The sequence below is a fragment of the Yersinia artesiana genome (assembly GCF_902726545.1).
Lineage (GTDB): Bacteria > Pseudomonadota > Gammaproteobacteria > Enterobacterales > Enterobacteriaceae > Yersinia > Yersinia artesiana.
In genome coordinates, this window is the sequence record NZ_CACVAD010000033.1 from 1 (window position 1) to 55,360 (window position 55,360).

A 55,360-nucleotide genomic window follows, 5' to 3' on the forward strand; every position below is an offset into this window, starting at 1 on the left:
CTTAAAGGCAGAATAAAAATTATTATTTTAAGATAGGGGCATATAAACCATCGTGGCTAAGAGAAAATCTACTGGTACCATCTGGGTTGTCCTACTGATTGTTGCTTTAGGGCTGATGACTGGGATCCCAAGAGAGGCGTGGATTGCACTGAGTGCGGCTATCTTATGCATGTACTTTGTCTGGCAGAATCTCAAAGGCACCAAGCGGCCCGCAATCCCGGCGATTAATACGGATATGCAAAAAACGGCAGCGGTTCCTGATTTGGGTGATTATCAAGTCGCCTCTTCGCAATTAGAATCAGAACAAACCAGCGCCCCAGATGAAGTCAATAAGAAACCCACGGTTGATGAAGAGAAGAAAACCAAGGCAAAACAACCTGATGTATCGCGGGGTTCTTTGGCTCGCGCATCCTGGCTCCGTCCGGGAGAGTTGGCGGTGGTTGCCGGAATAAACTTACCCGATGGTATGATTTATATTGGTAATAAATACAAAAGTAATCGTACCGGTGCAGAGCCAGCATTTATTAACCCGTCAATGGATGTGGCGACAGAAGAAATAGATATATCATTGCCGCTTATTGATAGTGCCCCGGATTACTCAACTTGTTCGCCTGAAGCAAGAAAAGGGTATTTACAGTGGTTAGCCGAAGGGCGTAAATCACCCACCGCAGATATTGGTTATGTTTTCTTATTTTTCTATGGCTTAGAGCATCGGGTACTGATTGATGCGGCCATCGACCCGATAGCTAAAAAAGAACTCCCTATCATTGAAGCTGAAATTAATCGCTTGCTAAATATTTATGGAAAAAATAACGCATTTAATCATTATGCGCAGAATTTATTAGTTTATATCTCCCGAGTGAATATAGATGAGAAGCTCTATCTCTCTGCTCCTCCTGCTACGCGCGAATCTTCAACTGAACTGCCGTTAGCGTTATTGGTTGGATTGGGGCAATTAGCCCTTGATCAGAAACCACTACCGGCCCCATGGGCTCTCGCCTGGGGAGAGGCTGATCCGGCAATTAACCAAAATATCTCCATGGCGCATTGTGCGAATGTTTTTGCCACTCTGTTCTGTCGGCGCTACCAGGAGCGATATGGCGACGGATTTTTATTACCGGTTAATAAAACCAAGCTGCAAATATTCTATCGCCCAGCGTCAGCGGGTTTGATGGGACAAGAATTCTTCCAACAAATTGCCGACCTACCCAATGTTGCGGTGTGTAAAGCGCATCGCGATAAGCTGCGAGCACTATTTGAAGTATGCCAACAAGAGCTTGCTATTTATAACCGCTTTGCCAGTGTTAATCCGAAGAAAAAAATGTCACTGGAAGGGCAGTTATTAATGCCAGAGGCATTGTGGTCTGTGGCCTTAAAAACCGAATTAGAGAGTATCAAAGCCCGGGTCGGTTACGGGTTATTGATGGTCACATTGGGTGAGTTGTTTCTGCAACTCAGTGCCGCCTGTGGCACCAAGCCATTAGAGCGCTTATCGCGCAGCCATGTAATGGCATTAACTTATGCATTAGCTTCTTTGCAAGTGGGTATTGAGCCTGATGTTCGGGCCGATAACCGCACCCCGGTATTGCAAGATACTGTTGCACTATTTCCAATTGAATCGCTGGCTGCGGAGTCAGCAACCTTTGATACCTACCGTGTCACGATGCTGACGGTTGAACTTGCTTGCGCTGCGGTGATGTTTGATGGAAGTATCGGTGAACCTGAATCGCTAATATTGACCCGGCATATTGATGCCTGGGGCTTTTTGAGTCCCGGTCAACGGATGCGGCTAAAGGCCTATTTGCAACCGGGTATTCGGAAGAGTAATACACTGCTGGCGCTGAAAAATAACTTAGAGCCGCTCTCACTGGAAAATCGCCGAATTATCGCGCGCTTCCTGGCTCACCTGATTCAGGTAGAAGGTACTATTACGCCACCCGAAGTGAAGTTCCTTGAGCGAGTATATAAACGTTTTGGTCTGGACAGTAAATGGGTTTATACCGATCTTGATAGCCGCGCCACGCCAATGACATTGAGCCTACCGTCGGCGACTATTGATGTGGTGACGGATGTTGATCGCGTTAATCTGTTGAAAAAAGAAAGCCAGGAGTTAGTGACATTACTTGAGGGGCTGTTTGTTGCACCAACGGCTGCGGTGCAAACCACAGAAGAAATTAATCCGCGTTCGATGGCAGCAATTACCGCTCATTTATCTGATGGTGTGGTGACATTCTTGAAATTACTGATTTCACGTGATGCTTGGGAACGTGAAAAATTGGTGGATATTGCTGCTGATATGGAAATTAAACTAGAGGATGCGCTGGTTGAAATTAACCGTAAGGTATTAGCTGTGTTTGATACTCCGTTAATTACCGGTGATGCCACTATTACCATAGATCGCGATATATCCGCTGCGCTGCTGCTATGAACAGTATCTATACACCAACCGCAATACTCGCTACCATAGCGCGCCTAATAATGCCAAAAGTCAGAGAGACAAAGTAATGAAATACCAATGGATACTGTTCGATGCGGATGAAACTCTATTTCACTTTGATGCTTATCAAGGGTTAAAGCTGATGTTCTCACGCTTTAATGTAGATTTCTCCGTACAAGATTTCGACCATTATCAGTTGGTTAACAAACCGCTCTGGGTTGATTATCAAGACGGTAAGATATCAGCAGCCGAATTGCAAAGTACGCGTTTTGCAATGTGGGCTGAAAAGCTGGGTGTGACGGCAACTCGCCTCAACAGTGAGTTTTTAATTGCTATGGCTGATATCTGTTCACTGTTGCCTGGCGCGCGTGAGTTAGTTGATGCCTTGAGCGGTAAAGTGAATATGGGCATCATTACGAATGGTTTCACCGAATTGCAGACTATCCGATTAGAACGCACCGGGTTAAAAAATGTGTTTTCTCCGTTGATTATCTCGGAACAAGTCGGAGCGGCTAAACCCGATGTGGCGATATTTGAGCATGCATTTAATTTAATGAATAACCCTGCGAAAGAAAATATTTTGATGGTGGGAGATAACCTCCATTCGGATATTCAGGGGGGGATCAATGCGGGTATTGATACTTGCTGGCTTAATACCAGTGGCGCAGTGGCGGATGATAATATTGCACCGCGTTATCAAGTCAGTTCATTGGCCGAGTTACAAAAGTTATTACTGGCATAATTCAGTTCATTCTATGAAAAGGCCGCTAGCGATATATTATCCATAGCGGCCTTTTTACTTTTAATTATTTTCAGTAAAGAACATCGGGTTATTATCCCTGATGCGGCATTAATGAGGGCGTTCCGGCAAAAGCCGGCTTATTGCTTTGTAGGGCCTGCTCATCCTGACTGATACTTCCGCTATTGGCCGCCCAAACACCTTCTTGTGTTTTCGTCACGGCTTGGTGCTGAGTATTCAAGTCTTGCCCAACGGCGGCAATATGGGTGGTTTCAGTTCCGCCGCTATTGTCAGCCCACGGAATTTGCGGGTCAGCAGCGCGGGCGATATTCATGCTCGCTAAAGCAACGATGGCAATGGCGAATGCATATTTGATTTGAGTGTTCATAAGATACCGGCTTATTGAGTAGTAAATTCATGGTCTGCCCGCAGGCAGAATCTTCTCACTCAGGCGAATAACTGTCGGGGGAGATACCCTATAAGCGTATGCCTCTACCACGGCGTCTATTTAGCTACGGGTGCTATATGTTGCATATTTGTATATTCAAATGTAATTGATATTGACGATGGGTAATGTAATGTGTGCGTGATAAATTTAATGAAGAATCTGGCATCTTATACTGAATGACGTTTTTACCGACACGGCCATTTATTGACAGCAGTGTCGGTAAACTGTTGTGACAATATCGCCACTGCAAATAGTGTCACCGCTGATTGGCGACTAAATCTTCAACTTGATCAAAAATAGGCATTTCAGAGTCAAAGCGGCATACCTGAAGTACATCTTCGAGTTTTTCCAGTTGGCTTATCATTTGCTGCAAGCGCTGATCATCTAATACTTGCAACCAAATACGGCTCTCTTCACCACCGGCCAACGGCATACATAATATTCCTTCGACGTTAAAGGCGCGGCGGGCGAATAAACCACAAATATGCGACATAACCCCAGGGTGGTTGCGCACTGTTAACAATAGGGTGACACGTGCAGAAGAGACGAGTTGACCAGTCATATTATTCACCTCCAATCATATCGATATTTGCCGCACCCGGCGGCACCATGGGATATACTTTTTCATCCACATCAATCAGAGCATGAATAAGTACCGGGCCAGGACGATTTAATGCCTCATGCAATGCGCTATAAGGATCACTGGCGGTATTGAGATCACAGGTTGAGAAACCAAATCCTTCCGCAATATGAATAAAATTAGTGCGATAAGGGTAGTCGGCGGCAAAAATTCGCTTACCGAAAAACAGGTCTTGCTGCTGATGAACTAACCCGAGTGACTGGTTATTCATCAAAATAATCTTAACGTTAAGTTGCTCTTCCGCAGCCGTTGCCATCTCTTGAATATTCATCATCAGGCTACCATCACCGGAAAAACACACCACTTTTGCTTGCGGTTTGGCCAGTGCGGCGCCAATTGCCGCGGGCAGGCCAAACCCCATGGTGCCCAACCCACCGGAGGTTAACCATTGGCGCGGGCGATGCAGAGGATAGGCCTGAGCCACCCACATCTGGTGCTGGCCGACATCGGTGGTAATGATGGTTTCATCATCCAATGCAGCGGCGGCGGCACGAATCAAACCATAGTGACACAATGGATTTTCGCTGTTGGGCTGATTGAATGGGAATTCGCGTTGTATGTCGCTAACTGTGCTACGCCATTCACTGCGCGCTTGTGTTTCGATCAAGGGCAGCAAGTGGGTTAATACCTGCTTGATATCCGCATTCATCGCCACATGTGGCCGGCGAATTTTACCCAGTTCAGCCGGGTCGATATCAATATGAATGATACTGGCATCAGGGCAGAACTGTTCGGCTTTTCCGATAGCCCGATCATCAAATCGCGCCCCCAATACAATCAATAAATCCGCTTGCTGCATGATGAAATTGGTGGATCGCGCAGCATGCATACCCAACATGCCTAATGATAATGGGTGGTCAACCGGCATGGTGCCTAATGCCATTAGTGTCATGGTGGTGGGCAAACCGGCTTGTTCGGCCAGTTGTATCGCTTGCTCATGAGCCTCGGAACTGACGATTCCGCCGCCGAGATAGAGCACCGGTCGCGCAGCGCTGTTGATCATTTGCGCGACGGTTGCAATGGCAATCGGGTCAAGCGGGCAGGGCTTATCGGCGAAGCCTGGCTCCGGCAAGTTATCAAGTTCGATTTCCGCCGTTTGTACATCTTTGGGAATATCAATCCATACCGGGCCGGGGCGACCCGATTGTGCAATGCGAAATGCCGCCGGGATCACCCGTGTCAATTCGCTGATATCGCGCACCAGATAGTTGTGTTTGGTAATAGGGATCGATATGCCGTAGGTATCGACTTCCTGGAATGCGTCAGTACCAATCATGGAAGATGAGACTTGTCCGGTGATGCAAACCAGTGGAATCGAATCGAGTTTGGCATCGGCGATTGCGGTGACCAAATTGGTGGCACCAGGGCCACTGGATGCCAAACAGACCGCAGTTTGTCCCGTGGCTCGCGCCATGCCCTGAGCCATAAAGCCGGCACCTTGCTCATGCCGCGCCAGCACATGGCGAATAATACGACTTTGCCCCAGAGCATCATACAGCGGAAGCGCGGCTCCACCGGGAATGCCCGCAACAGTGGTAATGCCTTGCTGTTCCAGCAAACGAACGATTAATTGGGCGCCTGTATAACGCATGGTTATATCCTTCATCAGGGCCGGTAGCTAACAGAGTGGGGCTAAAAAGAAACCCCGCTCGGCTGGCGCCGGCGGGGTTTGGGAATCTTTCTGGATTCGGTACCCGTTACGGCGCGCTGCCGACCACTACCACCACCACGCGCACGACGACTACCGCGTCAACATGCGCGGCGTTTAGTAGAGCGAAATGGGTAGTGGAATAGTTCACGGGGTATCTCATCAATAAGTGTGGTTAGTGTAATAAGTAAAATAAGTGTTGTAAGCCTTAAGAGATAAACACGCTTTCATAAAAGGTACAAGCGCGCCGAACAGCAAGAATGCAAAAATTGAAGATTGATCACAAAGTGATGCAAGATGATATCAAGTGAATGATTAGTTAATTAATTGAAAATTAAAGGGAATTTAACGCAGGAAAACATCCTTCCCAGTATGGCACCGGGAAGGGTGAAAAAGAGGTTATGACACCGCTATCGGCTGGATGGGTTTTAATATGGCCGCTAATTGCGCTTGATGCTGCTCGCTGATTTCACTGCTGGCGGAATAACCCTCATTGTGAATAATCATTTCACCTAAGCCAACTAACCAGTCATAAATATAAAAAGCCGTGTTATTGATCGGGGTGGGGGCCAATTTGGTCAGCCTTTGCGCTGCGCTTGGCGCTGATAATGATGTCGGAATGCGCGCAAAAATCTTATAACCCCGGTTAATGCGGCTATCTGGCCGCTGAGTTTCACTGATTTGCAGGAATCCCAGCCAGGCCACGAAATCACCCAACACCGTCAGGGCGCGTGAGACTTGACGATCAGCCTTAGCATCACGATGCAAACTAACGTGTTCATTGTCAGCCAGTATGTTAACCAATTGCCCGGTAACATCTAATCGGATGCTGGCGGTTATTAACTCAGCGACCAGCAGCTCAATAGTCGGTTTGGTGATCCCCAATAACTCAATCAGCGGCCCATTATCAGGTAACTGCCGCAGGTGATTAACCCAGTAGCGTTGCACATTTGTGGCGTATTGCGCGTCATTATCCCCACCAGATAGCATCGCCGTTGGCGTTGGCTGTTCAACTGATAAAGATGCGTCGCTGAACAAGTCGATATCAATGCCAATGCTGAACGGATCGTGATGACTGTCACCCGAAGTCATCAGCTCAGTAACCCGATTTTGTTGTTGCAAATACAGCGCTCGCAACTCATCCCGCGCAGGCAATAATCGCTCCAGCAACTCGCCATGCAGGCCGGTTCGCGTTTGCAGTGCTTTAAGCAATGTCTCTGCGATGCGCTGTTTTTGTTGTGATTCATGGGTAACAGGCTGACACCAACTGGCCAGCATGTTTTCGGTCAGTTCCCGTTGCAGTTCATTAAGCTGCTCGGTGATGCGTTCGGCCTTAATATCACGGTGAATTTCTTTGGTCAGATAGCTCACCATCCGCTCAATACCGCGAGTATCCAATGCTAGCAGAGTCCCCCAACTGCTATCACCGGGCTGACCAACATAGCGCTGTACCGCTTCATCATGGTTTTTCGTACCCTCTGCAGCAATACGCTGGTCAAACGGTGTTAACGCCCAGATAAGCCCCGGATTACGGCGTGAGCGCACTTGGGTATTTTCACCCTGAGACTGTTTAACCCAATAATCCAGTGACTTACCCACAGCTTTAACGTCACTACGGTGGCTCACTGCATTACAGACCAACAGCATATTGATCTGTTGCTTATCGGTATAACGCTCAAGGAGATAGGCGTTTTTTGCCCATGATAACGCCGCCGCCAGTGCATAGGGCGCATGCGATACCTGTGTTGGCGTATCGAATTCATCACCAAAATCGGGGAAATCTAATAATTCTACCGATTCGAATACACTTTCAATGGCAGACATCCGTAATGGGATCTGTAGCTCTACCGCTAAAAACGTTAACTCAGCCAGTGACAACGTCACCGATTGACCGATGATAGTGTCTTTCACTGGCAGCACTTGAATCTGAGTATCAGCAGGGGTGTTCAGGTCATTGAGTGTGGCGACATTCATGATGCCGTTGGCGGGCAACAACATGTCATCAACTAACACACTGAGCGGGGCCAGCAACTGTGGCGCGCTATCCAGATGCTGTAAGGTATAGGCAAAATGGCGATAAGCATCAGTCAATGGCTGTGATTCGGCCCACAGCAGCGAGAATAACATAGCCCGATCATCAATTCGTAAATAAGGTGCCAATTCAATGGCGACCGGCCAGAAATGCGCTTCTAATCTCTTTTGGCGTGGCGCGTCATGGCGAAGCAGATAATCCCACAGGCTAATGACATCATCAGCGGTTATCCCGGCAATCGCGCTCTGTTGCTTGCGCATCGTCAATTGCCGGAGATGATCGGTAATATGTTGCTCACTCAGTGAGTGCTGTACCACCTCTTGTTGACTATCGTGCAGATAGGCACCCAGCACTATTTTTGCCAGCTCAATTTCATTCAGTAGCGAAAGTTGTACCGGATGAGTTTCATGATTGATCGCTACCTGATGACTAAAGCGCGTCACCAGACCACTGGCCTGATAGCCGGGTTTGATTTGCTGCCAAAAGTTAAGTGTCTTTCCTGCCAGAGTGGTTGCCAACTGACCGTTTTCATCGGCAATCAGCGCTGAAATCAAATGCTGTTTTCCGGCAGGAGATTGCCCAAAAAAGCCAATACTCATTGGCGTTAATGACATTTCAGCCAGATGGCGGGCTTTATTACGCTGGCGACGCAGTTTGACGGTCAGTTGATCCGCTTCAATATCCAAACGAATGGCATGTTGGCGCGTCGTGTTAATCCAATCAATTGCCTGATCAATGCCTTGGGTAACCTGTTGCAACTGGCTATTGAGCTGTCGGCTGGTTAATGATTTCATTTTTTAAATACGCTCCCACTATCAATCCAATAATGGGTTGATGCTGAACCATTGCTGGCGAGTGTGTTTAGCTTAAGACGCAGATGATGCGGTGGCACACGGCTGCCGTCTTGCAGTACCGCGTCGGCTATCTCAAAACGCTCCGGGCTGCTGTTTTTATCAACGGCACCTTTAGCGAGTTTCAATCTAACGTACAAGGCACCGTCTCCGGCAACTTTACGCGCCAGTTCTTGATCGACAATCGACAAGGTATAGAGCGGGGATGCTGGCCAGCGGTCATTATCAAGCTGGCGGAACCCCAGACACGACGTGCCTCTGACCTGAAAGCGCGCGTCAGATGGCAGGGTAAAATCCGTACTATCGAGATCGATATCGCGATAGTAGACATTTTCATCGGTCAGGGCATCGTTACTGCCCAGCATACCAAGATAGCGGATGGTCGAATAAGGCTGGAAGTCACCGGCTTTGAAGTAAAAACCGGCCAGCCGTAAATCAAGTGACAACAAACACAGCATCGCCCCCACCGCAGCAGTGGATTTAGGATTATCGATGCGGCCCTGTTTGTTAAATGGATACCAATCGTTGGTATGGTATCCATCCAGCGAAAGAATACGATTATTCGGCAACGGCTGTAAGTGACGGAATAGCGCCTGAATGCCGGGGAAGCGCGAAGGGCGTCCCGTCAATAACAACACATCGCAACTGTAGAGCGACACCACTTCGGACAGCGAACGCAGGTTTTGCGTAATACTCATCCGGTTAGATAAGAACTCGCCGTGCAGTTTGCTTAATTTCAATACCAGCGGCACCTGCAGGATATCAAATACCCCTGCATCGGCGGCCAGTTCGCGCTGAACTTCGCTGTTAATGTATTCCAACACTTTCGCTGTTGGTTGCTGCGATAATAGCTCACCAAAGCTGGCATCGATTTCTGCATTGGTATCCAGTGGGTCAAAGCTTTCATAAGCTTCCAGAATAGCCCGGCCCACGGGCATAAATATCTGTAAGGTGGCTTGCTGACGTAACGCCGATTGCCCATCCATTCGGCCATCATTACCGAACAGTTTATCCATCAGTGCATCAGTATTGGCGATGGCAACTTTCTTCAGCCGAGCCTGTAGCGCTGGCAAAATATAGAGTTGAATGACATCTAACAGAATATCGTCACCGGCGACTTTAAACCCTTCACGGAACAATAAACGCGGGCTGATTTTGACATTATTGCCCATGCCATCATCCAGCCAGTATTGCGTAATGGCCAGATCCGTGGTGCCGCCACCAATATCAATGGAGGCGATGCGTAGGGTTTTCCCTGCGGTTTCGCCCGACTCCAGTTGCTTGTCTGGCCGTGCCATACTGGCAAAAAAGGCGGCAGTACGGCCACCGAAGTTAACCTGAGTTTCGTTATACAGATAAACCATCTGACCACAGGTGGCTTCATCCCATTCCATCTGAACCGTTGGCACCAAGACCTGGCTTTTGGCGCGGTCTTGCTCAGGGACCTGTTTTTGTTCAAAGATAAAATCATCATCTGCCGGATGCCACCCCATGGATTTCCACACCAGAGCAATAGCTTCATTCATCCGGCGGCGGAAAATCTCCCGTTCGGGTTTGGGCATGGCTGACGGCAGAGTAAGAATAATGGCCCGTAGCTGGCGCGGGGCGTTAGCATGCGTCATTTTCAAGCGCTGTGCTGCACTGTTGATTTGCATCAGCGCCTGCGCCAGTAACTCCGATAACATAAAGGTCATCAATGAGCTGCGGCTATAATGGGGCGAGAATACTGGCAGCCGCTCATCAACTGGCACGCTGTACAAGGGTTGGCCGTCATCATTCACCAGATGGGTCAGCGGCAATGCGGTGGCTAGGGGTTCATGTAGTTGCGCAGTTTGCGTTTCATTGAAGCGCCAGCCTGGGGTATAGGTTTCTTCATCCCACAGGTAGCGGCGTGGGCTGGAAATACCGGTAGAACCTTCGGTACCCAATCGCTGTAGCGCCATACGGCTGGCTTCATTACCAACACGGGTAATCGACGGCCAGACAAAGGCATCATCACGGCCACTTTCAACTGAAAAATTCTGCTTGCCGAATTTAGCTTGGGCAAACTCAACCCGGCTCTCAAACAACTCATTATAGAGGTGGTGTGGCTCACTCAAATCGCGGATTTGCAATTCATAGGTTTGTTTCAGACCATGACTTTCGTCGCTACTGTCTTCCACCAAAATACCGCAGGTGTGGGAGTTACCGACATCAAGAATAAGGTCAACATTCACCGCGGGTTCTTGCAGGGTGCTGGTATTGATTTTGATCTCTGGCACACCCATTTGACTGCCGAGTAATTCCAGCAAATTAAGGTAGTGGGCTTGATATTCAAACTCGCGCAATGATGCACTAATATGGCGAGCGGTGCGTTCTTCCTGCTCAGAGGCTTGCTGAATAAAGACTTCGCGCAACCAGCCATCCACCCAGGTCAAATCAAGAAATTCAGCTAATTCTTCATTATGGTACGCCAGCGCGAAACTTAAGCCGGTTTTGATATCGTTTTCATTGGGCGCGAGATATTCGTTAGCATGGCCTTCAGCGTAAACCTTGGTATCAAAAGCCAGGGTAACCCGTAAGGTATTACCATCTTGATCCGGCTTATCCAGCACTAAAATTTGTACTCTGGCCCAATTATCCGGCCCATTAACGAAGCTGCGCGGCGGATTAAAACGCAAGAACGGCAGGGGGAGCCAAATTTTATTCAGCAGCTTGAGTGACTGTTCCAGCGGGAAGCTAAATTCCGGTTTGACAATTTCAGGGGCCGCACCCGGCACCATCAGTGAATATTTGCCATTATGTTCATGGTAATTCAACCGTAATAGCGGGCCATTGGCACTTTTGCGCACAAATTTATTCGGCAATTCGCTATCAAATTCAGGTTTTAATGCGAAGTCCAAAAACTGGATGCCACTATTCTGAATCAGCGAAATTTTCTGTTTATAGTCAGTGATCGTTGCCAGCATAATATTATTTAGTCTCGCGCTTCATCGTCATTGGAAGTGTGGTATTGGCGTCATAACGGCCTTTGCAATCAGCAATACCGGTCAGACCTTGCTTACAGACGATCTCAGGCATTTGATATTTTGAACCATCACTACACTGCGCCCTATAGCGGCTGTTAATCACCAAATTCCCCGACTTCATCAGTCCGGCGGTTATATTGGCCTGGCAGGTGACGTTGTCACCGTGGGTAATTTTTACCGTGCCTTTACCATTTTTAATCTGATATTTCAGGCTCGGTGCTCTACCGGTCTGGGCGGCTTTAATATCGGGACTGACGCGCCAGTTGCCATTAAGGAAGGCGGTCGAACCCACCTTGACCGCATCGAACGGGAGTACCAGCGCATTTTTGCTCTGCGCAGCAGTTAATTCCGGCGCAGCAACCGGTGGTTCTACTACCACCGGTGCTGGCGGAACAATGGTGGCATGTTCCAGCGGAAGTTTTGGCTCCAGCAGCGGCGCAGTCATCTTGATAACCGGTGCGCTGGCTTCAGGCTCGGCTTTATCTGTCACGACAACCGCTGGCTTAACCTCAGGCGCCGCCAAAGCCCTTTCCGGTATTCCGCCACTGAATTGCACGATTAAGGCGATAATTAATGCCACAACGGGCAATGCCCAGCTAAAGCGCAGCCAGCGAGGTGTTTTTTTCTCTGGCAGCGAGGGCGGGACAGGTTCTGGTGGTGGCTCGATGACTGGCGTAATGGCGGCTGGCGGCGCTGGTTCGCTTATCGCGGTAACCGGCGGCGTTACCGGTGTGAGTGGTGCAGCGCTCAGTGGTGAGAACGTCGGCTCAATAGCTTCAGCCGTTTGTCGTAAGCAATCAAGTGGGTCAGTTCGTGTTTTCTGATCCTGACTGACAAATCCCCAAAAAGTCAGTACCGGTTTGCCTGCCACCAGATAAACATGATTCTGATCGGGAAATTGCAGGGTTTTGGCCAGCAGTACCCCGAATAACCGTTGGGCGGCCTTATCTGATTTTTGCGCACGCTGACATAAATCATTGGCACTGGAGAGGCAGGCAGACAGTTGTTTTATCGCGGATTTTCGCTCTGTGGTGCTGGCCGCACCCCATGAGGTGACTTTACCGTCAATTGGCGCATACCAGTCAATACGGTCACCTTGCTCATTGAGCTGCGGGATCGCCAGACAATCGGCAATCGGCTGCTGTTTCTTGAGACGCAATGCCTCTCTAATCTGAAGTGCAGCAGCATAAACCGGTTGTCCGTTTTCGCCCAACGCCAGAATATCGTCCAAACTACCACTGCGTAAAAATGATTTCGCCACGCAAAAGAGACCTTTTCAAAGCAGAAAATAAAGTGTTATCTGCGACAGCGACTATTTTAAGGTCAGCGAAGGGGAATCAAACGTGAGAATAAGTGGCAAAATGGGGCGTTGTTTACCAGTAAAGTGGGTTCTCGGGATTTACCCTGCAACGAAACTGGTTTTTCCGTTACAGGGTATTATTGACTGACCCAACGACAACCGACGTGACAACACCTGTTGCAATAGCAACATTTAATCAATATCAGCACAGTAAAATAGATTGGAACGCCGCGTTAAGTCAGCTATTTTTTAAAATAAATAAGCTATTCTATCAATAAATTATTATGTCAGACTCTCAACCTGTTTTGTTGTTTGTCTTCTGGCCACAATACCTGCGGTAATAAAAGTGAGCAGGGCAGAGAGCAATCCGGTGGCAATCCAAAATATGGATAAGGTATGGAAATTATAAAGTGTTTTGCCTGCTTCTATCACCGAGGTTTTATCAATAATAACCCCGGTAATAAACTCACCTAACCCGGCACCGGCATAGCTGGCAATGCCAATCGTGCCCAGTGCCGCGCCCGCGGCCTTCTTGGATGAGATATCAACGGCAATCAAGCCGCCCAGAAAACAGGTTAATGCGCCGATGGTGGCACCAAAAATAATCATCGCTAATATATCGGTATAATGATTTCGCGGCATAAATATCATTAAAGCAAAGCCCAAGGTATTTAATAAACCTATTATTCCGGCCATAACACTGCGATTACGCGGAAAGAATTTGTCGGATAAAATACCGGCGATAATAGTGCCAAATATACCGGCAATCGCATTTACCCCGATGATGCCAGAGGCTTCCAGCGTGGTATATTGTTTCGCTTGTTGCAGGAAGAAAATACCCCAAGAATTCACCGCATAGCGGTCGATATACATAAATGCTGACGCTAATGCGAGTGTCCATAATGCCGGATTACGCAGTGACCACAGTTGGCTTTTTAATACCGAGGTTTTCTCTTCAGTGACACTTTCTGGTTCATTGCGAATCACACTGATAGGCGGGTAACTGGCACTTTGTGGTGAGTCAGTCATAAACAGTAAAATCAGGACAATCCCCACCACGCCCAGCATGGCGGTGGTGAAATAACCAAACTGCCAGCCAAAACCGGCAATCACCGCCGCAATCACCATATAGGTCACCGCCTCGCCGATATTGTGTGCCGTTGACCAAATGGAGTAAAAGGTTCCCCGTTCTTTATCGCCATACCAACGGGCCAATGAAACCACACAAGGGCCGACTCCCATTGATTGCGCCCAGCCATTAATCCCCCAAAAGAGTGTCAGCAGCAGGGCATTGGTGGTGGTGCCCATCATAAAGTTCATACCGGCACTGAGCAGCAGCCCCAAACTCATAAAGCGCACGACATTGGCATGGTCAGCAATAAAACCATTAACTAACTTACCGATGGCGTAACAGAAAAACAGCGCCGAACCAATCATGCCCAACTCGGTTGGGGTGATGCCAATTTCCACCAATGCACTTTTGGCGACGGTAAACGAGAGACGGCAAACATAAAACATCACATACGCCACCGTCATCGACAAAAACGTGCCCCAGCGCAGGGTGATAAACTGCTTCTCATTAAACACCCCTTGCGGGGCTATCGCCGGTGCAGCTTTAAAGAAAGCGAAAATACCAGACATAATTTCACTCCAGATAGCGGATAAGCAAAATGCACGCTGATTAAGCATTCTCCCGAGATTCCGTAAGGGGAGCGATTCGTCCTTAATCTTGTGGTGAGTGTGTAGGGTACATAATCAGAATGATGTTGCTGTTCCAGACAGTAAGTTAGTAGTAAGTAATAAGTAGTAGTAGGCACCGCCCACGACTTCGATCAGCTATGACTTCAGTGGTTGCTTAACAAATTCAGTTAGTTGCTGATAAACCTGTGGGTTGGCCATCAAGACCACATTGCCTTTTTGCAGCCCGCCATCAGCCAAAAAGTTATTGGTTATGCCGCCGGCTTCACGTACCAGCACGATCCCTGGCAGGCTGTCCCACGCATTCATATGCGGCTCGTAGTAGCCAATCAGCCGCCCGGCAGCCACCTGCGCGGTCATCAATGCGCCGGATCCACTGCGCATAAACATGCCTCCGGCATGCAGCAGGTGGTTGAGAAAGGGCAGGAAATCCGCTGGCGTGACACGGTGTGAGGTGCCAACCCCCATCACTCCATCGCGCACATCTTTGCCCGGATGAACCTGGATAGATTTGCCATTGAGAAATGCACCGCCACCACGCTGAGCATGAAACAGTTCCTGATGATTGGGATCGTAAACCACACCAATAACCGGTTCGCCATCGACAATCACACCGACCGAAACGCACCAGGTATGCAGCCCGTTCAGGAAGCAGGCGGTACCATCTATCGGATCGACCACCCAGGTACAAGCAGCATTGGCATGGCCGCCGCCGGTTTCTTCCCCCAAGAAATCATCCATTGGGAAGCGCTGTGCAATCATATTGCGGGTCAATGCTTCGACTTCACGGTCAGCCATACTGACCACATCCTGCAAATCATTGCCTTTGTGTTGTATCTCTAACTCTTGCCGTTGCTGGTAAAAACCGAATGCCATAAAGCCAGCCGCTTTCGCCACATCACAGGCAAATTGATAGCGGGAATCAATGTCCGCCGCGCTTAATCGGGTCATATCAAATACTCCTTGTTAATTTTTGCACTCGTGTGCAAATCAAGAAACTCAGATAGCCGGTAACAACTCTGCTACATGATAATGGCGATAATGAAAATATTATTCCGTGATCACTTGCACATAAAACAAATCATTCATTTTATGCGGATTGTCGAACAACCAATTCCACTGGAATGGTCTTTTGTACCGAGGGTTGTTCAAAGCGACGAATGCGATTTACCAGTAAATTTACCGCAGTTTGCGCCAAACAGTCGGTATCTTGCCGGATAGTCGTTAATTGGTAGGCGGCGTAGGTTGCCTGTGGGATATCATCGAAACCGATAACTCGCACCGGTTGCTGGGGCCGATGGCGGTGTAAATAATCCATTGCACCCATTGCCAGCATATCGGTGGCGCAAAATAATCCGTCGAGGTGAGGGCATTGTGCCAGCAAAGTGGCCGCCGCATCCCATCCAGCCTGATAACCGCCGCTGCCACAGAAAACGGTGCTGAGTTGCCGCCCATGGGCGGTTAATGCTTGCTCAAACCCCTGATGGCGCTGGCGGGTACTGAAGTTGTGGGCATTTTCACCAATAAACCCGACGGCCGTCACCCCCTGAGCTAACAGATGATGGGCCGCCAGGGTCGCACCTTGCGTATTATCACTGCAAACCTGGTCTGCTCCATCCAGTTCGGTCTGGCGATTGATCAAGGTGACAGGGATTTTTCTGGCAAGATACTCTTCGGCTAACGAGAGGGGTGGAGCGCCAGAGGTCAGGATCACCCCGGCCACATGGTAACTCAGTAACTCTCGTAGCTGAGGTTCCAATTGCCTGGGGTCATCGGCATTCATCAACAGCGGCATAAACCCTTGAATCGCCAGATGATGGGCCAATGGCGCCAGCAATTTACTGCGGAATGGGTTATCAAAACCCGCCGTCACTAATCCGATAAAATTACTGCTGCCGGTTATCATTGAGCGCGCAATAATATTGACCTGATAGCCAAGTTCTGTTGCCGCCGCCTGAACCCGCTGGCGTGTTTTTTCTGAAACAGAGGCTCCGGGCGTAAAGGTGCGTGAAACCGCGGAACGAGACACACCCGCCAGCCTGGCAACATCACTGGCAGTAACCCAACTGTTTTTTGCTTCGCTCATCTTACTGGCTCGGTATTGTTTTGCGGTGGGCGCTTGCGGCAAGTATACGTTTCTGTCGATGTTGAATCATTAGTATTTTCACGCTAAGACATTTAGATTATCAAAACAGTAAATCAGATTGCTGACACAGCCAACGGAAGGAAATACCGTGAATCAATCACAAGCGACAACTCATCTCTCGGCCGTTGAGGCAATAGAGAGGCTGGAGACATTATACGAAGCGGCGCTGAGCGCATTGCGTGATGCTATCAGCGCCTATATTCGCGATGGGGCTTTGCCTGATGTGGGTGACCGGGCGAAGGGCTTATTTTCATATCCACAGTTGAGTGTCAGTTGGGATGGCCAATTCCGCGATCATCAACGCACCAGGGCTTATGGCCGTTTTTCGCGCACCGGTCAATACAGCACCACAATCACCCGGCCAACACTATTCAAAGAATATCTGACTGAACAGCTAACATTACTCGAAAATGAGTACCATGCGGTGTTTGAAGTGACACCGTCACAACAAGAGATGCCGTATCCCTTTGTTATCGATGGCTCTGACCTGATTCTCGACCGCTCGATGACCGCAGGGCTGGCCCAGCATTTCCCGACCACCGATTTAGCTAAAATCGGTGATGGCATCACTGACGGTATTGATATTGCTGGCGCAGATTTCCCGCTATCGCATTTTGATGCGCTACGGACAGACTTTTCCCTGGCACGACTCAAGCATTACACCGGTACACCGGCAGAACATATTCAGCCCTATATTCTATTTACCAATTACAGCCGTTATGTTGATGAGTTTGTCAGTTGGGCCTGTCAGCAGATCCTGGATCCCTCCAGCCCTTATAAGGCGCTATCTTGCGCCGGTGGCAGTTACATCACCGCTGAAACTGCCGAGCCAGAGAAGACAACATCCGATTTGGCATGGAAAAAATACCAAATGCCGGCCTATCATTTAATCGCAGAAAGCGGGCATGGCATCACGTTGGTGAATATTGGCGTCGGCCCCTCGAATGCCAAAACCATTTGTGACCATCTGGCGGTAATGCGGCCACACGCATGGCTGATGATCGGGCATTGCGGCGGTTTACGTGAAAGCCAGGCGATTGGCGATTATGTATTGGCTCATGCTTATTTGCGTGATGACCATGTGCTGGATGCGGTGCTGCCACCGGATATTCCGATCCCCAGTATTGCTGAAGTTCAACGGGCATTATATGACGCCACCAAAGCGGTGAGTGGTATGCCGGGAGTTGAAGTCAAACAACGGCTGCGTACCGGAACGGTGGTCACTTCCGACGATCGTAACTGGGAGCTGCGTTTCTCGGCCTCTGCACTGCGTTTTAGCTTAAGTCGTGCGGTGGCGGTTGATATGGAAAGTGCCACGATTGCGGCGCAAGGGTACCGATTCAGGGTGCCTTACGGCACATTACTGTGTGTGTCAGATAAACCGTTGCATGGTGAGATCAAGCTGCCGGGGCAGGCGAATCATTTCTATGAAGGTGCTATTTCCGAGCACTTGCAGATTGGTATTCGGGCCATAGATTTGCTGCGCGCGGAGGGTGACCAACTGCATTCGCGCAAATTACGCACCTTTAACGAGCCACCGTTCCGTTAATATCCCCTAAATCGCGGGCAAGATATCTTGCGATATTTTGCTCGTTATTCACTCGCCACCATCTTAATAAAGTTATCTCGCGCCAGATCCGCAATAGCACTATTCCAGGCGATGCCCACTTGCCAACTGAGATTATTGCCACTGAGTGACATGATATTCATGCCAGGCGGCGCAATATGCACCACACTTTGCGGTAATAATGCAACGCCGATACCAGCAATCACCAGCGCCAGTATGGTCTGAATATCTTCAACTTCTTGCATCGTGGGCGCATACCATTGGTTTGATTGCAAAAATAGATCGGTTTGTGCATTGAGTCCATGCCCACGCTCCGTATATAAACGCAGCAGTGGCAGGTATTTTAGCCACTCATCGGGGGCGTGTGTTTTATTTTGTGGCGTCACCAGCACCAGGCGGTCTTCAAATAAAGGATAAAAATCCAATACCGCGGTGGGGGGAGCACGCACAAAGCCTATTTGCAGTTCACCACGCGCTAATAACGCATATTGTTGCGCCGAGGGAATATCTTCCAGAGTGATAGAAATAGCGGGGAATCGCTGGCGGAATTGGGCGATACACTGTGGCGCGGTATAGAAAGTTGATAAGCCAAACCCTATCGCAATAAACCCTTCAATACCCTGAGCAACGCGGGCGGCAGACTGCAAAAAGAACTCGGATTGACTGACCGTTTTCTCCGCCTGTGCGAGTAATTGTTGCCCACTGCGTGTCAACGCCGCGCCATGTCGCCCGCGGCTGAATAAGTGAATATTCAGCATTGATTCCAACAGGTTAATCTGCTTGGTCAGTGCCGGTTGCGTCACGCACAGGGCTTGGGCGGCATCGCCATAGTTGCCTTTTTGCGCGAGCATCACAAAGGCTTTCAGCAACTTTATATTCACTTATTCATTCCTGTTGGTAATCAAAAAAGGAAAATCATTCATTATAAAGTTATCAATAGCGCTGCTGTAATACCAGTCATGAAAATCAGCAATAGATATCCTTGGAGGATAATGTGACTGAATTACCATTAATCACCGCAGCAACGGTACAATTCCAGCATCAGGCCAACAATAAGCAATACAACCTATTGGTTATTGAACGATTTATTGAGCAGGCGGCGCTGAAAAACATCAAAATATTGGCTTTCCCAGAGATGTGCATTACGGGATATTGGCATGTGCCTAAATTGACGGCAGCGCAAGTGACCGCTTTGGCTGAGCCGATTGAAAGCAGCCCATCGCTTGCCTTGGTGCGGGCTTTGGCGCTGAAACATCAGATGCTGATTGGTGTCGGCCTGATAGAGCAGGGGAACGACGGGCGACTCTATAATGCTTATGTTGCCTGCATGCCTGATGGGTCGCTGCACACGCACCGCAAACTGCATGCTTTTGAACACCCAGCTATCAGCAGCGGTGATTCTTATACGGTTTTTGATACGCCATGGGGCGTCAAAGTCGGCATTCTTATCTGCTGGGATAACAATTTGGTGGAAAATGTGCGCGCAACCACCTTGCTTGGCGCTGATATATTACTAGCACCGCATCAAACCGGTGGAACACATTCACGCAGCCCATATGGTATGAAGCCCATTCCACTCGATCTCTGGCAGCAACGCGCGGAAAGGACAGCGGAAATGACGGCGGCTATTCGCGGTGTAAATGGTCGGGAATGGTTAATGCGTTGGTTACCGGCCCGTGCACATGATAATGGCCTGTTTATTCTATTCAGTAATGGGATTGGCGCGGATGATGATGAAGTTCGTACCGGTAATGCCATGATACTGGACCCCTATGGCCGTATCATCAATGAAACCTGGCAAGCCGCCGATGTGATGGTCAGTGCTGAATTAGATCTGTCGTTAATCCCACTTAGCACGGGGCGGCGCTGGATTTATGGCCGTCGGCCCGAAATGTATTCTATTTTAACTCAACGGCAAGGTTATGAGCGGGATGCCATTTCAGCCCGTTTTTCCACTGACATTCCTGACGTGAAAAAACCATAAATTCGCCAACAGCAGGGGCAGGGAAACCAGCCTACCGGCGGACGCCAGTACCAATACTGATACTCGAGATGCCGCTTGAGCCGCCACTCACCCCAACATGGCCAGTATTGGCACAGGCGACCAGTAATAGCGTGAGCATCACGAGGGTTAATGTTTTCATTTGCAGCCCTTGGTTAGATAAATATTAGCAATTCAGACTGCTGACAAAGCCAACTGAAGGGGAATCGTGCCGTTGGGGTCGTAGTGGCGTAAGCCACCGGAGTGCCCCTAGGTGCGGTAAACCCTTCACTCACCGAGCTATCAGCAACTCGTAACTATGTCATTAATCTCAGCTTGCATCATATCATTCAGTATATAACTAAAGCGTATGGGAATCGGTGGTTTCATTTTGCTGACAGCGGAATAGGTCGTGCGGGAAATTATAAACAGCGGAAATGTATAGTCGTAACGGGCTGATTCAACCTGATTGGTGACAGTATCTGTTTAATAATCAGATCAATAGTTTCGCTCCCAATCAAGAGAATCGCTTATGCACTTTACTCAAGCCATTGCCAGACTTCCTGCTGACACCTGTGGTAGCGGTCAGACAACATCCCAATTGGGCGCGCCAGATATTGCCGCCACCGGGCAACAATTTCTGGCTTATGTCGATACTTTGCTGCGACTTGGCCTGAAAGTGACCATCTTACCGGCGGCTCCGGCCTTCCCGGATGCGCATTTTGTCGAAGATACGGCGGTGGTAATGCCGGAACTGGCAGTGATAACTCACCCCGGCGCGCCAAGTCGCCAGGGCGAAGTGGACACCATTGAGCCACTGTTTACCGATCGCCCGGTTTTTCGCATGAGTCATCAGGGGCATCTTGATGGCGGTGATGTGTTATTAGTCGATAAACAGTTCTTTATCGGGCTGACGTCGCGCACCGATAAAGCGGGCATTAGCGAGTTCACTGCTGCGGTCGGGCGCTATGGTTATCAAGTGACCGCCATTGAAGTGAGCGCCGGTCTGCACCTGAAATCCATTGTGAACTACGTGGGCCGCAACACCTTGTTGCTAACCGAAGATTACCAACACCATCCGGCCTTTGCTGGCTTTAACACTATTGTGATTAGCGACGCGGAGTCTTACGCCGGTAATACCTTATGGATCAACGATACACTGATTACTCCGCAAGGTTATCCTGCTACCTTGGCGCAAATTGAAAAGCTGGGGATGCCTATTATCCAGCTTGATACCAGTGAATTTAAAAAAATGGATGGCGGCTTGACCTGCCTCTCACTTCGTTTCTGATCTTTGCCAACATCGGGATTTTAATAATGAAAAAGACATTCGCTGCATTATTGACTGGCTTGATACTTTCCGCTCCCGTAGCGGCTCAGACGATAGAAACGATCAGCTTTGGTGTGGACGGCGGATACCCACCGTTTGATGTGCTGGCCCCCAGCGGCGAGATCACCGGCTTTGATATTGATATCGCCAATGCATTATGTGACAACCTGCATGCCAAATGTGTGTTCGTCAAACAACCTTTTGAAAGCATGATTGCGGCGCTGAATGCGCGCAAGTTCGACGCCATTATTGCCTCGCTGAGTATTACTGATGAGCGCAAAAAAGAAGTCGATTTCACCGATCGCTATTACCGCAGTGCGGCGCAATTAGTGGCACGTAAAGGCAGCCCATTGTCACCTGATGTTGCCAGCCTGAAAGGGAAAACAGTTGGGGTGCAGACCGGATCCATTCATGAAACTTACGCCAAAAAACATTGGGGTGGGCAAGGGGTCAAAATTGTCTCTTACGCCAATCAGGATAATGTCTATCTGGATCTGATGTCAGGGCGGATCAACGCCTCGTTGCAAGATAATATTCAGGCCGCCAGCAGCTTTATTGATACGCCACGCGGGCAGAAATTTGCTTTTGCCGGGCCGGTTATTCAAGACGAAACCATCTCATCTGATGTGGGTATCGCCGTCGGTAAAGATAACCCGGCGTTGCGCGATGCACTGAATCGGGCCATAACAGCGATTCGTGCTGATGGCACTTACGACGCCATTCAGAAAAAGTATTTTAGTTTCGATATTTACGGCGAGTGATTTTTTGCCGTGACTTTTACCACCACCGGCCCGGTGGTGGTTTGTTAGCTTTGGGAGGTCGCTAATGGTCGCAGACTATTTGCCGTTACTGGCACAGGGGGCGGGCTTATCACTGTGCGTGATGCTGTTGTCACTGGCCGTGGCACTGGCACTCGGCCTGATCAATGCGGTTATCAAGCTGTTTGGCCCGCGCTGGCTACGTTGGATCTCTACCGGTTACACCACATTAGTACGCGGTATTCCCGAACTGGTGATTATGCTGCTGCTGTTTTTTGGTGGCGAAATGCTGGTGAATGGTTTTCTTGGCCTGCTGGGATTGGGGCCGGTTCGCTTCAATACTTTTGTTTCCGGTGTGCTGGCAATCGGCATTGTATTTGGTGCGTATTATACCGAAACCTTCCGTGGTGCTTTTCAAACCGTGGATCGCGGTCAGTTGGAAGCCGCGGTGGCTTACGGCATGCGTCCCGGACAAGTGTTTCGGCGGATTATGCTGCCGCAAATGCTCAGCTTTGCTATTCCCGGTATCAATAATAACTGGCTCGGTTTGATGAAAGCCTCGGCTTTGATCTCGATTTTGGGCCTGGAAGATATGGTATGGCTGGCCGAGCAGGCAGGGCGCGCAACACAAAAACCTTTCCTGTTCTACTTCCTGGTGGCGATGATTTATATGGTGATTACCGCGCTATCCAGTTGGGGCTTTAGCCTGTTGGCGCGGCGCTATGCACTGTCAACCTCAACGGCGGCGAGGGCGCGCTCATGAATCTGCAAACCATCATGGAAGCAGTGCCGACATTCCTCTATAGCGACGGTTCGGATATGACCGGTCTGGCGGTGACGGCCAAGTTATTTTTGCTGTCAGTCGTGCCCGGTTTACTGCTGGCGCTGCTGATGGCTGTCGGGCAAACATTCGGCCCACGCCCGCTGGCCTGGTTGATTCGCAGTGTGACTTATTTCTTTCGTAGCACGCCACTCTATCTGCAACTCATGCTCATCTACTATGGCCTGTCGCAGTTTGACATGGTGCAGTTGGGCTGGCAGGACGACCAACCCTTTTGGCTGCTGTTCCGGGATGCCACTTTCTGCGCCACACTGGCGTTGGTGCTCAATACCAGCGCTTATGTTGCGGAGCTATTGGCGGGCATGATGGTGACTTTCCCGCGTCAGGAGTGGGTGGCTGGCGAAGCCTTTGGGATGAGTCAGTGGCAAATCATTCGCCGTTTGGTATTACCGGCGACATTACGCCGTGGTATTCCGGCGTTGAATAACGAAATGGTGTTCTTGCTGCATGCCACCTCTCTGGCCAGTACCGTCACATTGCTTGATATCACCGGCGTGGCACGAGCTTTCTATGCCGCCACTTATTCGCCGTTTATTCCATTTCTGATGGCGGCTGCGCTGTATTTGCTGTGTACCTTTATGTTGATTTTCTTGTTTTCACGCGCGGAACGGCGCTGGTTGGCCTTTGCCCGCCACGATTAAATCCAGCGGGCAATCCAGCTTTAAGTATTTTTAACAGCTTTAAGCACGTTTGATGGCTTGTAACTCGGTGATAGTGACGATTTTATCGACGCGGAATTTTTTGCTGGTGAGCCAGGTGTCGGCCAGGAGTCGGTAGTGTTCCATGTTGCGGCAACCAATGCGCACCAGAAAATCAAAACTGCCGCCGACCAGCCAGCAATCCAGCACTTCTGGCGTTTTACGCACTTCTTGCTCGAAGGCTGCTTGAGAGTGCCCATGGTCAGCTAAGGCGATTTGTGCCTGGATAACAAAAGCATGCTCAGGTTCCGGTAGCTCAATAATCGCACTGTAACCCCGGATAATACCGGCGCGCTCCAACAGCCGAACGCGCTCCAGACAGGGGCGGGCGGTCAAATTGACCTGCTCGGACAACTTCTGATAAGAGATGCGGCCATCCTGGCTCAGGATTTCAAGGATTTTTTTGTCAATTCGGTCAAGCCGGGGTTTCTTTTCCACAGATAGGACGTCCAATGAAAATCAATAACCATAAGTTACCTGAACATGCCCTGAGTGGGCAGCGTCAATTAACCAGTTTTCATTTCGGCCAGCCGGGTGTGGGCGAGAAAATCTACCTACAGGCGGGCCTACATGCCGATGAACTGCCCGGAATGCTGGTATTACATTATCTTAAAAGATTGCTGAGTCAGGCGGAACGGCGCGGAGAAATTCAGAGTGAAATAATTATTGTGCCAATAGCCAACCCGCCAGGTATGGCACAAGTGCTGTTAAACAGTGGAATAGGCCGTTTTGATTTGGTCAGTGGCCGCAATTTTAATCGTGATTTCCCTGATTTGGCTAAATTAGTACAGCAGCGGCTGGCGGCGGCGGCATTAAGCGAAAAAGAGACGACGCCGCAACAGATACGCCGCGCGATGGTTGATGCATTACAGGATTTGCCCGCGCTCAGTGAAGTGGATGCTTTGCGCCAACATTTGCTCATGCTGGCCTGTGACGCGGATTTGGTGCTGGATTTGCATTGCGATGACCGCGCTATTTTACATCTGTATGCCGATCCGGCCTGGCGAGCAGCAGTGGGTGTGCTCGCGCGGTTTTTGCATATCGACACCGTGCTACTGTCACAAGACAGCGGTGGCGGTTCGTTTGATGAAGCCTGTGGCTTGCCGTGGCATCGGCTAGCTGCACATTATCCTAACCTGGCCCCGGCCTGTATGGCCGTGACGGTGGAATTACGTGGGCAACAGGATGTCAGTCACCCGCTGGCCAGCGCGGATGCCGAGCGTATTTATCAATATTTACAACATCGTGGCGCGATTGCGGGGGTTGTTCCTGAAATTCCGCAGCGAGAGGTGGTGATGTTGCCTTTTTCCGCCGGGGAAATCGTCAATGCGCCCGCCAGTGGTTTGCTATTGCTATTGCGTCAGCCGGGCGAATGGGTGACAAAGGATGAAGTTGTCGCTGAAATAATTGATCCGATTACTGATACGGTTAAAGCGGTGCGAGCCAAAGCAGGCGGGATTATCTATGCCAGCAGGCGTGCTCCGTTTGTGACCTTGGGGGCTGAAGTGATGAAAATTGCCGGGAAAACCCCCTACGCAGGTGGCGGAGGGTTAGCGTCCTAAGTGTTACAGGCTTAACTCGCGTAGCAGCGAAAATGCCTGTTGGGTATGTTCTTCACTGACCACAAATCTACTCGCTCAAAACGACTGCGGGGGACGGCTATGTTTATGCTCTCATTGAACATCAAAGTTCCCCTGACAAGCATATGGCTTTTCGCCTGATGCGCTACGCTATTGCCGCCATGCAGAGCCACTTGGAAGCGGGAAACGACCAGTTGCCGCTGGTCATTCCCATGTTGTTCTATCATGGCATGGTCACGCCGTATCCGTATCCCATGAGTTGGTTACAAGCGTTCAGCGTACCCACACTTGCCGGACAGCTATATGGCGGTAACTTTCCGTTGATTGATGTGACCGTTATCCCCGATAACGAAATCATGACCCATCGACGCATTGCTCTGCTGGAACTGTTGCAAAAACATATTCGCCAGCGTGATTTGGCTGAATTATTGGATCAACTGGTCATGCTGATAGCAAGCGGTTACACTACAGAAGATCAGCTAAAAGCGGCGATAAATTACATCATACAGGTTGGCGAAACAAAAAGGCGAAGCCAGAGGTGAAGCCAGAGGTGAAGCCAGGGGCGAGAAGAATGCCACTCTGAAAATTGCCCGAACTATGTTAGCCAATGGTCTTGACCGTGCCACAGTAATGAAAATGACCGGTCTAAGCGATAAAGAACTGGCACAAATTTGCCATTAAGTTGCTAGCTAAATCCCTACTTTTAACAGGCGATGTTGCCTTAAATGTCGTCTGTTTGCGCTGTTGATTACCCCTTTCCCTTTTTATTTCTTACTCTTTGTTACCTCATCCATCATTAACGCATCACTACGATAACCCTCTATTTTTACAGAAAAAATGTTTGTCCTAAAATGATGCTGGTTGATTGCACAGCAGAACTTCGTTGGGCTATAGTCACGCCGCAGCGGCAAAATCCGCTGTCGGGTTTGGAACCTCGGAAATTACCAAAGCGCACGACCGTAGACACGGCTATTATGTGCGGGCACAGTTACACCTGTAATATGCAAGAAACGGTGAACTGGGTGGGGGCATCGCAAGATGCGCTGGGTTCTTTGGTAACCGGTAGTTCCAACCTCGCTCAGTTCACCACCCATAAAGAGATTGGAACCTCAAGGTGGTGATTAGTCCCCCTACCAAAGAGGTAGTCATCATGGATTCGACGACTAAGTGCCTTCCACTATCTATCTGTAATAACTTCATTTTTTACCCACTAATATCACTACCAGCCCCTCTGCTGCCGGAGGTGCGCTATGTACGATGACACCCCTGCGACGTAGAAGAACTTATTGACCACTGTCGTGCGCTGATTTACGCCATTGTCACCCTAGATCGCGCCGATGCTAAAGAGGTTCTTTCTCTTATTTTGTGTTTTGTGGCAACAAATTGAGGCATTACGCAGTACTTATCTGCGGGATAGTGAGGAGCCGCTCGAAGTGGCCTGGACCTCATAAAACAACAATAGGTCACTACTGGAACGGATTTATTGACGGTGAACCTATCTGTAATTTGATAAATCACAATGCTTGCCATGATATCACTTTATGATATCATGGCGGGGCTTTGGCGAGCAAAAAAGGCATAAATTAAGGACAATAATGTGATTAAATTGAACGCTAAGCATTACAAAACGCTACGAACTATTTTTGCCACACCGACATCAACAAATTTAGAGTGGCGCAAAATTGAATCTCTATTCATAGCGTTGGGCGCAATAGCTACAGAAGGGAGTGGTTCACGAGTTCGCTTTGAAATTAATAAGATAGTTGCTTCATTTCATCGGCCACATCCCGACAAGGAAGCGAAAGCCTACCAAGTGCGTGATGCCAAAACATTTCTTGAAGCTGTAGGAGTGGTACCATGAATACAATGACATACAAAAATTATGCCGCAAAAATTGAATACAGCGATGAAGATCAATGTTTGATTGGTCATATTGCTGGTATTCGCGACGTTATCGGTTTTCATGCAGATAATGTAGCTGATTTACGTATCGCCTTTGAAGAAGCTGTAGATGACTATCTGAGCTATTGCGCTGAGCAAGGCCGTGAACCGCAGCGCCCAGCCAGTGGCAAAATTAGCTTACGCATACCGCCAGAAATTCATTCAGCAATCAATATTGCTGCGGAAGTTTCAGGGAAAAGTACCAATCAGTGGATCAGTGAGACACTTGCGAAAGCAGCACACTGTTAATTACCGTTCCTTATTGTCATTAATGCTTATAGCAACAATGAGGAAGATATTCATCCCGCTAAACGTTTATCAGCGATCTGCTGGCTAGGGCAGAAGAGAGGGTAAAAATTGAATGAGCTGATGCCGAAATCGGAACATATTTTCTCGATTGTATTTTTTGGCGGGTTCGTTATAATTTAGCCGGCTAAATAAAATGATGCGAACCCGATGAATTATAATGCAAGAGTCCTGCCGACCCGTGAAGCTATGGCCCGCGTGCAGCAGCAAGAGAACCTCGGAACCGATGTTTCTGGTGTAGATTTAGTCCTCAATCTGATCACCACAGCCGATTTAATACGTTCAAATATTTATGATCGGCTGGCGCAAGACTATGACATTTCTGAAGGTAAATTCATTTTATTGATGTCACTTTATGGTGAAGGTGAGACTGCCGCCAGTGAACTGGCGTCGCGGATTGGGGTTGCTCCCGCCACCGTTTCGGTGATGGTCAAGCGGATGCTGTCAGCCGCCGAACCTTTAATCACCATGACGCGAACCCATGCCGATGGTCGCTCCCGCTTGATCGCCTTAAGCCCCGCTGGCCGCCGAGTAATTAAACAGGCGTTACCCGGTCACTTAAATGCTATTAACTCTTTTGCCGACGTTCTGAATGACCAGGAGCGCGAGTCTCTGATTCTTATGCTGCAAAAATTGTTACGTAAAAAACCATAACTATCCGGGCTTAAGATGTAAGCCTTCAGACTGATGACAAAGTTAACTGAAGGGGAATAGTGCCGTTGGGGTCTCTCTTTGTTTCAAATACAAGGGCGTAAGCCACCGGAGTGCCCCGAGGTGCGGTAAACCCTTCATTCACCGTGCTATCAACAGCTTTGTCATTGACCTTTAGGTTTATAGGCATAAACCTTTTTTTTAACCACATACTTAGTCGGCTAAATAAATTGAATTCACCACAAAATAACGCATTCAAACCTATGGTAAAAACAGCAGTGATCTTTTTGGGACTACTGCTTGTGGGATCCAGTCTCATCTATTTCGGCTCAAGAAATGATGCCGTCTCGGTGGCGAAAAGTATCAAATCAGGGGTATTAACGGCTGATGAAATCAATATTGCATTTGAAAATGTAGGCGGAAAACTCATCAGCCGTCAGGTTCAGGAATCTCAGCAGGTGAAAAAGGGGGACGTCCTGATGGTGCTGGATGGAGTCGATACCGACATTGCCATTGAGCGTCTTAAGGCAGTTATTCGTTCTCAGGAAGCATTGATTCGTCAGGAGGAGTCGGCTATTCGTATCGCCAGCAATGAAACCACATTAACCGAGGTTTCATCCTGGCGTAAAATTGAAGAAATTCAGGCGACATTGAGCGCGGCCCGTGCCAGTGAAAATCTGGCGCGCACGGATTTTAATCGCATTGCCAAGTTGCATACTAGCGGCAGTGTTTCGCAATCGATGCTGGATAATGCTAACAGCAGTTTAACCACAACCCATGCTGCAGTGATACAAGCCGAGCGCCAATTGGCTTCAGCGATGATTGGCACGACACCAGCACAAATGAAAAATCTGTCAGAAAAAGAGAGTGCGCAGGGCATGACGCTACAGTCAATTGCCAACTCACGCGAATCTATCAAAAACCGCCAAAACATTCTCGATCAGTTGCTGGCTCAATTAGATCAATCTCATGCAGAACTCAGGCAACTTGAAGTCAATCGTCAACGGCTGACACTGACGGCACCTGAGAGAGGTAAAGTTTTAAAACTCCTTTATCAATCCGGTGAAATGATCCCGGCAGGCGCACCGGCGGTGTTGTTAGAAACCGATCGCAAATACGTGGATATCTACGTTAATGAAAATATGGTTACCGCCTATCAGCCCGGAACCACCGTCACCGCACAGGTTCCGGCGCTTGATAGTCAGGTTAGTGGCGTGGTGCGATTTGCCAGCGCAGCACCCTCGTTCGCTGATCTGCGCATGACGCGGGAACGGGGCCAGGCGGATTTAACCTCTTATCAAGTACGTATCTATACCGAAGATAAACCACAGTTACTGAGCGGGATGACACTTGAGGTAGATGATGCAGAACATCGTTAAGTCTATGCTGGATGAAGTCGGTGCCATGATGTCCGGTCATGTTATCCCTTACCACAAAGTCGCTATTGTGGTTGCGGCGGTTATTGCATTACTTTTCTCACTGGTGTTTTCTCACTCGACCGTATTTGAAGGCAAGATTGCGGTGATTGATCTGGATGCTTCTAATTATTCGACGGCGCTCATTCAAAAGATAAATACATCGCCCTATATTGAAGTCACACAAGTATTACGCTCTCCGATGAATCCGGAAATATTGACTGCACATGATCGGAATATTGGGGTGCTCTATATTCCCAAAGGACTGGAAAAAAGTCTGAAAACCGGTGACAGAACAGTACGCCTAGGCTACTTTGCCGATCATAGCAACTCGGCACAAAATGCGGAGGTACTGCAAAATCTGAATGAATATATTCCAGAACTGGGTGCGGAAATTGGCGCAGAGCACATCGCCGCGTTAGGATTGGGGCGCGCGGGAACAGAGGCGGTGTTAAGCCCGATGCAGCTTAAAAACCGCCATCTGTTTAACCCGACTAATACCGCCACTAACTCAACCAGTATCGCTTTTGTCTATTTTTTCTCGTCACTGTTTTATGGGCTGGCGACACTGATGGTGGTTGGTCGATTGAAAGTGACCGGAGCCTGGGATCAAGCGGTGTTTAACCGGGGGCCGTTAGCGCTGATGTGCCGCATGGTGCCTTATGCCTTCTTTTATACCACCGGCATTACTGTGGTGAGTGCGCTGCTGGTGACTTTTGGTCAACTCAGATTTGAGGGTAATTATTTTGCCTATCTGCCCACCATATTTATGACCGGATTAGCCTTTGGTTGGCTGGCATTGATTCTATCGTGGTCAACGCAAAATCCGGGAGAAGGGGCCAGTTTGATGACATTTCTGGTGCCGCCGGGTTTTATTCTCGGCGGAGCGACGATGGCGGTGGGTTTTTTGCCGCTCTGGGCTTACTACATCAGCTATGCTTTCCCGCTGGTGTGGCAATATCGATTTTATCGTGACTTTGCCATGCGCGGGCAAACGCTGGCGCAGATGCTGCCAACCTATGGTGCCTATCTGATCTTTTTGACCGCGATTGCGTCAGTGGTGACACTGCTCTATTACCGCACCAAAAAACAGATCGCAGTTGGATAAATAAGCGCCCTCAATACTTGGGAGATCAGGCTTGAGGGCGATGTATATTACTTTATCAGTCGGTCAAAATCTGAAGCATCATGGCGTTCAGCTAACTGCTCTTCTGGCGCTCCCCAGGTTTTATTGACGATACGGCCGCGCTGAACAGCAGGGCGCTGACCAATGGTTTCGGTCCAACGTATCAGGTGAGTATAGGATTTCACATCCAGGAATTCACCCGCTTCATATTGCAAGCCCAGCACCAGATTGCCGTACCACGGCCAGATAGCAATATCCGCAATGGAATACTCATCACCGGCGATATATTCATGGGTTGCGAGCTGTGTATTGAGCAAATCGAGCTGGCGTTTGGCTTCCATGGTGAATCTGTCGATGGCGTATTCAATTTTCACTGGCGCATAGTGATAAAAATGGCCGAAACCGCCGCCCAAATAAGGGGCCGCACCTTGCAGCCAGAATAGCCAATTGAGCGCTTCGGTTCTGGCAGCAGGGGATTTTGGCAAGAAATGACCGAATTTATCCGCCAAATACAGCAGAATAGCACCAGACTCAAAAACCCTGATTGGCGGGGTGGTTGAATAGTCCATCAAGGCCGGAATTTTTGAATTTGGATTGACGGCAACAAAACCACTTGAGAACTGATCACCTTCACCGATACGAATCAGATGGGCATCATATTCCGCACCTTTCTCACCTAAAGCCAACAACTCTTCCAACAAAATGGTGACCTTCTGACCATTCGGCGTGCCCATGGAATACAACTGCAATGGGTGTTTGCCCACCGGCAGGTCAGCTTCATATCGGGCACCGGCAGTCGGGCGATTGATTTTCGACCATACACCACCGCTGGCATTGTTTTCTGTCCAGACTTTGGGTGGTTGATATTCGTTATCTTTCATCGTGAATGACCTTATTTGAGAATGAAGACGAACTTAATAATACTCATAATGATTATGCCTCAATCATAAAGAATAACAGGGATAATATTTCTGTCATTCCGGCTCCCTATAGTGAAGTTGCTTTTTACCTTTGGGCAATAAAAATAATTAGGGAACTTAACATGCAGATGAAAAAATTCAGATTGGCATTGCTGGCCAGTAGCATCGCGTTCAGTACCTCGTTGTGGGCACAGGCCGTTGAAGTGCCAGCAACACTGGCCGGGCATGCGGTTTTGCCAGTGAAATCAACGGTTGCAGCGCCTGCTGATGCGCCGACTGATTTACAACAAAGTGGCAAATACACCAGTAGTCAACGCGTAAGTACATTGGGCGCAGTCGCCGGTAAATCTGCCGATCGCCCAACAGGAATCGGTTTGCCAATCACCGGCCAGCCACTGCAAGGCCATTCTGGAATAAAACACATGCCCGATGGCACCTATTGGGTGCTGACCGACAATGGATTTGGTAGCAAAGCTAACTCACCGGACGCCATGCTGTATCTCAATCACTATGATATTGATTTCAAAAATGGCAGTGTCACGCCACTGCAAACCCTGTTCTTGCACGATCCTGATAAAAAAGTACCTTTCCATATCACCAATGAAAGTACTGATAAACGCTATCTGACCGGTAGTGATTTTGACCCCGAAAGCTTCCAGTTTGCCGATGATGCACTATGGATTGGTGATGAATTCGGTCCTTATCTGATTAAGGCCGATTTGAACGGAAAAGTGTTAGCGGTATTTGAAACTCAGGTTGATGGTAAAGTAGTAAAATCACCTGATAATCCAACAGTTACGTTGCCAGGCGCTCCGGATGGTAAACAGAATTTTCAAGTGGCGCGCTCAAAAGGATTTGAAGGGATGGCGGTGTCAGCGGATGGCAGCAAGCTGTATCCCATGTTAGAAGGTGCGCTGTGGAATGGTGAAAAATTTGAAGATATTGATGGCAAACGCTACCTGCGCGTGTTGGAGTTTGATGTTAAAAATCAGGCGTGGACAGGGCGCAGTTGGCAATATGTGCTGGAAGATAACCAAAATGCCATTGGTGATTTCAATATGATTGATGCGAAGCATGGATTAGTGATTGAACGCGACAACGGTGAAGGGACAGCGGATAAAGCCTGTGCAGCAGGGGCTGCGACCGATAAGTGTTTTAGCCAGATAGCCAAGTTCAAGCGTGTCTACAAAATCGCCTTTTCTGATGAAAACGTCGGCAAACCAGTAGAAAAAGTTTCATATATTGATCTGCTCAATATTAAAGATCCACAGAACCTGGCACGTAAACCGCTAAATAATGGTGTGCTGACATTCCCATTCTTTACCATTGAAAACGTTGATGTGGTAGATGCGAACCATATCATTGTTGGTAACGATAATAATTTCCCATTCTCCTCCAGCCGTCAGCCTAATGAGGCGGATGATAATGAGTTTATCCTGTTGGATGTAAAAGAGTTATTGAGCCAGTAGCTGACTCAATTCTTCCTGACAAGCCCGTATAGAGCGGGCTTTTACTCTTGAGTATCATGCTTCATACAGCACTTTTGATGCTTCTTTGACTTGCCGTTCAAGGATATTAAGTGTCTTGGATAATACATTTTCTTGCTCTTTGAACCACTTATCTTTGTCAGGCAGAGAAGTGGCCAACCGCCATGACTCTTCACTTTCCAGTGTTTTCAGTTCATGTAATATCGCATCAATTTGTTTTCTAACTTCATCTATTTTACGCCGCAACCGCTCAAGATCATCAATAAGATCGCTGGCCATCAATGGCTCCAGCCCTTGTTTTAAACTCTCCAGCAGCGCATGAATAGCGGGGAAGTCACCGCGTTGGCGGGCTTGATTGAGCTGAACCATTAATTGATGAGCTTTTTCTTTTAACTCATCAGCCACCAAATCCGGGTGGCAGAGCCGGCTGGCTTGCCGCCACAAGCGGTTAAGTTCCTGCCGTTGCTCAGCAGAGTGTTTGCTATCATTATCAAGTCGCTGCTCGGCATCCGTTTGTTTTTCTTGATAACTTTCATATTTCTCTTTAGCGTCTTCGCGTGCCTTGCGCGTTGATTCGGTATTGCGGGTACAAAAGGTGTTTTCCAACTCTTTAATTTCAGCCAGTAATGCGCTAATTAATTCAGCCTGTTGCTGAATTCGGTTTCTTATCTCAATAGATTCGCTGGAAACAGAAGGGAGCGCCAGCCAACGTAGTTTTAATGCAGCAAGTTCATCTATCGCCTGAGATATGTATTGCTGACAGTTGCGATAATCGCGTTCTCGGCGACGGGCTTCTGCCTCCGCTTTACGCAAGACGCTTTCCGCCAACTGCTTGCGCAGATTAAGGATTTGCTTGGTCAATGGGCCGAGACGCACCAGATAGAGATCGTTGAAATCATCCAGTAACTGAATACGCTCATTACGTTTATCAATTAACTCGCTTAGCTGCTCCTCCAGGGCTTTTAGTTCGAGTTTGCAAGCCGCCAATTCAACATCTTGCCACTGCGTCACCCCGTGCTTGCTACTCAACCATGCGGCAATAGCCTCCAGAGCTTGAGTGAATTTTCCCTGTTCCAGCGCGCTGACGATAAAAACCAGTACGGCATCCTGAGTCTCACCTTTTAGATAAGGGAGTTGGTTACGAATAATGTCGTCATCTTCAAGCTCAATAGCGCTTTTGATGATCTCCAGCCGTTTAATGAGTTTTTTCATAAATATAGGATTTGCTGATCGCCTAGACAGAATAGCTACATACTAAACAACGGCTCCACATTGTTCCAGATGAATGAGGCGTGATTTGGTCTGGATGCTCAGATAGTTGAGTGGGCCTGTGCGATAAATCACATTCAATGGCGTGGTGACAAAGCCAGATTTGCGGAAATATTGAAATAGCGTTTTAAAAAAAGTAAGATCCAGCATTGAGTTAACTAAAATTATACAATGGCTAAAAGTTGCCAAGATGAATAATCGAAAAGAGTGTAGTAGCGCGGACCCATCTTCCCGACATCTGTTTCATTACGCCCCCTTTAGGAACTTATTTTTTGCCCGACTGCTCACGGTATTAGGTAATGGCATTGCCCCTATTGCATTGGCTTTTGCTGTCTTGGATATTGGCGGCTCCGCCACCGATTTAGGTTTAGTTGTTGCAGCGCGATCTATTTTCAATGTGGCTTTCTTATTGATTGGTGGAGTACTGGCGGATCGCTATTCCCGAAGTCTTGTGTTGTTATCTTCCTCTACCATTGCGGCCTTATCTCAGGCGGTGGTTGCCTGGTTGGTACTGGATGGCAGCGCAACCATCATAGGATTAGCTGTACTGGGAACGATTAATGGCGCGGCGGCGGGCATCGCATTACCCGCCTCTTCGGCTATGGTTCCACAAACGGTCCCTGCATTTCACCTCAGGGCGGCGAACGCTTTTATTCAAGTGGGTATCTATGCCGGCACGATAATTGGCGCTTCATTGGGCGGCATTCTGACCAGCACTATCGGGCCGGGATGGGGCCTGGCGGTTGATGCTTTGGGATTTGCCGCCGCCGCACCGCTATATTTCTTCATTCGTGTTAATTCAACCTTGTCTCTGGCATCGAACACCAACATCTTGCAAGATCTGCGTGATGGTTGGAAAGAGTTCATTGCACGTTCATGGGTTTGGGCTATCGTCGCCCAGTTCACTATTATCAATGCGGCTTTCAGTGGTGTAGTGATGATCCTTGGCCCGATCATTGCCGATACTTCATTTGGCAGGGCAGGTTGGGGCGTTATCGTTGCCGCACAAAGCGTGGGTTTGATTGTAGGATCATTTATTGCTCTGCGCTGGCGTCCACGGCGCGACCTCTTTATTGGTGTCATCTTGGTTTCACTTTGCGCTGTGCCAATCCTTCTTCTTAGTCTGGTTTCCTCGACATTCATCTTGATGGGGGGATTTTTTGTTGCAGGGCTGGGTTTTGGACAATTCGGCGTAGTTTGGGCCAATTCGCTACAAACGCATATTCCCGCCGATAAACTCGCGCGCGTTTATGCCTATGATGCGATGGGGTCATTTGTGGCGATCCCGGTGGGAGAACTGGCAGCAGGGCCGCTGGCTATGCATTACGGTAATTCAACGGTTTTGTTGGCCGCCGCTGTTGCTGTAGTAATAGCAACCATCGCAGCCAGTTTTACTCCAGCGATTAGGCAGCTTGATAATGTGTCCAAGGTAAAAGCCAGCATTGCAGGATAAAAAGTATCCGTGTATCACAATGCATAAATATCAACCCGCACGCAGCGGACTTTTTTTTACCTGTTGAGTATGGTACAACGTTACGAGATATGTACATGTACAGGTGGTTAAGATGACTAGTATCAGTTATACAGCAGCTAGAAATAATTTAGCCAAGGTATTATTAGAAGCTCAGAAGCAGCCAGTAGAAGTCACGCGCCGTGGGCAGAGTGAGGTCTATATTATCAGCAAAGCTGATTATGAAGAGCTGATGAAAGCAAAGGTAAAGGCGCATATTCAATTTAAGCACGCTGAAACCATCAAAGCGCTTGCGGATAGATGATATTTTTAACGGCGAATGATATCGCAGAGTTTAACGCCGAGATTATCCCTAACGGCAGGCCAGATAATAGTAAGATTGAGGCTATAGCAAGTCGTGTATTAAACGCACATCATTATGATAGCGTGAATGATGTGTATCAGTTGGCGGCTATCTATTTAATTGCAATTGGTCGGGGTCACATTTTTCTTGATGGGAACAAGCGCACTGCATTTCAAAGCATGGCGTTATTTCTTGGTATCAATGGCGTAGACTTACGTGCAAGTCATCAACTGGAAGAATTAACCGTCGAAGCCGCACAAGGGAAAATCGGTATTGAACAGATAGTGAAACAGTTACGAGAACTTACCGAATGATAGGCCCGCATAAGTGCGGGCTTTTTTGTGCCTGTCGTTTGGTGAAATCTGACGGACAATCATACTGCCAGTGCTACAGATTTCACGTAGCGTCACCGGTTGAAATAAGGGGAGGGACTTTAATGGGCCGTTTTAACTATTGGTAGTGATGCGGGATAGGGTTTGCTATATCATAAATGCAATTTAACATAATATACATTATGCGCACCAAGATAAGAATAGGCAGAATCCAGGGAGTTGGTTGCTGAATTAGGTCTGGTTTATCTGGCTAACATCTGTCCCAAACACCATCAGGAATGTACAACTATTCGAAAGAATATCAGTTCGACTGGATAAAACAGGACATGAGAACAATACTTAGTATGGTTTCACATGTTGTTCATTATCTTTGCAGAGGAATATTATGAAAATATTGAAAACAATGGCAATGTTGGTTGTTCTGGGTACATTCTCTTCCGCTGTTATATCCGCCGAACTGCTAACCAAGGAGGAGCTTAATAATAACCCGCAGCAGTATGAAAAAATTGGCAATATCGTGACTGCCAATGAGTTAGCCACCATGGATGCTAAAGCTGAGTTATCCAAAAAGGCTGATGAATTGGGCGGCGATTATTATGTCATTACCTCAGCAAACACAGATAATAAGATTCACGCCACGGCTGATGTGTATAAGAAAAAGTAGTCACGATGATTCAAATATTAACGTTAAAGCTGGCTGGTCTATTCACAGCCAGCTTTGTCTTCCAGTACCGCAAGCGCTACGTGACGTAATAAATCCCCCTTTTTAATCCTGTTTGAATCCGGTATGCTCGAAATATGTCAGTATATAGTCCGGATTTGAAACGTGATTTCATTGTTTAAATCAGCACGTCTGTTTTACGCCAGATCAGTGAGTTATCCATCGCTATTCCGGCTTGTGGCATGAGCCAATCTAACGCTGTCACCCCGTCAAAAGTGCCTGGCCCTGCTCTGCCCTTATTGGTCGCCGGCGCTTTCTTTATGGAAAATCTGGATGGGACGGTGATTGTTACCGCCATGCCGCAGATGGCCTCGGCATTTGCGGTGCATCCCATTGATATGAATATTGGTATTTCTGCTTATATTCTCACGCTGACGGTGTTTATCCCTGCCAGTGGCTGGATTGCCAATCGCTTTGGTGCGCGCAATGTTTTTACCGCCGCGATGGTTATTTTTACCTTGGCATCAGTGCTGTGCGCCTTAAGCTCTGATCTTGCAACATTCACCGCCGCCAGAATTTTACAGGGATTTGGCGGCGCGATGATGGTGCCGGTGGGTCGATTAATTGTATTACGTAATACCGCAAAAGCGGATTTGATTAAAGCCATTGCCACCATTACCTGGCCGGGATTGGTGGCCCCGATCCTCGGGCCGCCGGTAGGCGGTTTTCTGACCACTTATGCTTCCTGGCATTGGATTTTTATCCTAAATGTTCCGCTGGGTATCCTCGGATTATGGCTGGCATGGCGGCTTATCCCACAGGAACCACCACAAAAAGAGACGCCTTTCGATATGCTGGGTTTCTTGTTAACCGGCTCAGCGTGTTTTAGCCTGATGTTTGGGTTGGAACTGTTTAATCACCAAACTTTATCACGCTGGGTTCCGTTGCTGTGTATCAGCGTTAGCTTACTATTAGGTGTGTTGGCGGTTTATCACGCCAGACGGCAGATTTCGCCACTGGTTGATCTGTGGGCATTGCGCATAAAAAGTTACAGCGTCACCATTTGGAGCGGAAGTTTGTACCGCATCGCGATCGGTGCCGTGCCCTTCTTACTGCCGTTGCTGTTTCAGCTTGGGTTTGGCATGAGCGCATTTGATGCCGGTTTATTGGTCTTGGCCGTTTTTGCCGGTAACTTGATGATGAAGCCTTTTACTTCAGCCATCTTATATCGCTTCCGTTTCCGCTCTACCTTGCTGGTTAATGGTGTGCTTAATGCGGTCACTATTTTCGCTTGTGCGCTTATCACCCCAGAAACACCTCATATATTGATTATATTGCTGCTGTTTATCAGCGGATTAACGCGTTCAATGCAGTTTACCGCACTCAATACCTTGGCATATTCTGAAATTCCAGCGCCCAAAATGGGGGGCGCTAATACCTTTTCCAATATGATTCAGCAGTTGGCGATGGGATTGGGTATTGCTATCGGCGCACTGGCGCTGCGTGTCGCTGAATGGTTCCACCCGTATCGTGCGGGCGTTATCCCGTTGGAAAACTTCCAGATAGCATTTGTGGTTATTGGTGTGGTCGCATTATTATCGATAGTGGATACATTAACACTGAGCCGTGATGCCGGTGATGAAGTGCGTAAGAAACCGTCAAGGCGTTGAGCTGAAGCCGTGCTTAACAGTATGTTAATTATATTTTTGGCAACGAAAGATAAGGAATGAATATGATCGTTTTCGTCACAGGCGCGACTTCCGGGTTTGGTGAGGCTATCGCTCGCAAATTTATCAGCCACGGTCATCAGGTTATTGCCACTGGGCGTCGTCAGGAGCGGTTGGACGAATTGAAAACCGAGCTGGGTGAGCAACTGCATATTGTGCCATTAGATGTCCGTAATCGCGCGGCGATTCAACATGTTATTGACGAACTCCCCGCCGAGCTGAAAAACATCGATGTGCTGGTGAATAATGCCGGTTTAGCTTTAGGCTTGGAACCGGCTCATAAAGCCAATGTTGAAGATTGGGACACGATGATTGATACCAATACCAAAGGTTTGGTGAATATGACGCGTGCATTGCTTCCCGCCATGGTGGCACGCGATGTCGGCCATATTATTAATATTGGTTCTACTGCTGCTAACTGGCCTTACGCTGGCGGTAATGTATATGGTGCAACCAAAGCCTTTGTGAAGCAATTCAGTTTGGGTCTGCGCGCCGACTTGCATGGCACACATATTCGCGTCACGGATATTGAGCCGGGGATGGTGGGTGGCACGGAATTTTCAGCGGTGCGTTTTAAAGGTGACGGCGAGAAAGTGAATAAGACCTACGATGGCGCGAATCCATTAACACCAGAAGATGTTGCCGAAGCGGTGTATTGGGTGGCCACATTGCCTGCGCGCGTCAATATCAATACGCTGGAAATGATGCCGGTCAGCCAATCCTTTGCCGGCTTGAGCATTCACCGCGAAGGTTAATAGATAGCTTTTAGTCATAGATCAAGGTTTGGGGCGTTCACCGCCCCACCCTTAATTGTCCCCAGCCCGCGACATTTAAAAGTCTTGCATAAGGTCGGCAACGATTTCTGCGGCCGGACGGACTGATTTAATGACTGAAATACCCGTACCGGTGGACACTATCCCTTGGTCAAAATTGCCAAGCCTCATGGCCTGCCATAAAGAGTGGTATCCGTTCATCGCCTTAAACATGGTTTCGCGATCAGTGTCCTGTGCCTCTAATTCTGCCAGCTTTGGACTCAGATCGGTGGGTAACGTGCGGTAATACGCAGGCAGCGTACGGAAAAGTAGCAGATCTTCAGCGCTTGATTCTACAATCAGGCGTTTGACTTTTTCATCTGCGGGGTTTTCAAGAGCCGTCAAAAAGAGGCTGCCAGCAAATACCCCTTCCGCCCCCAACGCCATTGCGGCGCGCACGCCCCGCACATCACATATGCCGCCAGCGGCAATTATCGGGATTTTTACACTATCCACTATCATTGGCACGATACTGAACGTACCAATCACGCGGGACGGAACGGTGCCGCCTTCGTCAAAACCTGTAGCAATGATGATGTCGGCCCCTAATTTCTCAGCTTCTTTCGAATTGGCGACAGTGGGAGTCAGGGCACGGTAAAGTATTTTTATGCGGTTGCTTTTAAAAAAAGCATATATTTCAGGGTCCAGCACTTCATTGATAAGTACCACTTCCACGCCTTCTTCTGCAAACATTTCTGCGGTTGGTCGCCAGAAGCTCAAATCAGGTCCGTTTATTAACGTTACGGCAAAAGGATTATCCGTCAGTTTTTTTACTTTTCTAATCTCCTCTCGCATGCGATCCAGAGCCATAAAACGCGAGTCCGGCAGGCTGTCTTGCCCCGCGTGTGGCCCCAGAGTGCCCAGGCCGCCAGCGTTCGAAACGGCAGCGACAAGTTCAGCATTGGTAAGAAAATACAAGGGTGCCTGTATGAGTGGATAACGAATATGTAAGAGCTCAGTGATGCGGTTATGCATTTTTCAATCCTGGTAAAGTTCAGATAGGTAGGATTTTAACATTTGCAAAATGGAATTTAATAACCAAAAATAAACATCTAATGCCCAAATATGGAAAGTAAAAATGGATTTCAACGCAACGAAATTGTTCATCTCGGTGGTGAATGCCGGCAGTTTTTCTGCGGCCAGTGAAAAAATGGGTATGCCGATCTCAACGTTGAGTCGTAAGATTAATGAACTTGAGCAGGCGTTAAATGCACAGCTCTTGGTTCGATCAAGGCATGGGGTTAAGCCAACCTATAAAGGACAACAGTTCTTTGAACAGGCTCGTCTCGGTGTCGAGCTGCTAGAGGATGCACAAAGATCGGTAACCTCAGTCCACAAATTACAGGGCAAATTACGTCTGTCTGTCCCGCCTAATTTCACCCTATGGTGGGATTTACTGCTCGAATTTCAGCAACGTTACCCTGATATAAGAGTATTTTGTCATTCAAGTGAAAGAGTCGTTGATTTGTTTGAGGATGGGATCGATGTTGCGCTCAGAATGGGCAACTTAAATACTGATGATGTGATTGCTAAACCCATAATGACAGGGGAAGCCTTGTTTGTGGCAAGTCCCAAATTATTAGCGCGTTACGGCACACCACAGACTCTGGCTGAAATGGGGCGGCTTCCCATCGCTGCCTGGGAAAATCTGAATCATGGTTTTTTTGAATGGGAATCTGGCTCAGAAAAAGTTAAATACGAGCCATTCTTTTCCACCAATAATACACAGGTATTAATTCATTATGCCCTGAATGGCATGGGCGCCTCACAGCTACTGGATTTTTCAGTCCGCCCCTGGCTGGAAAGTGGTGAGTTGATACAACTTATCCCCTGGACAACCCAAAAAATTATTCCGTTACACCTTGTCTATGCCCGTCAGAAATATCCTTCAGCACTGGTACGGGCTTATCTGGACTTTTGTCTGGAATGGGTTGGAAAGATGAAATACAAATAATCACCTTAACGTACAATAATTTTCGATAGCCAAACTGCCCCCTTAATTAACGCGCCAGCCCGCGACAATAATCAACATCCCGATCAGCGCCACTCCCGCACCCACCCAATCAAATAGCGAGAGTTTCACACCATCAACCACTCTCAGCCAAATTAACGCCGTTGCCACATAAACACCGCCGTAAGCCGCATAGACCCGGCCACTGGCGGCAGGATGCAAGGTTAGTAACCAGACAAACAGCGCCAGACTGGCGGCGGCGGGCAGTAATAACCAGATGCTTGCGCCTTTGCGCAGCCATAAGTAAGGCAAGAAACAGCCAATAATTTCAGCCAATGCAGTGACAAAAAACAGTAACGACGTCTTTAACATGCACACATCCCTTTTGATTCTGTTTTTAAAAACAACCCACACATAGTGCGAGAGGTTAATGACAAAGTGCTCGTATCGGTGAAAACAGGCAGATCGTAAAGACGCCGTAAACCCTTCCCTGGGGGCTCGAGCCGCGCCATCCCTGGCGCGGACGCTTTACTCTTCTCCCTGTCCTCACCTTGCAAGATCGAGTCGTTGGGTTTTGTCAGCAATTGGACACACCTGGTATGCCTGATTTACTTGTGTTGTCTGAATATCCACTCGCGCACCGGTTCGATGTTGTAGGCAATACGCCAGGTATTTCGATGCCCGGAAGCCCCGGCCATCGATTCGTCTGCGGGTACCACGGTTCCTGTGCGAAAAGTAACATAGTTAATCGAGGCATTTTCAGCATCAATTTTTTCGAATGCACGACGAAACTGTTCCGCATCCCAGGTTCCATCCCAGACGGCCTCGGCAACTTTTGCGCCCTCTTTTTTCAACACCTCAATAATGGCATTTTGACCCGGCCAGGCCTTGTCATCATCCTGGGAAACAATAATCCACAGTTTCTGGCCTGCCAGCGACTTGACCAGTGCGGGATCCCACTGCCCAGCCACCAACAATGATGCCGCAAAAAGGTCTGGGTACTTGATATTCATAGCAATTGACATCATGCAGCCGCCGGATTGCCCGGTCACATAAAGACGATTGCGATCAATATTATACTGCTGACACAGGGCATTAATCAGATCGACGGTGGTATCCAGCATATCTGACGTCTGCGAATTATCGTCGGCAATGATTTCAGCATACTGCGGTGCCAGAATAAAACAGGGGCGCTGGGCTTGATCTGCTGGCGATGCCCAAGAGATAGCCCCTAACCCCTGAAACAATGTGGTCTGGGTGACATCACTGGTTGCCCCGGCATCGTGCATAAACAGCACCAGTGGCCATGCGTGTTCTTTGTTGTAACCCTTTGGAATATATAAATTATATTTCAGTGTTTTCCCTGTTTTTGGATCGCGGTATTCCAGTTGTTTAAAATCATCTACAATCAGGTTTTTCACCTTATCAGTCGTCAGCGCTTTTTGTTCCGGCACAATAGCCTGACCGGAAACAGTATGAAGTTCAGACTGTTGGCTAAATGATGCAGTCGCCGCCGGATAAATCGTGTCATAAACCGGTATGTCCCCTGCTTTACCTGGCCCACCTTGCCCACCTTGCCCAGGACTCGCACTTTTATCTTTTTTGGGTTGTGGCAATTTTTCAGCTAAAGCGGCGTTTTTATCTTCCGGCGATAGCGTGATGATGACATATTCTCCCGTTGGCGCTTTGTCTGCCGGATCTGCTGAATGGCTGGTAAATACAGCGGTAATAGTACGGCTTTCAACCGTGAAATCCGTTGGCTTAAGCGCTTTACCATCAACCGGCTGATTGTATTGCACCGCGACGCCGGTAAGCCGGACACCGTCACCATAAACCTGAGTAATCGCCGTCCCATCGACCACAGTTGGCGATTGTTTGGCGCTGGTTTTATTGGCACTTGCCGCAAAAGCCGGTGCACTGAATTTGAGTACCACTCCCAGCCCTGCCACCATAGTCAGAAACTCACGTCGTGTTTTCATCTTAAACCTCTCTTCTTGCTGGTCGATTTCGCCTGAAAGCGCGTCAGTTGTCGTTGACTGGTTTATATACCGTGACCAATGATATAATTCTCTCTCGCAGATACTGTGCCAGTAAATTATATGATGATTTCGCATCACCGACTCATAAAGGACTTAAGACGATGACAATAACTAATCTGGCACGCTTGCTGCGCGCTGTTCTACCGCTCGCCGTGCTGGCTTTACCACTGGCATGGCAAGCCCCTGCGCTAGCGCAATCAGCAACTTGTACTCAGGGTAGCACTTGTGTTTCTGTTGGCGGGAATAATGATCCCATGTCAAAAGAGCAAGCACGCCAAAGCCAGCAACAGTGGGATGATACCCACCGCCTGCGTAATAAAGTGAATAGCCGGGTCGAAAAGAATTTTGATAAATACGACCGCGCCGAAGACGCAAAAGACAATTGCGATCGTAGCGCAAACTTCAATGCCTATTGGGAACCAAACACTGAACGTTGCCTGGATCGTTTAACCGGTCGCCAGATTAATCCGTAATTGACGGTAATGGCTCGGATTGACTTGAGGTTATGTCAACCAGAGCTATCCTTACGTTAGGCAAGCTATTCATCCACATAAGGATTTTATGATGAAAAAAACGCTTATTATCAGCACATTGTTATTGTCTCTGGCGCCTTTAGCTGCGTTGGCATCTTGTGAAAGTGTCAAAGCAGAGATCACGCAAAAGATTATCAGTAATGGCGTGCCTGAATCTGGTTTTAAACTGGATATTGTCCCTAACGATCAGGTACAAAATGCGGGTGGACAAGTGGTTGGGCATTGTGAAAATGATACTCAGAAGATTGTTTATACGCGTATAACTGACAGCGAATAATCTTTTGTTTTCTTTAGGGTGTACTTTCCAGTACACCCTAAAATTTATACACCTTCATCTGGCATAACCGTACTTGAGGGTTATTCTATGATTGATTTGTTAATCTATCACTCCAGAGATCCATCGTCTGCAACACTGGTTGTGTTTTGGTGAAGTTATCCACGACCTTTTCCATCTCATATCCCGTTAATTCTTTATGTTGCAGGTATGCTACTGAGTGCGGTAGCGGTGGTGTTCCACCTAAATCACAAAAAAACTCTCCGACCGGGTTATCAGGAAATGCTGCCCGACAGTTCTTATAACAAGCAGAGCCTTGGTGCATACAGGCAAATGCAGGAGCGGTAAGTGGTAAGAGAACGAATAACATTAACATTCTGTATTTCATATGAACCTCGAGCCAATTATTTATATAAAGGAACGCCCTCAACTCAGTTTTAAATACTACGCTCTGTACCAAGCAGTTCTTATGAAATAAGCAACGATCTATCAATAAAGGTTTTTTATGCTCATTTGTGGATATTTAAATCATCATTCTGAATAATCTTTAACAGCAACACCCCCGAGTTAGTGCCTTGATAAAATGAGTCAATATTTGCTAGCTATTCTCTTACTCACCATTAACAATGGTTTTCCCTAAACTTGCCACTAGTTGCTTTATATGAAACGGCCTGCCCATTGGTATTACTATCGCGCCATGCTGCGCCGGTTGATGATTGCCATCATGCTGGGCATCATTTCTGCCCTCATTGTTTGGTTGTTCCATCAAGCGATGTTGGGGATTGAGTGGTTATTATTTGCGCGCACCGACGGCAGTCTGGTCGCGGCAGCCTCTTCTATTAGTGGCTGGCGACGTGCCTTAACCCCCGCATTAGGAGGATTGGCAGCAGGCTCGCTATTGTGGGGATATCAGCGCTATCAACATCGAAAACCCAGCGCCCCTACCGATTATATGGAAGCCATTGAGACTGGCGATGGACGGCTAGATGTTTCCGCCAGTGTGATCAAATCTCTGGCTTCGTTGTTAGTGGTATCCAGCGGCAGTGCCATTGGCCGCGAAGGTGCCATGGTGCTATTGGCGGCACTGTTTGCTTCTGTATTTGCTCAGCGCTACGCAAAACCTAAGGAATGGAAACTTTGGGTCGCCTGTGGTGCCGCCGCCGGTATGGCCAGCGCCTATCATGCGCCATTAGCGGGTAGCCTGTTTATTGCAGAAATTCTGTTTGGCACATTGATGCTGGCTTCCCTCGGGCCGGTGGTGATTGCGGCTGTCAGCGCATTACTGACCACCAACCTGTTGCATGGCGGGCAAGAAACGCTGTATCAAGTACAGGTGCTGCCGTCCCCGTGGCCGATACAATATCTCCTGATGGCATTATTGGGCTTATTCGCTGGTTTTTGCGGGCCACTGTTCCTTAAAGGTATGACAGCCAGTGGGCATGCTTTTCGTTCCCTGAATCTATCACCGCCGCTGCAATTGGCACTGGGGGGAATGATTGTTGGGCTGTTATCGCTTATTTTCCCTGAAGTCTGGGGCAATGGTTACAGTGTGGTGCAATCATTATTGACCGCCCCGCCAGGAATTTTATTAATTGGCGGTATTTTAGTTTGTAAGCTGTTGGCGGTACTGGCCAGTAGTGGTTCGGGCGCACCCGGAGGGGTATTTACGCCAACACTGTTTGTTGGTGCGGCGTTAGGGATGTTATGCGGCCAGATATTTGCCTGGTGGCCCGTGTTGGGTGACAATATTGCGTTATTAATGGCATTGACGGGCATGGCGACATTGCTGGCAGCGACCACTCATGCCCCTATTATGGCGGCGCTAATGGTATGCGAAATGACAGGAGCCTATACCCTGCTGCCAGGGCTACTATTATCTTGTGTTATTTCGACAACAATAGCCCGTTGGTTACGCCCTATTTCGGTATATCACTCGCGGTAAATTAAAGTTTTATGGATATATTACTTGGCTATTGCGGTGAGATCTAAATATTGTGCTAACGGCTTTTGTTCCGGATGCGGCAGATAAGGCAGTTGCCCTAATTGCGGAGCCGGTAAACGCTCACGCAACATGGCAATTGTTTCCGCATAATGTGCCAGTCCCGGATTAATACGATTGGCAACCCAACCTAATAATGGCAACCCATCATTGATAATCGCCTGAGCGGTTAATAAGGCATGATTAATACAACCTAATTTAATCCCAACCACCATAATGACCGGTAATTGTTCTTGAATTACCCACTCAGAATAAAAACGCTGGTCATTCATCATCACTTTCCAGCCGCCACATCCTTCAACGACCACGGTATCGGCTTTCGTTGATAATTGCTGCAATCCTTCCGTCATTTTATTGTAATTAATCAGGGTGTCGGAGCAGGCATGGATAACATCCCCAGCCAGTGGATATGGGTTAACTTCCTGATAATCCAATGCAATAGAGGATGAAGCCTGTAAAATCAGTGCATCTTGGTTGCGTAATCCATCGGGAGTTTCTTTACTCTCTGTCGCCACTGGCTTATAACCAACAGCTTTTCTGTCACCTTGGCTTAAGGCCTGAAGTAAGGCCCGTGACACAACAGTTTTACCGACCGCTGTGTCGGTACCCGTCACAAAAACACGCGTTAACATAACAATACTCCGCAATCTGGCCACTTCGACTCACGTCTTTCCGCCTAATATTAGCGAAATTGGTAACATGGATAAAAGTCTAGGCGATGCCGACCACAGACAGCTTGCGTTAGCGCAATGTTTTGCCGAACTGAGTGCATTTTTTAACGGATATCAGCCGATAATATAGGGAATACACCCAATATACCCACTAATAATTAACTCTTAATTATTAGTTACGCCCTATCCTTGCAGTAATTTCACTAACAATGAGCCGTTATATAACGCTTCTTTTACCAGTGCAGCACCAGGCATTGTCCCCTGATTAAAAAATGCCGTTGGTTCAACCAGAATATTCTCGCTATAAGCGGGTAGTGCTTGTTGGCGAATACAGGATGCAATGGCGGGATGTAAAATAGAAGCCGCTTTATTTAATGGCGACCCGACCAGAATTTTTTCTGGATTAAATAAATTGACCATAATGGCAATAATCCGCCCAACACTGTGACCCACGCCCAAAATAATATCTTTGGCTAATTGATCGCCGGCCAAAGCCGCATCACATAAAGATTCGACCGTCAGTGGTGAACCATGTAATAACGAACTCATTGAGCCATTTAATCGTTGTTGGGCAATTTCCAACATATTCTCAATACTGGCAACTGTCTCAAGGCAACCATGATTACCGCAATAACAGCGTTTGCCATAAGGATCAACTTGAGTATGACCAATTTCAACCACACTACGACTGCCAGCATGTAATACTCTGCCCGCAGTAATGACCCCTGCTCCGACATTATGGTCAATCACCACTTGAATAACATTTTCACAGCCACGCGAAGCGCCATACAAGGCCTCTGCCATCGTCCAGGCGCAAATATCATGTTGCAGATAAACCGGTAACCCCGTGCGCTGCTCCAACGCCGGGCCAAGTAGCATTTCATCTACTTTATAGAATGGCATTTTATGCACAATGCCCGCCGGTGCATCGATGATGCCGGGCATGGTAATGGCGATAGCCGTCAGTCTTTCAAGCTTTTCCTGATGGCGGATAAAGAATTGATCGACTTCACTAAGAATGCGATTGAGTAAGGGTTCTGAGTGGCTATCTGGTAAGGGAATTTGATCTTCAACCACCAGTTTACTGCTGAGATCGCGCAGCGCGAGAGTAATAGAACCTCGGCTAATCCGCCCAGAGACATAGTGCCAGGCCTCGGTATCCAGAACCAAACCAATTGCTGGCCGCCCACGGCTCCCAACATCTTGATATTCGGTTTCTTTTACCAAATGAGCTTCAACTAATTCCCGCACAATCTTAGTGATACTGGCGGGGGCCAGTTGCGCCTTCTTAGACAGTTCAATGCGGGATATCGGGCCGAACAAATCAATCAGCCGATAAACGGCCCCTGCATTGGTCTGCTTGATTTGATCAATATGTCCAGGCTGTCCATCCGTTATCACTAAACCGGCCCCTTCTCTGTCACCGAGTATTTTTCGCGCTTCTAAATAAAGATTATCGGCTATGTTGGGGCTTTTGGCATATGGCGTCAACTATTTGATTAGTTATGTGATTTACTGCACATAATCACCGCTATCCTTTGACTCTGCGCTGATTATTTATACGAATTGAGAGCGAAAAATATCCACCAATGTCATTTAACCCTGGCACTCAAAAATGCCTCTTAGGGTTTACCTGTCGGGATATCCGCCACCATCAGGCGGATCAATGCTTCCGCTGGCGCCGTCACCGGGCGATGTTTGTGATTCACCAACCACACCTCAGTTGTTGCACTGTCTTCAGCTAACGGCAAGTATTTCACCCCATCCACTTTTATCCGAGTGAATGACGCCGGCAAGATAGAAACGCCTAAACCTGAGGATACCAGCCCGACAATGGTCATCGCCTCCCCGACTTCTTGCGTGATATAGGGCGTGATCCCGGCACGGGCCAGCAGCGTGAGGATCTCATCATAAAGCGCGGTACCCACCTCGCGCGCAAAGAAAACAAAAGGTTGCTCGGCCAGCGAACTAAATTTGACACTGCCCTGAGGTAAAGCGGCTAACGGACTTTCTTCATGGACGACGGCCACTAAAGGCTCACGCAACAACAAGCGATATTGCAGCGCATCCGGCAAGCGGGTATTACGCATTACGCCAATATCAAGTCGCCCATCCAGCAAGGGTTCAATTTGCTGCTTGGTATTCACTTCCTGCATTTTAATATGAACATGTGGATGTAATTGGCGAAAAGCGCGCAAACTCTTAGATACGGTGCTGATAAAAGGAGCCGACGAGGTAAAGCCAATGGTTAACTCCCCCGATTCCCCACGATGCAGGCGCGCGGCTTTCTCCGTTGCCGAGTTGACCTGTGCCAAAATTTGGTAAGCCTCTTTTAAGAATAGCGTACCCGCTTGGGTCAAACTGACATTGCGGTTATTGCGGGCCAATAGTCTGGCCCCGATTTGCTCTTCCAATATCTGAATTTGTTGGCTTAGCGGGGGTTGCGAAATACGCAAACGCTCTGCTGCTCGTCCGAAATGTAGCTCTTCTGCTACCGCGATGAAATAACGTAAGTGCCTGAGTTCAATACTCATCCAACCCCATTAATACGTTTAAAGTCTTATTGTGAATAATTAATATATTAGACAAAAAACTCTGCTATTTCTATGATCTTGTTATTACACCGAACAACGATTGAGCCTGCTCTGTTGCGGTGAACAAACTGTTTTGATTGTGCTTGTTTTTATTGTGCTAATGATAAGGAAATACCGTGACCACCTCTTTGCGCACTACGGATACCGCAGTGTCGACCCTCGCCGCAAATGACGATGCTACTGCTTTAATGGCAGCCCCCCAAGTCACTCGTTTAACTAAACGCCCTTATATTCAACGCGGTACACCGGAGTTTATTCGTGTCACTCTGGCTTTCTTTTCGGCCGGATTAGCCACCTTTGCTCTGCTTTATTGTGTGCAACCTATCCTACCGTTGTTATCGCAAGATTTTAATATTTCCCCTGCCGGCAGTAGCTTATCGCTATCAGCCGCGACCGGAATGTTGGCGTTTGGTTTGATGTTTACCGGGCCATTATCGGATGCTATTGGCCGTAAATCCGTGATGGTGGTGGCCTTGATGCTGGCCGCTATCTGCACCTTGATTTGTTCTTTTATGACCAGTTGGCATGGGATTTTGCTGATGAGGGCTTTGATTGGCTTATCCCTTAGCGGTGTGGCTGCCGTAGCAATGACCTACCTCAGTGAAGAGATCCATCCCAGCTTTGTTGCGCTTTCCATGGGGTTATATATCAGTGGCAACTCGATTGGTGGGATGAGTGGTCGCCTGGTCACTGGGGTGCTGAGTGATTTCTTCTCCTGGCGTGTTGCGTTAGCCGTGATTGGTTTATTCGCGTTGGCCGCAGCCTGCATGTTCTGGCGTATTCTTCCGGCCTCTAAACATTTCCGCCCTACATCATTGCGCCCCAGGACTCTGGTGATTAATTTCAAATTACACTGGCGCGATTCGGGTTTACCACTGCTGTTCGCCGAAGGCTTTTTAATCATGGGCAGCTTTGTCACTTTGTTTAATTACATCGGTTATCGTTTGCTGGCACAGCCTTATTATCTCAGCCAGGCAGTGGTGGGTTTATTATCGATAGTCTATCTGACCGGTTCTTATAGTTCGCCCAAAGCTGGCGCGTTAACCAGCCGTTATGGTCGAGGGCCGATATTAATGGCATCGATAGGCATGATGCTAATGGGGGTCATTATTACCAGCTTCTCTCCTGTGATTACCATATTTATTGGCATGATGATATTTACTGCCGGTTTTTTTGCTGCACATTCGGTCGCCAGCAGTTGGATTGGTCGTCGAGCGCGCCGGGCTAAAGCACAGGCTTCGTCATTGTATCTATTTTGTTATTATGCCGGATCTAGTGTGGCGGGGACATTAGGCGGTATTTTCTGGCTAAATTTAGGTTGGACAGGTGTTGTGGTATTTATCGCCACCCTTTTGTTGCTGGCATTATACGTTGGGCAACAGTTACGTAAATTGCCTGAAGCGGCCAGAATCTAATCTTAGATGAGGTAAAGCTGATCGGACGCCAAATTACAATTTGACGTCCTCTCTGCTATGTACCTATTATTAAGGGGAGCTTAACGACCCTAAGTGATTGTTGCTTGAGATATAAATTAAGTATCTAGTGTATTAAGGGATTTATTACGGGATATTTCCTTAATTTATGTAAGGTCAGGAGAAAATATGACAAACCACTTCCTCACGCTTTGGGACATACTCGCGACAACATTTTCCATTTTCTTTTTTATCGCATACTTGCTGATTCTGTTTCAGGTCATTTCTGATCTTTTCAGAGACCATGAATTAAGTGGGTTTTATAAAGCGATTTGGATTCTGTTTTTACTCTTCATTCCACTGCTAACGTCTCTGGTATACCTCATCACGCGAGGTAAAGGTATGGCTCAGCGCTATCGAGCCTCGGTACAAAAATCAGTATCCGAAACCAATGAGTATATCCGCCACGTTGCGGGTAAATCGCCAGCAGAGCAGATTGCTGACGCGAAAAAATTATTAGATGAAGGGACTATTACAGAAAGTGAATATCAGCAATTAAAAGCGAAAGCACTGTCCTGATATTTTGATTTATCACTCAAGGCCAAATGTCACCTATCCTGCCATTTGGCCTTTTTATTTCTGCATTAAAACGATAAAAATAATAGGGTGTGGTGCTACGTCACCTCACCACTTATAATCCTCCCCTATGCTTATTATTAGCGAGATTCAGGAATGAAGCACTCTTCGCTACGGCGTTCGCTGTTATTAGCCGGTATTACCCTGCCGTTAGTCAATTTTGCACTGCCATCCTGGGCGGCCGCGATTCCCGGATCATTAGACAAGCAACTGGCGGAACTTGAGCAAAGTGCGCATGGTCGTTTAGGTATTGCGATGATTAATACCGCCAATGGCAGTAAAATTCTGTATCGCGGATCTCAACGTTTTCCATTCTGTAGCACTTTTAAGTTTATGCTGGCCGCTGCGGTATTAGGTCAAAGCCAATCTCAACCGAATTTGCTCAATAAGCATATCAATTACCATGAGAGTGATTTGCTCTCTTATGCCCCCATCACGCGTAAAAATCTGGCGCATGGCATGACAGTTTCTGAGTTATGTGCGGCTACCATTCAATATAGTGATAACACAGCTGCGAATTTATTAATTAAAGAACTGGGTGGTTTAGCCGCTGTTAATCAGTTTGCGCGCAGTATTGGCGATCAGATGTTTAGGTTAGACCGCTGGGAGCCGGATTTAAACAGCGCGCTTCCTAATGACCCGCGTGATACCACCACTCCTGCGGCTATGGCAGCGAGTATGAATAAATTGGTGCTGGGTGATGCATTGCTCCCTGCCCAACGCAGTCAACTCGCGGTATGGTTGAAAGGAAACACCACCGGGGATGCCACCATTCGTGCAGGTGCCCCTGCTGATTGGATTGTGGGTGATAAAACCGGCAGTGGCGATTACGGAACCACTAATGATATTGCGGTTATCTGGCCGCCTAAAGGCGCGCCGATTGTTTTAGTCGTGTATTTTACGCAACGTGAAAAAGACGCGAAGCCACGCCGCGATGTATTGGCCTCCGCGACCAAAATAATTTGGTCGCAAATATCCTGATTTCCGGTGTGGGTAGTGTCACCCGCCTTTTAACCGCGATAGACGCTTTTGTCATTCTGGCAGATACTCCAATGGTTAATGGCACTTCGGGCTGTCATAGTGCTCTTTTAACTGATATAACATAGTGTATGTTGTAACTAAAATAAGGTCAGCTAAAAATACGATGACTAAATATGATTTGATCGAGCGTCTCAATAACCGCTTTACCGCGTTGGAAGTCGGATTGCAGGAACTCCACCAGCAACTTGAGGATTTACCGCTGCTCGCTGCACGCGTCTTTTCCTTGCCTGAAATAGAGAAAGGCACCGAACATCAGCCCATTATGCATATTCCTGTGAGTGCAACAGTGGGAGCAGAAGCACGAGATTTGGCGATACAGCACTATCAGCGGCTATTTATTCACCATCAGGGCCAGAATGTCAGCAGCAAAGCCGCCCTCCGCCTCCCTGGGGTTCTCTGTTTTTCGGTGACCGAGCACCAACTCGCCGCTTGCCAAAAGAGTATTCAACATATAAATCAATTGAAAACCGAGCTGGAACACATCATTACCGTTGAATCTGGTTTGCCGAGTGAGCAACGTTTCGAGTTTGTTCACACCCACTTACATGGGTTGATCACGCTAAATACCTATCGCACCATTACGCCGTTGATAAACCCCAGTTCGGTTCGCTTTGGTTGGGCTAATAAACATATTATTAAGAACGTCACCCGCGAAGAGGTGCTGGCGCAGTTAAACAAAAGCCTAAATGCCGGTCGTGCCATTCCCCCTTTTAGCCGTGAGCAGTGGGCGGAGTTAATTAGCCAGGAAATTAACGATGTTCAACAGTTGCCAGAACAGGCGCGCCTCAAGATCAAACGGCCAGTTAAAGTACAACCTATTGCACGAGTTTGGTATCAGGAGCAGCAGAAGCAAGTCCAACACCCCTGCCCTATGCCTTTGATTGCCTTTTGCCAGATCCAATCAGCCGTCGAATTACCTAAATTAGGCGAATTAACTGATTACGATGCCAATCAGATTAAACATAAATATAAGCCAGATGCCAAACCGTTACGGCTGTTGGTGCCCAGATTACATTTACATGTCGAGGTATAGGCAAAAACCATTCCCTCCCGATAAGCCTATAATATTAGAGTTCTGCTGGTGATTTTTATGAATCAGCGGCTCAATCACCAGAAGAAATTAACCCCTTCACGTAGCACTTTTTTAGGTACATAGTTGCTCAAACCTGATGCATGGCAATATTCAATTAAATCTTTTAAAGAGTGACACCCCACTTTGTTATAAATAAATCTAAGCCGATTTTCAATGGTTCTGTTTGATAAGAATAGTTTTTCTGCTATTTCTTTTGCTGTCATTTTTTGAATTGCATAAAATATGATATCAAGTTCTTTTTCTGAGAAGTCATCTACCGGCGGGGTGAGTGTAATAACGGAGGGTTTTAAACTTTTAAAAAAATCACACACGGAAATAAAATTAAATTTTTTACCAAAAAAAACTGTCCCTAACACATCCCCATCCGGGTTATAAATCGGGAATTTTGGGAAGTACCACGGTGAAAGAAGCCTTTCACGCCCAAAAGGTGAGGTCACAATGATCTCCGCGCCATCTCTGCTTTGCTCCGCCTTTCTATCGTGAGCTTTGAAATCATCACTATATTCAGACCATGAACATGGCATCTCCTCATCTAAGCGCCCTTCAAAATCAAAGCCGGGCTGAATATCAAACAAGTCAATACACGATTCATTTAAATAAACAAATTTGGATTTATTATCTTTTATCGCCCAAGGAATGCTGGCTTTTTCCATTATGGAAATGAGAGATATTTTACTGAGTGAATCAACCGTCAAACCAGGCTTATCTGTGGGACTACTTTTCTTATCTTCCATAAAATAACCTCCTGTCGAGTCAAAAAAAAATAACACCTTAATAAATAAAAACCACCTTATCTATCGCCACCAGATGGCTCATATGAAAAACAATGACAATCAATAAAACCATTCACAAAAATAAACAATCACCCAATTTAAGATACATTATAAATATATATCACGAAAAAATAAGCAGATATTATTCTAAATCGAAATCGAAAAAAAACACTACCTAAAT

The 55,360-nt window shown here is 47.9% G+C and carries 52 protein-coding genes and 2 pseudogenes; 31 read left to right on the forward strand and 23 right to left on the reverse strand.

The features are described from left to right. The first annotated feature begins 52 nt into the window (after positions 1-52). Both HU019_RS12565 and yjjG read left to right on the forward strand, forming a co-directional pair. Complete coding sequence (locus HU019_RS12565) at positions 53-2,428, forward strand: tellurite resistance TerB family protein (RefSeq protein ID WP_174847660.1); 2,376 nt, start codon at positions 53-55, stop codon at positions 2,426-2,428. A gap of 76 nt (positions 2,429-2,504) precedes the next feature. After that, complete coding sequence (yjjG, locus tag HU019_RS12570) at positions 2,505-3,179, forward strand: pyrimidine 5'-nucleotidase (RefSeq protein WP_174847659.1); 675 nt, start codon at positions 2,505-2,507, stop codon at positions 3,177-3,179. 91 nt (positions 3,180-3,270) lie between these two features. Here the strand turns inward: yjjG and HU019_RS12575 are convergent, their stop codons facing one another. The 10 genes from HU019_RS12575 to HU019_RS12620 all read right to left on the reverse strand — a co-directional run bounded on the left by HU019_RS12575 (position 3,271) and on the right by HU019_RS12620 (position 16,887). Continuing rightward, the gene (locus HU019_RS12575; RefSeq protein WP_174847743.1) at positions 3,271-3,510 is read right to left on the reverse strand and encodes a hypothetical protein; all 240 of its coding nucleotides are present in this window, start codon (positions 3,508-3,510) and stop codon (positions 3,271-3,273) included. A gap of 370 nt (positions 3,511-3,880) precedes the next feature. Next, positions 3,881-4,186 (reverse strand): acetolactate synthase small subunit, encoded by a 306-nt coding sequence (gene ilvN / locus HU019_RS12580; protein WP_174847658.1) that lies wholly within the window; start codon positions 4,184-4,186, stop codon positions 3,881-3,883. A gap of 1 nt (position 4,187) precedes the next feature. Beyond that, positions 4,188-5,855, reverse strand: coding sequence for an acetolactate synthase large subunit (gene ilvB / locus HU019_RS12585; RefSeq protein WP_174847657.1), 1,668 nt, complete (start codon positions 5,853-5,855; stop codon positions 4,188-4,190). Between the two features lie 106 nt (positions 5,856-5,961). Further along, on the reverse strand, positions 5,962-6,075 hold the full coding sequence (locus HU019_RS20460) for an ilvB operon leader peptide IvbL (protein ID WP_174847656.1): 114 nt from the start codon (positions 6,073-6,075) through the stop codon (positions 5,962-5,964). A 236-nt stretch (positions 6,076-6,311) separates the two neighbouring features. Then, complete coding sequence (locus tag HU019_RS12595; protein WP_174847655.1) at positions 6,312-8,738, reverse strand: putative virulence factor; 2,427 nt, start codon at positions 8,736-8,738, stop codon at positions 6,312-6,314. Continuing rightward, positions 8,735-11,743 carry a virulence factor SrfB gene (locus HU019_RS12600; protein ID WP_174847654.1) on the reverse strand — a complete coding sequence of 1,003 codons (3,009 nt, stop codon included), beginning with the start codon at positions 11,741-11,743 and terminating at the stop codon, positions 8,735-8,737. Before HU019_RS12600 ends, HU019_RS12595 begins: the two co-directional genes overlap by 4 nt. Before the next feature lie 4 nt (positions 11,744-11,747). Continuing rightward, on the reverse strand, positions 11,748-13,064 hold the full coding sequence (locus HU019_RS12605) for an SrfA family protein (protein WP_174847653.1): 1,317 nt from the start codon (positions 13,062-13,064) through the stop codon (positions 11,748-11,750). A 321-nt stretch (positions 13,065-13,385) separates the two neighbouring features. After that, complete coding sequence (locus HU019_RS12610; protein WP_174847652.1) at positions 13,386-14,744, reverse strand: MFS transporter; 1,359 nt, start codon at positions 14,742-14,744, stop codon at positions 13,386-13,388. 195 nt (positions 14,745-14,939) lie between these two features. Then, positions 14,940-15,752 (reverse strand): inositol monophosphatase family protein, encoded by an 813-nt coding sequence (locus tag HU019_RS12615; RefSeq protein WP_174847651.1) that lies wholly within the window; start codon positions 15,750-15,752, stop codon positions 14,940-14,942. Between the two features lie 139 nt (positions 15,753-15,891). Beyond that, entirely contained in the window at positions 15,892-16,887 is a 996-nt protein-coding gene (locus tag HU019_RS12620; protein WP_174847650.1) for a LacI family DNA-binding transcriptional regulator, read from the reverse strand. A gap of 148 nt (positions 16,888-17,035) precedes the next feature. Between HU019_RS12620 and HU019_RS12625 the strand changes: the two genes are divergently transcribed. After that, positions 17,036-18,496: an AMP nucleosidase gene (locus HU019_RS12625; RefSeq protein ID WP_174847649.1), complete on the forward strand. Its 1,461-nt coding sequence runs from the start codon at positions 17,036-17,038 to the stop codon at positions 18,494-18,496. A gap of 44 nt (positions 18,497-18,540) precedes the next feature. Here the strand turns inward: HU019_RS12625 and HU019_RS12630 are convergent, their stop codons facing one another. After that, positions 18,541-19,395, reverse strand: coding sequence for a LysR family transcriptional regulator (locus HU019_RS12630; RefSeq protein ID WP_174847648.1), 855 nt, complete (start codon positions 19,393-19,395; stop codon positions 18,541-18,543). A 113-nt stretch (positions 19,396-19,508) separates the two neighbouring features. On the opposite strand from HU019_RS12630, the gene HU019_RS12635 reads away from it, so the two are divergent. After that, positions 19,509-20,498, forward strand: a complete 990-nt coding sequence (locus HU019_RS12635; RefSeq protein ID WP_174847647.1) for a nitrilase family protein — start codon at positions 19,509-19,511, stop codon at positions 20,496-20,498. A gap of 31 nt (positions 20,499-20,529) precedes the next feature. On the opposite strand, the gene HU019_RS20405 is transcribed toward HU019_RS12635, so the two are convergent. Then, on the reverse strand, positions 20,530-20,658 hold the full coding sequence (locus HU019_RS20405) for a hypothetical protein (RefSeq protein WP_258018744.1): 129 nt from the start codon (positions 20,656-20,658) through the stop codon (positions 20,530-20,532). A 369-nt stretch (positions 20,659-21,027) separates the two neighbouring features. On the opposite strand from HU019_RS20405, the gene HU019_RS12640 reads away from it, so the two are divergent. From HU019_RS12640 to HU019_RS12655, 4 genes are all read left to right on the forward strand, one after another. Next, positions 21,028-21,786: a dimethylarginine dimethylaminohydrolase family protein gene (locus tag HU019_RS12640; RefSeq protein ID WP_174847646.1), complete on the forward strand. Its 759-nt coding sequence runs from the start codon at positions 21,028-21,030 to the stop codon at positions 21,784-21,786. 26 nt (positions 21,787-21,812) lie between these two features. Beyond that, positions 21,813-22,586: an ABC transporter substrate-binding protein gene (locus HU019_RS12645; protein ID WP_174847645.1), complete on the forward strand. Its 774-nt coding sequence runs from the start codon at positions 21,813-21,815 to the stop codon at positions 22,584-22,586. 64 nt (positions 22,587-22,650) lie between these two features. After that, complete coding sequence (locus HU019_RS12650) at positions 22,651-23,346, forward strand: ABC transporter permease (RefSeq protein ID WP_050078064.1); 696 nt, start codon at positions 22,651-22,653, stop codon at positions 23,344-23,346. After that, entirely contained in the window at positions 23,343-24,065 is a 723-nt protein-coding gene (locus tag HU019_RS12655) for an ABC transporter permease (protein WP_174847644.1), read from the forward strand. Before HU019_RS12650 ends, HU019_RS12655 begins: the two co-directional genes overlap by 4 nt. A gap of 39 nt (positions 24,066-24,104) precedes the next feature. Here HU019_RS12655 and HU019_RS12660 read toward each other — a convergent pair whose 3' ends face one another. After that, positions 24,105-24,560 carry an Lrp/AsnC family transcriptional regulator gene (locus HU019_RS12660; RefSeq protein ID WP_005165550.1) on the reverse strand — a complete coding sequence of 152 codons (456 nt, stop codon included), beginning with the start codon at positions 24,558-24,560 and terminating at the stop codon, positions 24,105-24,107. A gap of 14 nt (positions 24,561-24,574) precedes the next feature. Here HU019_RS12660 and HU019_RS12665 point away from each other — a divergent pair, with 14 nt between their 5' ends. The 8 genes and pseudogenes from HU019_RS12665 (at position 24,575) to HU019_RS12695 (ending at position 31,123) form a co-directional block, all read left to right on the forward strand. Beyond that, on the forward strand, positions 24,575-25,684 hold the full coding sequence (locus tag HU019_RS12665; protein WP_174847643.1) for a succinylglutamate desuccinylase/aspartoacylase family protein: 1,110 nt from the start codon (positions 24,575-24,577) through the stop codon (positions 25,682-25,684). 65 nt (positions 25,685-25,749) lie between these two features. Next, a pseudogene (locus HU019_RS12670) lies at positions 25,750-26,383 on the forward strand (Rpn family recombination-promoting nuclease/putative transposase); the annotation flags it as partial. 569 nt (positions 26,384-26,952) lie between these two features. Then, a pseudogene (locus HU019_RS20315) lies at positions 26,953-27,153 on the forward strand (hypothetical protein). 146 nt (positions 27,154-27,299) lie between these two features. Further along, positions 27,300-27,563, forward strand: a complete 264-nt coding sequence (locus HU019_RS12675) for a type II toxin-antitoxin system HicA family toxin (protein ID WP_080357937.1) — start codon at positions 27,300-27,302, stop codon at positions 27,561-27,563. Then, complete coding sequence (locus tag HU019_RS12680) at positions 27,560-27,892, forward strand: type II toxin-antitoxin system HicB family antitoxin (protein ID WP_174847642.1); 333 nt, start codon at positions 27,560-27,562, stop codon at positions 27,890-27,892. Before HU019_RS12675 ends, HU019_RS12680 begins: the two co-directional genes overlap by 4 nt. A gap of 207 nt (positions 27,893-28,099) precedes the next feature. Next, positions 28,100-28,603: a MarR family winged helix-turn-helix transcriptional regulator gene (locus tag HU019_RS12685; RefSeq protein ID WP_174847641.1), complete on the forward strand. Its 504-nt coding sequence runs from the start codon at positions 28,100-28,102 to the stop codon at positions 28,601-28,603. A 347-nt stretch (positions 28,604-28,950) separates the two neighbouring features. Continuing rightward, complete coding sequence (locus tag HU019_RS12690) at positions 28,951-29,979, forward strand: HlyD family secretion protein (RefSeq protein ID WP_174847742.1); 1,029 nt, start codon at positions 28,951-28,953, stop codon at positions 29,977-29,979. Next, a complete protein-coding gene (locus tag HU019_RS12695) occupies positions 29,963-31,123 on the forward strand; it encodes an ABC transporter permease (RefSeq protein ID WP_174847741.1) in 1,161 nt (386 codons plus the stop codon). The genes HU019_RS12690 and HU019_RS12695 overlap by 17 nt, the downstream gene beginning before the upstream one ends. A gap of 47 nt (positions 31,124-31,170) precedes the next feature. Here the strand turns inward: HU019_RS12695 and yghU are convergent, their stop codons facing one another. Continuing rightward, on the reverse strand, positions 31,171-32,022 hold the full coding sequence (gene yghU, locus HU019_RS12700) for a glutathione-dependent disulfide-bond oxidoreductase (RefSeq protein ID WP_174847640.1): 852 nt from the start codon (positions 32,020-32,022) through the stop codon (positions 31,171-31,173). 161 nt (positions 32,023-32,183) lie between these two features. Between yghU and HU019_RS12705 the strand changes: the two genes are divergently transcribed. Further along, positions 32,184-33,530 (forward strand): esterase-like activity of phytase family protein, encoded by a 1,347-nt coding sequence (locus HU019_RS12705; protein ID WP_174847639.1) that lies wholly within the window; start codon positions 32,184-32,186, stop codon positions 33,528-33,530. Between the two features lie 54 nt (positions 33,531-33,584). Here HU019_RS12705 and HU019_RS12710 read toward each other — a convergent pair whose 3' ends face one another. Then, positions 33,585-34,760 (reverse strand): DNA repair protein, encoded by a 1,176-nt coding sequence (locus tag HU019_RS12710; protein ID WP_174847638.1) that lies wholly within the window; start codon positions 34,758-34,760, stop codon positions 33,585-33,587. Positions 34,761-35,007: 247 nt separating this feature from the next. Here HU019_RS12710 and HU019_RS12715 point away from each other — a divergent pair, with 247 nt between their 5' ends. From HU019_RS12715 to ydfG, 6 genes are all read left to right on the forward strand, one after another. After that, positions 35,008-36,270 carry an MFS transporter gene (locus HU019_RS12715; protein ID WP_174847637.1) on the forward strand — a complete coding sequence of 421 codons (1,263 nt, stop codon included), beginning with the start codon at positions 35,008-35,010 and terminating at the stop codon, positions 36,268-36,270. Between the two features lie 112 nt (positions 36,271-36,382). Further along, positions 36,383-36,592, forward strand: a complete 210-nt coding sequence (locus HU019_RS12720; protein WP_174847636.1) for a type II toxin-antitoxin system Phd/YefM family antitoxin — start codon at positions 36,383-36,385, stop codon at positions 36,590-36,592. Further along, on the forward strand, positions 36,589-36,945 hold the full coding sequence (locus HU019_RS12725; RefSeq protein WP_174847635.1) for a type II toxin-antitoxin system death-on-curing family toxin: 357 nt from the start codon (positions 36,589-36,591) through the stop codon (positions 36,943-36,945). The genes HU019_RS12720 and HU019_RS12725 overlap by 4 nt, the downstream gene beginning before the upstream one ends. A 403-nt stretch (positions 36,946-37,348) precedes the next feature. Next, positions 37,349-37,627 (forward strand): DUF1471 family periplasmic protein YahO, encoded by a 279-nt coding sequence (gene yahO / locus HU019_RS12730; RefSeq protein WP_005169775.1) that lies wholly within the window; start codon positions 37,349-37,351, stop codon positions 37,625-37,627. A gap of 239 nt (positions 37,628-37,866) precedes the next feature. After that, entirely contained in the window at positions 37,867-39,294 is a 1,428-nt protein-coding gene (locus tag HU019_RS12735) for an MFS transporter (RefSeq protein ID WP_174847634.1), read from the forward strand. A 62-nt stretch (positions 39,295-39,356) separates the two neighbouring features. Beyond that, a complete protein-coding gene (ydfG, locus tag HU019_RS12740; RefSeq protein ID WP_174847633.1) occupies positions 39,357-40,106 on the forward strand; it encodes a bifunctional NADP-dependent 3-hydroxy acid dehydrogenase/3-hydroxypropionate dehydrogenase YdfG in 750 nt (249 codons plus the stop codon). Positions 40,107-40,181: 75 nt separating this feature from the next. Here ydfG and HU019_RS12745 read toward each other — a convergent pair whose 3' ends face one another. Then, a complete protein-coding gene (locus tag HU019_RS12745; protein ID WP_174847632.1) occupies positions 40,182-41,138 on the reverse strand; it encodes an NAD(P)H-dependent flavin oxidoreductase in 957 nt (318 codons plus the stop codon). Positions 41,139-41,241: 103 nt separating this feature from the next. Here HU019_RS12745 and HU019_RS12750 point away from each other — a divergent pair, with 103 nt between their 5' ends. Beyond that, entirely contained in the window at positions 41,242-42,117 is an 876-nt protein-coding gene (locus HU019_RS12750) for a LysR family transcriptional regulator (protein ID WP_174847631.1), read from the forward strand. A 42-nt stretch (positions 42,118-42,159) separates the two neighbouring features. Here the strand turns inward: HU019_RS12750 and HU019_RS12755 are convergent, their stop codons facing one another. Next, entirely contained in the window at positions 42,160-42,486 is a 327-nt protein-coding gene (locus HU019_RS12755) for a YnfA family protein (protein WP_174847630.1), read from the reverse strand. Between the two features lie 236 nt (positions 42,487-42,722). After that, positions 42,723-44,093, reverse strand: a complete 1,371-nt coding sequence (locus HU019_RS12760; RefSeq protein ID WP_174847629.1) for a carboxylesterase family protein — start codon at positions 44,091-44,093, stop codon at positions 42,723-42,725. A 161-nt stretch (positions 44,094-44,254) separates the two neighbouring features. Between HU019_RS12760 and HU019_RS12765 the strand changes: the two genes are divergently transcribed. Both HU019_RS12765 and HU019_RS12770 read left to right on the forward strand, forming a co-directional pair. Beyond that, positions 44,255-44,626 (forward strand): DUF1283 family protein, encoded by a 372-nt coding sequence (locus tag HU019_RS12765; protein WP_174847628.1) that lies wholly within the window; start codon positions 44,255-44,257, stop codon positions 44,624-44,626. Between the two features lie 91 nt (positions 44,627-44,717). Further along, complete coding sequence (locus HU019_RS12770; RefSeq protein WP_174847740.1) at positions 44,718-44,963, forward strand: DUF1161 domain-containing protein; 246 nt, start codon at positions 44,718-44,720, stop codon at positions 44,961-44,963. Positions 44,964-45,048: 85 nt separating this feature from the next. Here the strand turns inward: HU019_RS12770 and HU019_RS12775 are convergent, their stop codons facing one another. Beyond that, entirely contained in the window at positions 45,049-45,336 is a 288-nt protein-coding gene (locus HU019_RS12775; protein WP_227739427.1) for a hypothetical protein, read from the reverse strand. A gap of 285 nt (positions 45,337-45,621) precedes the next feature. Between HU019_RS12775 and clcB the strand changes: the two genes are divergently transcribed. Then, a complete protein-coding gene (clcB, locus tag HU019_RS12780) occupies positions 45,622-46,902 on the forward strand; it encodes a voltage-gated ClC-type chloride channel ClcB (protein ID WP_174847626.1) in 1,281 nt (426 codons plus the stop codon). 20 nt (positions 46,903-46,922) lie between these two features. Here clcB and bioD read toward each other — a convergent pair whose 3' ends face one another. From bioD to HU019_RS12795, 3 genes are all read right to left on the reverse strand, one after another. Continuing rightward, entirely contained in the window at positions 46,923-47,591 is a 669-nt protein-coding gene (gene bioD / locus HU019_RS12785) for a dethiobiotin synthase (RefSeq protein WP_174847625.1), read from the reverse strand. A gap of 222 nt (positions 47,592-47,813) precedes the next feature. Beyond that, a complete protein-coding gene (gene mlc / locus HU019_RS12790) occupies positions 47,814-49,031 on the reverse strand; it encodes a sugar metabolism global transcriptional regulator Mlc (RefSeq protein ID WP_174847624.1) in 1,218 nt (405 codons plus the stop codon). A gap of 221 nt (positions 49,032-49,252) precedes the next feature. Beyond that, entirely contained in the window at positions 49,253-50,164 is a 912-nt protein-coding gene (locus HU019_RS12795; protein ID WP_174847623.1) for a LysR family transcriptional regulator, read from the reverse strand. Between the two features lie 176 nt (positions 50,165-50,340). Between HU019_RS12795 and HU019_RS12800 the strand changes: the two genes are divergently transcribed. The 4 genes from HU019_RS12800 to tus all read left to right on the forward strand — a co-directional run bounded on the left by HU019_RS12800 (position 50,341) and on the right by tus (position 54,346). Further along, entirely contained in the window at positions 50,341-51,639 is a 1,299-nt protein-coding gene (locus HU019_RS12800) for an MFS transporter (RefSeq protein ID WP_174847622.1), read from the forward strand. Between the two features lie 186 nt (positions 51,640-51,825). Then, positions 51,826-52,215, forward strand: a complete 390-nt coding sequence (locus HU019_RS12805) for an SHOCT domain-containing protein (protein ID WP_005169809.1) — start codon at positions 51,826-51,828, stop codon at positions 52,213-52,215. A gap of 153 nt (positions 52,216-52,368) precedes the next feature. Beyond that, on the forward strand, positions 52,369-53,253 hold the full coding sequence (blaA, locus tag HU019_RS12810) for a class A beta-lactamase BlaA (RefSeq protein WP_174847621.1): 885 nt from the start codon (positions 52,369-52,371) through the stop codon (positions 53,251-53,253). 163 nt (positions 53,254-53,416) lie between these two features. Beyond that, positions 53,417-54,346: a DNA replication terminus site-binding protein gene (gene tus, locus HU019_RS12815; RefSeq protein WP_217450905.1), complete on the forward strand. Its 930-nt coding sequence runs from the start codon at positions 53,417-53,419 to the stop codon at positions 54,344-54,346. A 74-nt stretch (positions 54,347-54,420) separates the two neighbouring features. Here tus and HU019_RS12820 read toward each other — a convergent pair whose 3' ends face one another. After that, positions 54,421-55,140 carry a helix-turn-helix transcriptional regulator gene (locus HU019_RS12820; RefSeq protein WP_174847619.1) on the reverse strand — a complete coding sequence of 240 codons (720 nt, stop codon included), beginning with the start codon at positions 55,138-55,140 and terminating at the stop codon, positions 54,421-54,423. Positions 55,141-55,360: the final 220 nt, after the last annotated feature.

Coding starts and splice junctions, on each gene's coding strand:
- HU019_RS12645 (WP_174847645.1), top strand. CDS start 21,813: ATGAAAAAGACATTCGCTGCATTATTGACTGGCTTGATACTTTCCGCT.
- HU019_RS12620 (WP_174847650.1), bottom strand. CDS start 16,887: ATGAGCGAAGCAAAAAACAGTTGGGTTACTGCCAGTGATGTTGCCAGG.
- tus (WP_217450905.1), top strand. CDS start 53,417: ATGACTAAATATGATTTGATCGAGCGTCTCAATAACCGCTTTACCGCG.
- HU019_RS12735 (WP_174847634.1), top strand. CDS start 37,867: ATGAGCCAATCTAACGCTGTCACCCCGTCAAAAGTGCCTGGCCCTGCT.
- HU019_RS12750 (WP_174847631.1), top strand. CDS start 41,242: ATGGATTTCAACGCAACGAAATTGTTCATCTCGGTGGTGAATGCCGGC.
- HU019_RS12695 (WP_174847741.1), top strand. CDS start 29,963: ATGCAGAACATCGTTAAGTCTATGCTGGATGAAGTCGGTGCCATGATG.
- ilvB (WP_174847657.1), bottom strand. CDS start 5,855: ATGCGTTATACAGGCGCCCAATTAATCGTTCGTTTGCTGGAACAGCAA.
- clcB (WP_174847626.1), top strand. CDS start 45,622: ATGAAACGGCCTGCCCATTGGTATTACTATCGCGCCATGCTGCGCCGG.
- HU019_RS12820 (WP_174847619.1), bottom strand. CDS start 55,140: ATGGAAGATAAGAAAAGTAGTCCCACAGATAAGCCTGGTTTGACGGTT.
- HU019_RS12655 (WP_174847644.1), top strand. CDS start 23,343: ATGAATCTGCAAACCATCATGGAAGCAGTGCCGACATTCCTCTATAGC.
- yjjG (WP_174847659.1), top strand. CDS start 2,505: ATGAAATACCAATGGATACTGTTCGATGCGGATGAAACTCTATTTCAC.
- HU019_RS12705 (WP_174847639.1), top strand. CDS start 32,184: ATGCAGATGAAAAAATTCAGATTGGCATTGCTGGCCAGTAGCATCGCG.
- HU019_RS12720 (WP_174847636.1), top strand. CDS start 36,383: ATGACTAGTATCAGTTATACAGCAGCTAGAAATAATTTAGCCAAGGTA.
- HU019_RS12710 (WP_174847638.1), bottom strand. CDS start 34,760: ATGAAAAAACTCATTAAACGGCTGGAGATCATCAAAAGCGCTATTGAG.
- HU019_RS12725 (WP_174847635.1), top strand. CDS start 36,589: ATGATATTTTTAACGGCGAATGATATCGCAGAGTTTAACGCCGAGATT.
- HU019_RS12600 (WP_174847654.1), bottom strand. CDS start 11,743: ATGCTGGCAACGATCACTGACTATAAACAGAAAATTTCGCTGATTCAG.
- HU019_RS12755 (WP_174847630.1), bottom strand. CDS start 42,486: ATGTTAAAGACGTCGTTACTGTTTTTTGTCACTGCATTGGCTGAAATT.
- ilvN (WP_174847658.1), bottom strand. CDS start 4,186: ATGACTGGTCAACTCGTCTCTTCTGCACGTGTCACCCTATTGTTAACA.
- HU019_RS12770 (WP_174847740.1), top strand. CDS start 44,718: ATGAAAAAAACGCTTATTATCAGCACATTGTTATTGTCTCTGGCGCCT.
- HU019_RS12685 (WP_174847641.1), top strand. CDS start 28,100: ATGAATTATAATGCAAGAGTCCTGCCGACCCGTGAAGCTATGGCCCGC.
- HU019_RS12775 (WP_227739427.1), bottom strand. CDS start 45,336: ATGTTAATGTTATTCGTTCTCTTACCACTTACCGCTCCTGCATTTGCC.
- HU019_RS12745 (WP_174847632.1), bottom strand. CDS start 41,138: ATGCATAACCGCATCACTGAGCTCTTACATATTCGTTATCCACTCATA.
- HU019_RS12795 (WP_174847623.1), bottom strand. CDS start 50,164: ATGAGTATTGAACTCAGGCACTTACGTTATTTCATCGCGGTAGCAGAA.
- HU019_RS12715 (WP_174847637.1), top strand. CDS start 35,008: ATGAATAATCGAAAAGAGTGTAGTAGCGCGGACCCATCTTCCCGACAT.
- HU019_RS12575 (WP_174847743.1), bottom strand. CDS start 3,510: ATGAATATCGCCCGCGCTGCTGACCCGCAAATTCCGTGGGCTGACAAT.
- HU019_RS12595 (WP_174847655.1), bottom strand. CDS start 8,738: ATGAAATCATTAACCAGCCGACAGCTCAATAGCCAGTTGCAACAGGTT.
- blaA (WP_174847621.1), top strand. CDS start 52,369: ATGAAGCACTCTTCGCTACGGCGTTCGCTGTTATTAGCCGGTATTACC.
- ydfG (WP_174847633.1), top strand. CDS start 39,357: ATGATCGTTTTCGTCACAGGCGCGACTTCCGGGTTTGGTGAGGCTATC.
- HU019_RS12640 (WP_174847646.1), top strand. CDS start 21,028: ATGCACTTTACTCAAGCCATTGCCAGACTTCCTGCTGACACCTGTGGT.
- HU019_RS12765 (WP_174847628.1), top strand. CDS start 44,255: ATGACAATAACTAATCTGGCACGCTTGCTGCGCGCTGTTCTACCGCTC.
- HU019_RS12805 (WP_005169809.1), top strand. CDS start 51,826: ATGACAAACCACTTCCTCACGCTTTGGGACATACTCGCGACAACATTT.
- yghU (WP_174847640.1), bottom strand. CDS start 32,022: ATGAAAGATAACGAATATCAACCACCCAAAGTCTGGACAGAAAACAAT.
- yahO (WP_005169775.1), top strand. CDS start 37,349: ATGAAAATATTGAAAACAATGGCAATGTTGGTTGTTCTGGGTACATTC.
- HU019_RS20460 (WP_174847656.1), bottom strand. CDS start 6,075: ATGAGATACCCCGTGAACTATTCCACTACCCATTTCGCTCTACTAAAC.
- HU019_RS12665 (WP_174847643.1), top strand. CDS start 24,575: ATGAAAATCAATAACCATAAGTTACCTGAACATGCCCTGAGTGGGCAG.
- bioD (WP_174847625.1), bottom strand. CDS start 47,591: ATGTTAACGCGTGTTTTTGTGACGGGTACCGACACAGCGGTCGGTAAA.
- HU019_RS20405 (WP_258018744.1), bottom strand. CDS start 20,658: ATGAAAACATTAACCCTCGTGATGCTCACGCTATTACTGGTCGCCTGT.
- HU019_RS12615 (WP_174847651.1), bottom strand. CDS start 15,752: ATGACCCGATTAAGCGCGGCGGACATTGATTCCCGCTATCAATTTGCC.
- HU019_RS12680 (WP_174847642.1), top strand. CDS start 27,560: ATGAATACAATGACATACAAAAATTATGCCGCAAAAATTGAATACAGC.
- HU019_RS12610 (WP_174847652.1), bottom strand. CDS start 14,744: ATGTCTGGTATTTTCGCTTTCTTTAAAGCTGCACCGGCGATAGCCCCG.
- HU019_RS12760 (WP_174847629.1), bottom strand. CDS start 44,093: ATGAAAACACGACGTGAGTTTCTGACTATGGTGGCAGGGCTGGGAGTG.
- HU019_RS12650 (WP_050078064.1), top strand. CDS start 22,651: ATGGTCGCAGACTATTTGCCGTTACTGGCACAGGGGGCGGGCTTATCA.